We start from the raw sequence: 45,794 nt of genomic DNA on the forward strand, positions 1-45,794 counted from the left end.
CTGATTTTGATGTTGCTGGTCTATTTCTTTGGATACCTTGGTCATGGTCAAAGTAACTTTATTTATAATGAATTTTAGGAGATTGTCTAATGATTACGGATATGATTGAAAGAGTGGAGCATTTTGCGCAGATACAGGCTGATTTTCCAGTATATGATTGCTTGGGAGAGCGCCAATCTTATGGACAGTTGAAAAAAGATTCTGACAGTATAGCTTCGTTTATTGAACAATTGGGAATAGAAGAGAAGTCACCTGTTTTAGTTTTTGGAGCTCAAAGTTATGACATGTTAGCGACTTTTGTAGCTTTGACTAAGACTGGACATGCTTATATTCCAGTTGATGTTCATTCTGCTCCTGAAAGACTACTCTCTATTATTAGTATTGCACAACCAAGCTTAATCATTGCTATTGAAGACTTGCCAGTTGTAGTAGACAATACCCGTGTGATTCCGTTATCGGTTATTGCCTCTGAAAAGGCTAAAGAAACGCCTTTTGAGATAAAGTCTCCTGTTAAAGGTGATGATAACTACTATATTATTTTTACTTCTGGAACAACAGGACAACCTAAAGGTGTTCAAATTTCTCATGACAACCTTTTGAGTTTTACCAATTGGATGATTGAAGATAAGGAATTTAATATTCCTAAACGACCTCAAATGTTAGCGCAACCCCCTTATTCCTTTGATTTATCAGTGATGTATTGGGCGCCAACCTTAGCTTTAGGAGGGACTTTGTTTGCACTCCCTAAAGAATTGGTTTCAGACTTCAGAGCGCTTTTTTCGACCATTGCTAAGTTGCCAGTAGGTATCTGGACGTCCACACCTTCTTTTGCAGATATGGCTATGTTAAGTGATGATTTCTGTCAAGAAAAGATGCCCAACCTCACTCACTTTTACTTTGATGGTGAAGAATTAACCGTTTCGACAGCAAAAAAACTCTTTGCCCGTTTTCCTGATGCTAATATCATCAATGCCTATGGACCGACAGAAGCTACAGTAGCTCTTTCTGCCATTGCTATCACAAAAGAGATGCTTGACACTTATAAGCGACTACCTATTGGGTATCCGAAACCAGATTCGCCAACTTTTATTATTAATGAAGCTGGTGAAGTCTTGGAAGCCGGTCAACAAGGTGAGATTATTGTAACAGGGCCAGCAGTCTCAAAAGGTTATCTCAATAATCCAGAAAAAACGGCTGAAGCTTTCTTTACCTTCAAGGGGATGCCAGCATATCATACCGGAGACTTAGGCTCTTTGACAGAAGATCAGATGCTTCTTTATGGTGGTCGAATGGATTTCCAAATCAAATATGCTGGTTATCGTATTGAACTTGAAGACGTTTCTCAGCAACTCAACCAATCTCCTTTTGTTGAGTCTGCAGTAGCCGTACCACGATATAATAAAGAACATAAGGTACAAAATTTGTTAGCTTATGTGGTCTTAAAAGAGGGAGTTAGAGAGCAGTTTGAGAGAGACCTTGAGATAACGAAGGCTATTAAAGAAAGTGTTAAAGATCATATGATGTCTTATATGATGCCGTCGAAATTTATCTATCGAGATAGCTTGCCACTAACACCTAATGGTAAGATAGACATCAAAAACCTTATCAATGAGGTTAATAATCGATGATTTCGTTATTTGATTTTGTTCCTTATATGGAACCTTACGGGAATCCTATTTATTTTGTCTATCTTATTTTAGCCTTCTTGCCAGTTGTTATCGGTATTTTTAGGCAAAAACGTTATCCCTTGTATGAGACAATGGTTAGTCTACTCTTTATTCTAGCCATGTTTGGTGGCGACCATTTCATACAACTTTTTGCTTTTATGATTTACTTACTGTGGCAAACGTTAGTGGTCTTTTCCTATAAAGCTTATCGAAAAAAATTAAATGCCAGCTATGTTTTTTATCTGAGTCTTTTAGCCAGTCTTTTTCCTTTAATTTGCGTGAAATTGACGCCGATCATTCCAAGTAATCCCACTCAGATGCTTTTTAGTTTTTTAGGGATTTCTTACTTAACCTTTAAAAGTTTGGGTATGATTATTGAGATGCGTGATGGTACGCTGACGGACTTTAGGCTACGAGATTATCTCAGATTTATGATATTTTTGCCTACTTTTTCAAGTGGGCCAATCGATCGCTATAAACGCTTTCAAAATGATTACTTGCATTTACCTAATCGTGAACAGTATCTGATCATGCTTAATAAAGCAATGATGTTTATAATGTTGGGTTTTCTTTATAAGCATATTATCTCTTATTGTTTAGGAAGTTTACTTTTACCTATTGTTCAGACAAAAGCGCTGATGGTGGGAGGAATCTTCAACAAAGAAACCTTATATGTTATGTATCTTTACGGCTTAAATCTCTTTTTTGATTTTGCAGGCTATTCCATGTTTGCGATTGGGATTTCTTATATACTTGGAATTCAAACACCTGAAAACTTCAATAACCCCTTTTTAGCACCAAATTTAAAAGAATTTTGGAATAGATGGCATATGACCCTTTCATTCTGGTTTAGAGATTATCTCTTTATGCGTTTGGTTCATTTTCTCATTAAACATAAAATCTTTAAAAATCGCAATGTTACCTCTGGTTTTGCTTATCTTGTTAATATGTTAGTCATGGGATTTTGGCACGGGCTAACTTGGTATTATATCGCTTATGGCCTTTTTCACGGACTTGGTTTAATTATCAATGATGCGTGGATACGTCAAAAGAAGGGATGGAATCGCAATCGTAAAAAAATGGGTAAGAAGCCTCTTTTTCAAAGTAAAGCTTTTCACCTCTTAGCGATTGTCATTACATTTCATGTTGTCATGTTTTCACTTCTGTTATTCTCAGGTTTCTTAAATGATCTCTGGTTTGGCAGACCACTACACTAATAAAGGAAGTCAGTAAAATGTCTATTAAAGAAACTGTAATTGAATTGTTTGATCGTCTATTTATGGAAGATGTTTCAGATATGATGGATGAGGATCTCTTTGATGCAGGAGTCCTAGATAGTCTGGGAACGGTTGAATTGATTGTTGAATTAGAATCCACTTTCAATATTAAAGTCCCAATTTCAGAATTTGGCCGTGATGATTGGAATACGGCTAATAAGATTATTCAAGGTATTGAGGAATTACAAGATGCTTAAAAAGCTCTTCTTACTTCTGGGACCGTTAGTGATAGCTATTTGCTTGGTTTTAATCACGATTTTTAGTTTTCCGACAAAACTAAACTATTCATTATCCCAAGAAAAGTCAAATGCTGTCGCTATTTCAGATAGCTCTTTTAAAAATGGATTGATCAAATGCCAAGCCTTATCTGATCCAAAGCATCGTTTTGTTCCTTTTTTTGGTTCTAGTGAGTGGAGTCGTATGGATGGTATGCATCCTTCTGTTTTAGCGGAAAAATATCATCGAAGTTATCGTCCTTTTTTGATTGGTAAGCGAGGGTCAGCTTCCTTATCTCAATATTATGGCATGCAACAAATTGCAGGTGATATCAAGAATAAAAAGGCTGTCTTTGTAATTTCACCACAATGGTTCACTCCAGAAGGAATCAATGCTGGAGCAGTACAAATGTACCTATCTAACAGTCAAGTCATTGCTTTTCTTTTGCAAGCTAAAAATGATGAGGAGAGTCGATTTGCTGCTAACCGTCTTTTAGCATTGAATCCTGGAGTCTCTAAATCTGATCTCTTAAAGAAAATAAGTCAAGGACAGTCTTTATCAGATTGGGACTACAAATTGTTAAAACTACAGTATCAAGTCTTTTTGAGGGAAGAGTCTCTCTTTAGTTTTTTAGGAAAATCCTCAAATTTTGAGCAGAAGATCATGCCCCGTGTTTTGGGTCTTCCTAAGAAATTTTCATATGAGCGCTTAAATGAGTTAGCTACAAAAAGAGGTGCATTAGCTACAAATAATAACCGTTTTGGAATAAAAAATAGTTTTTATAGTAAGCGTATAGCCCCTCAGTATGACTTTTATAAGAATTTTCAATGTCACAATAGCTACATTGCCTCTCCAGAATACAATGACTTTCAATTAGTCCTCTCTGAGTTTGCTAAAGAGAAAACGCAAGTTCTTTTTGTTATCACTCCAGTTAACAAAGCCTGGGCAGACTATACAGGACTCAATCAAACTAAATATCAAGAAGCTGTGCGTAAGATAAAGTACCAATTAAAATCACAAGGCTTTCATCGGATTGCTGATTTCTCAAAATTCGGTGGAGAGAATTATTTTATGCAAGATACCATTCACATCGGTTGGAATGGTTGGCTAGAATTTGATAAACATGTTCAACCATTTTTAGAAAATGATAGTCCTAATCCCAAGTATGATTTAGATCCCTATTATTACTCTCAGGACTGGGCAACCAAAAAGTTGGAAAGTCATTTTTAGTCTTGCTTTTTAAAAATTAAAAAATCTCTAGTAAATCAAGCGTGAGTTATTAGAGATTTTTGTGTTTAAGCATAGATAATAAAGCCGTGTTTTCTTAGGTTATGACCATCATATTCATTTGCTAATAGGGCATTTGAAATGTGACAAGAGTAATCTTCACCAGCATTGAAAATAGCTGAAATGCTTTGATCTTCTAAAGTGATCTCAAAGTTTAATAGATCCTTTTGGTCATCTAATTGAGTAATCTTAAGTTCTCCTAAACTAATGAGTTGGCTATATTCTTTTCTTAGAGAAATTAAGTCACGATAGAAATCATGAAGCGAGGTATCCTGTAATTCTTTTTCCCAAGGCATACAACGTCTACAATCTGGGTCCTGACCGCCAAGCAGGCCTAACTCATCACCATAAAAGATAGCAGGAGAGCCTTTTTGAAGGTACATGAAGGCCAAAACAAATCGCATAAGGGTTTTATTATTACCACAGAGATCAATCAATCTAGGCATGTCATGGGCAGCAAAAAGGTTAAACATGACTTGATTAGTTTGCTCACGATATAGCATGCTTTGACGATTGATGTCACCAATCATTTGAGATAAGCTGATATTACCATAGGCATAATGGGACAAAATACAATCTGTAAAGGCATAATTTATGACAGCGTGGAACTGATCCCCCTCTAACCAAGGTTGAGAGCTATGCCAGATTTCCCCCATAATATAGAAATCCTTTTTAACACTATCACAAACTTTGCGGAATTCTCTCCAGAAAGCGTGATCAATTTCGTTGGCCACGTCTAATCGCCAGCCATCAATATCAAAATGCTCAATCCAATAACGGGCAACTGATAATAGGTAATCACGCACTTCAGGATTTGCCGTATTCATCTTGGGCATATGCTCGACAAAAGCAAACATATGGTAAGTGGCACGGGTATTCCATTGACCATCCACACAGTTATTAGTGAAAGAGACAGGGAATTGGTTAATATGGAACCAATCCTTAAAGCGAGAGTTTTCGCCATTTCGTAAGACATCTTGCCACTGGTATGAGGCTGTGCCGATATGGTTAAATACGGCATCCATCATAACTTTAATACCACGTCTGTGACAATCTTCGACTAATTCTTTGAAGAGAACTTTGTCACCAAAGTGTGGGTCAATCTCAAAATAGTCAATGGTATCATATTTATGATGCGTTGCTGCTTTGAAGACAGGACAGAGGTAAATCCCATTAATACCTAACTCTTCTAAGTAATCCAATTTATCAATGATACCTTGTAGGTCTCCACCGTAGAAATCGCTATAATGCGGTGTTCTAAGGCTATCCCAAATTTGAGTCACTTTTGGATCATTTGAAGCATCACCGTTAGCAAAACGATCAGGTAAGATAATGTACCAAACAGTATCTTTTACCCATTGAGGGGCATAGAATTGATCAGCAGCATGCATAAATGGGAAGCGGAAGTAGTGCCCTGCTGAGCACAGGTTACTATCATCATCCTCTACCAAACCGTGCTCTGTATAAAGCATGGACTCGCCTGAATTGAAAATAACTCTAAAAATATAAGAAAGGCGACGAAATTCAGCATTAATAGCGATTTGATAATAATCAGCATCTTCGGTACTAGCTCTTAAGAACATTTTTTCGGATTTTCGGTACCATTTTTGGTCATCAATTAAATAGGGATCTCCTTTGATGACTTCTACTTGAGAAACGTCGTCTTTCGCAACTTTAAGTCTTAAATGAATGGTATCTTGATCATAGAGATAGGCCATTTCACTTTCGGGACGATGATAAACTGCTGCACGGTTCATAAATAAATACTCCTTCTAGTCATTTCACCCTTATTTTACACCATTTGAAAGAGATATGCAATCGTTTGCGCAAAACTTTCTGAGGGCTATCGTTAAAAATGATAGTAAAAAAACTAGCTGCTAAGAGCTAGTTTTAGAGTATTGCTTATGTGGTTATTATTTAACCGATCCACCAGTGATACCTTCAACATAATATTTTTGCATAAACATAAAGAGAAGGGTAATCGGGATAGCAATTAATACAGAACCTGCGGTAAAGGCCATGAACCAATCGTTAATGGTATCTGGTTGTAGCATAGAGAACAAACCAATGGCAACGGTATATTTACTTGTGGCATCTCCCAAGATAACTTGAGCAAAGATAAAATCAACCCAAGGTCCCATGAAAGCAATTAAAGCCGTGTAAACGATGATTGGTTTTGATAACGGTAAGGTAATCTTGAAGAAGATGTCCATTCGACTAGCACCATCAATCATTGCAGATTCATCAAGTGAAAAAGGAATGGTATCAAAGAAGCCTTTAGCGATATAAAAACCTAGTGCAGCCCCTGCTGAATAGACAAGAACTAAAGCTGTTAAGGTTTGTGTTAATTCTAGAGCTTTTAAAATGTAGTAGATAGCAATCATACTCATAAAGCCTGGGAACATGTTTAGGATAAGCGCTAATTTCAAGAAACCATTACGATGTTTAAACTTGATACGGCTTAATGAGTAGGCCATAGCAACCGTGATAAAGGTTGAAATGATACAAGTAAAAGTAGCAACAACAAAAGTATTGACAAACCAACGACCAAATGGGAAGGACTCATTGGTAAAGAGTTTAATGTAGTGCTCTAAGGTAAAGGTTTTTGGAAGGAAGTAGTTGACATAGGCTGTACTTTCACCACGAAAACTGGTAAGTACCACCCAAGCAATTGGGAAAAGCCAGATAATGGATAAGATAGTTAGTGTGGCATAGACAAGGCCAAGTTGGAATCGACGTTTATTTTTCATTATTTAACAACTCCTTCCTTGTATGATGCTGTTCGGGTATAAGCTAGTAGACTAAAGACGGCAGAAACGACGAAGATTAAGATACCTACAACAGAGGCTAAGTTATAGTCTGAAGCAGAAACAGTCAGTTTATAGAGCCAAGTTACTAGCAAATCAGTAGATCCGGCTTGATAGTATTGTGAGTTAGTAGGACCACCACCTGTTAAGAGGTAAATAACGTTGAAGTTATTGATATTACCAATAAACTGTTGAATCAAGTTAGGTGTCATAATCATCAAAATTTGAGGGAAGGTAATAGACTTAAAGACTTGGAATTTACTCGCCCCATCAATTTCAGCTGCTTCAATTTGCTCACTTGGTAGGTTCATGATAATACCTGTGGCAATTAACATAGTAAATGGAATACCAATCCACATATTGACAATAATAATAGAGAATTTAGCCCAAAGTGGATCTGATAAAAATGGAAGTGGGTGGCTAGTTAAACCAATAGCAGATAGTAGTGAATTTAGTGGTCCTTCATCATTAAGTAAGTTACGCATAATGAGTAAAGAGATAAATTGAGGTACTGCAATGGTAATAACAAAAATGGTACGCCACATTTTCTTAAGCTTCAAGCCTTTTGTATTGATTAAAAGGGCTAAAATAATACCAAAGAAGAAGTTAGTCACTGTGGCAAAAACTGCCCAGATAAGTGTCCATGAAAAGACAGGGAAGAAGGTGCCTGCCATACGACCACTAAGAACATTACCAAAGTTTGCAAAGCCTACCCAATCAAAGAGTGATTTAGGAGGGAGATGATTATGGTCATAACTGGTGAAGGCTAAACAAATCATGTATACCAAAGGTAATACGGTGAATAAGAGAACACCAATTAATGGCACAGCCATCAAAGTCATATGGAAACGACCATTGGTTAAGGTTAAAACATCTTCTTTAAAACTTGGAATAGAGGCTTTTTCCTTTTTCAAGACATAAAGGTTACGAGCACTCTTTAAATTACACCAATAAATGTAAAGAAAAAGTAGACAGAAAATAAGGGAAGCTAATCCAAAGATAAGCATCAACATAGAGTTATCGCCATCGACCGTTACTTGTATGTCAATACCATCAATTTTTTTGGTCACTACCCCTTGAGTTTGTGTTCCCAGAGAGATTAAACCAAGAAAAGAAGGAATAACTTGTGAGATAAAAGCAATCAGAAAAACAATTTGACTGATTAGAAATAGTGTTCCTTTAACGAATTGTTTGTTTGCTAAATTAGCAAATCCCATGATAAGAGTGGATAATTTAATATCGAATCCACCGTTTTTGAGGGCTTCAATCACAGAAACTTGTTGTGGCAAGCTTGATTGAGTCATAGTGAATCTCCTTTTTGTGGTTCATAACAATCCAGAAAATACTTGTTTTCGTGGATAACAAAGTGTTACATAAACTTTTAAGACTTTAAAAACTTAAGTAGCACTTAGCTACTCTGATCAAAAAAAAAGTAGGAGTGGGACTGAAGCCGCAAATGAAGCTTATGGAGCTCAGTTCCACTCCCAAAAAGTTGAGAAGGCTGGTTTTAGCTGACCAGAAGTTTCTCACTCCTGTTCTTGTTACGATAATGTTTTAATGCGGTGTCTTATTTAGCTGCTGCAATATCTTTGTCGAATTGTTGAAGCTTAGCAAGGAAGTCACCTTCTTTGATTTTACCGTTGTATGTATCGCTAAGGATAGCTGCACTTTCAGCCCAGAAAGTACTCATTTGGCTAAGTTTAGGCATAACAACAGTGTAGTCTGATGAAGATCCCATTGTAATAACAGTTTTAGCAAGTTCGTTTGATTGAACAGCTTCTGAAGCTTGAACAGTTTTGTTTGCTGGAACAATGTTACGAGTTTTGAATTGGTTTTCTTGGCTTTCAGCACTTGTTAAGTATGAAGCTAATTTATAGCTTGCTGCGATACGTTTTGTGTCACCTTTAGCAGGAGCTTGGTTAACTGCGTAAAGTTTGACACCAAAGAATGCTTTTTGTTGAACAGTTTCGCCACCGATAGTTATTTTTGGATAAGCAGCTACACCAAGGTTTTCTTTACCGATAGCTTCTTGAGCTGCTTGGTAATCCCATGGGCCTGATTCAAATGAAGCTACAGAGCCGTCACCGAATTTAGACATAACGTTGTTAGCGTCTAAGTTAACGAAGCCTTTGTTTTGAGCTTGGTCTGCGATCCATTTAAGAACAGCAACACCTTTATCGTTACCCCAGTTTGTACCAGCAACATCTTCACCAGATTCACCAAATAAAGTGTTACCAACTGACATAAACAAAGGACCAGTAGCATAAGCGTTAGCTTGTTTGAAAGTGCCACCGAAAGTTGCTTTTGAAGTAATGTCATCATATGATGCAACATCTTCAGCACTTAATTTAGATTTGTTGTAGAAAAGAACTTGAGATTCAATACCAAATGGGAAGCCATAAGTTTTGCCTTTGTATTGAGCACCAACGATAGCTTGTTCAGTGTTGTCGTTTTCAATTTCTTTAACGTATTTTTCAGGAACTTCTTGGATAACTCCAGCTTCTGAAAGCTGACCTAATTTATCGTGTGGAAGTGAGAACACATCTGCTGCAGTAGTAGCATCTTTCAAGATTTTTTCTTGAACTTTTGGATCTTCTGATTCAACAACTTTAACTTTGTAGCCAGAATCTTTTTCAAACTTAGTAACAACATCAGTGTATGATTTTTTAGCTCCAGTTGGAACCCAGAGTTTGATGGTTTTTGCATCAGAACCAGCAGCTGTTTCACCTTTATCTTTTGAATCAGATCCACAACCTACTAAAAGGGCACTTGCAAGTGTTAAGCTTGCTCCACCAACGATAACTTTCTGCCATGATTTCATAGCTATTTCCTCCTAAGATATATTTCTTACACTTATTATGCAACCGCTTGCAAAATAAGTCAAGTCTTTTTTTAAAAAATTTTCGATTTTTTTCAAAAAAACTCCGCGTTGTAAAATGAAGTGCAACAAAAAAGACATGTTCGTCTGATATACTAGAATTCCCCAATTCAGTATGGAAAGCAGATGAACATGTCCAACATTAATTCTACCAGAAAATCATCCTATTCTCATCTTTCAGCCACAGAACGGGTGAAATTGCTGCTTATCTTAAAATGGGAAAGAAACCCGCTGAGATTACTCGACTCTTGGGTCGTCACCGTTCTACAATCTGCCGAGAAATAAAACGTGGTTCAGTAGAACAGGTAAAGGATAAGAATGGAAAACAAACCTTCTTCAACGCCTATTTCGCTGATAGTGGGCAACGTGTCTATGAAACCAATCGTCAAAAGAGTTCTTATCTCAAGTTGAATGACTGCTCCGCTAGGTTCATTGAACAATTAGAATCTGCCTTGACGGCTAACATTCGTACTCCATAGTGTGGATAGTTTTGTTCAGACTTACAAAGTGAACCATCCTGAAGAAGTCGTCCTCTCTACCAAAACGATTTATCGTTATATCAAAGAGGGGGTATTAGCTATTAAACCAATCGATTTGCCTAAGATGGTTAGTATCAGAAAACGTTCTAAGAAAGTCATGAAGACGAATAAGAAGACTTTAGGTAAATCTATCGAAGAACGTCCAGAATATATTAATGATCGTTCTGAATTTGGGCATTGGGAGATTGATTTGGTTCTCGGCAAGAAAACCAAAGGTGAAGCTGTTATGTTGACTTTGGTAGAGCGCCAGACACGCTATGCACTAGGAGTTAAGCTAGAAGACAAGCAATCCCAAACCATTAACCGTGCTGTCACGCATCTCATCAGTCAGTATCCTATTGCATCCATCACAGCGGATAATGGTTCTGAGTTTAGTTTACTCTCAAACTTAGAAGCTGTTGAAGTTTACTTTGCACATCCCTATTCTTCACATGAGAGAGGAAAAAACGAGAACTTCAATGGCCTCCTCAGAGAATATGTCCCTAAAGGAGTCTCACTTAATCCACTAACCTCTGAAGAACTTGACAATTATATTACTGCCATCAAATGAGCGCCCAAGACGACTTCTTCAATATCAATCCTCAAAATTCCTGTTTGAGCTATCCCGAACAGCTTAACATCTGGAACTCTAGTTATCTATGAACTGGTTGCACTTGACTTGACAACTTGCGATTTTTTTTAAAAATAAAAAGCTTTCTTTTTTAGTTAAAAATGGAAAGCTAGCCTATTAGTTGATTTTTTAAGAGATAAGGGTATAATGGAAACAAAATACATGAAAAACCTTAATAAAATGAGAGTTTGTTAAGGGTAATACACAATGAGGTTTCTATGGTAACAATAAAAGATGTGGCACAAAAAGCAGGTGTCAATCCATCAACGGTTAGTCGTGTTTTAAAGGACAACCATTCGATTTCACAAAAGACAAAAGAAAAAGTGCGTAAAGCAATGTCTGAGTTAGGCTATGTTCCCAATGTTGCTGCGCAAATGCTTGCCAGCGGCTTGACTCATAATATTGGATTAGTTTTTCCTCCCATCATTACTAGTGATCGTTTAAGCGAGCCTTTTTTTATGGCTGTTTTAACGACCATAACTAATGAAGCTAAGTCTCATCATTTTACGGTTTCGATAGCAACGGGTATGTCGGTAGATAACCTTTTAGAGCAGGTTAAACTCATGCATCTTCAAAAACGAGTCGATGGGTTTATCATTCTCTATTCAGATCAAGAAGATCCCGTTCGTAACTACCTTATGACCAATAAAATTCCATTTGTCATTGTTGGGGCTCCTGAAGGGGATGAAAATAAAATCACATATATTGATAATGACAATCAACTGATGGCAAAAACAGCAGTAGATCATTTTTATCAAAAGGGACATCGCAATATGCTTTTTATCACTGATGATTTGACTTCGGAAGTGGCTTCGGAACGCTATATTGGTTATTTAAAAGGGTGTTTGAAACTTTCATTAGACAATCATCCCATGTTATTATTTAATAGAAAAGATCCGATTAATGTGGAAACTCTGATAAAGACTATTCAGAATAGTCAAGCCACCGCTTTAATTGTTATTGGTGATGTTCTGTCGGTGAGACTGATCCAATTGTTATCATTTTATGGCATAAAAGTTCCTGATGATATTTCCATCATTACCTTTAATAACTCCAGCTATGCCAAGTTGATTCATCCTTATTTAACCACTTTTGATATTAATGTGGATAATCTGGGACGAACCTCATTTAGGCAACTTCTTGATATAATCAATACCAAAGAGCAACACCTTAGTCAAAAGATTTTTGTTCCTTTTACTCTCAAAAAACGAGAGAGTGTGAGAGATATCAATAACTAAATAAGAAAAAGTAGCATTTTTTGAAAATGTTACTTTTTTTCTAAAAATCGGTTGACTTACGCAAACGGTTGCGTTATAATTTCCCTATGATGAAATTATTACAAGGAGAAACAAGATGAAAAAACGTGCAAGCGGTATCTTGATGCATATCAGTTCTCTTCCTGGGAAATTTGGTATTGGAAGTTTCGGTAAAGACGCCTTTGATTTTGTTGATTTTTTAAAGGAAACCAAACAAAGTTATTGGCAAATTTTACCTTTGTCAATGACTAGTTTTGGAGACTCACCATATCAATCGTTCTCGGTAATTGCAGGTAACACTCACTTTATTGATATTGATTTATTAGTATCTGATGGTTATTTGGAAGAAAGTGATTATGCTGGTGTCTCATTTGGTGATGATGCTCAAGCCGTTGATTACGCTCAAGTTTTTGAAAGCAGACGTCCTTTACTTGAAAAGGCTGTGAAGGCATTTCTTTCTAAGGAAGAAAACCTTACTAAACTTGCAGATTTTGAATCACAAGTAGTTTGGTTAGCAGACTTTGCTGAATTTATGGCATTTAAAGAGCATTTTAATAATAAAGCTCTCCAAGAATGGGATGACAAACAAGTTATTAGTCGTGACCAAGCCGTTTTAGCATCTTACCGAGTTTCTTTAGCGGAGGTTATCCAATATCATAAAGTTACTCAGTATTTCTTCTTTAACCAGTGGCTAGCTTTGAAAGCCTATGCCAATCAAAATGGGATTCAAATTATTGGTGACATGCCAATTTATGTATCAGCTGATAGCGTTGAAGTATGGACCATGCCAGAACTTTTCAAACTAGACGAAGATAAACGTCCTTTATTTATTGCAGGTTGTCCGCCAGATGGCTTTAGTGATGACGGTCAACTATGGGGAAATCCAATTTACAATTGGGACAAGCATGAAGAAACAGGATTTGCTTGGTGGATTTTCCGTATGCAAGAAAGTTTCAAATTATATGACCAGCTTCGTATTGACCATTTTAAAGGTTTCTCCGACTATTGGGAAATTCCTGGTGGTGATGAGAGTTCCAAAAATGGTAGTTGGCAACCAGCTCCAGGATTTGCTTTATTTGAAGCAGTTGCTAAGCAATTAGGTGATCTTCCAGTGGTGGCAGAAAATCTAGGTTATATTGATGAGAAAGCAAGACAGTTATTGGCTGCAACAGCTTTCCCAGGGATGAAAATCTTGGAATTTGGTCTCTATGATGAGACAAGTCAAAGCCTTGATTTACCGCATCATTATGACGCCAATAATGTGGTTTATACAGGAACCCATGACAATGAAGTCGTTAATGGTTGGTATGACAACTTAAATGATCAACAAGCTGACTTTGTTGATGATTACCTCCACAGAGGTGACCAAGAACCGGTTACAAAAGCAATGCTTAGAATCATCTTTGCTTCTGTTTGTGACACAGCCATCCTTTGTATCCAAGATTTATTGGACAAAGATGCTGATAGCCGTATGAATATGCCAAACACAGTTGGCGGGAACTGGAAATGGCGTATGCTTGAGGATGACATTACCCAGGATCATAAAGATTATCTCACTCACTTGACAGAACTTTATGATCGTGCGAGATAAGATTAAGATTTTAGATTATTGAAAAGAGGAAGACATGAAACGCTTTACAGATTATATTGAAACGACATTAGGAAAGTCTCTTGCAAATGCAAGTAATGAAGAGATTTACTTGTCATTACTTAACTTTGTTAAAGAAGAAGCTGCTCACAAAAACAAAAATGCTGCTAAACGAAAAGTTTACTACATTTCAGCAGAGTTTTTAATCGGGAAATTATTATCTAACAACTTGATTAACCTTGGTATCTACAAAGATATCAAAGAAGAGTTAGCGGCAGCTGGTAAATCCATTGCTGAAGTTGAAGATGTTGAATTAGAACCATCTCTTGGAAATGGTGGTTTAGGACGCTTAGCATCTTGCTTTATTGATTCCATTTCAAGCTTGGGCATTAACGGTGAAGGGGTTGGTTTAAACTATCATTGTGGATTGTTCAAACAAGTCTTTAAAGATAATCAACAAGAAGCAGAGCCAAACTTTTGGATTGAAGATCAGTCATGGTTGGTTCCTACAAACATTTCATATGATGTGCCTTTCAAAAACTTTACCTTAAAATCTCGTTTGGATCGTATTGATGTTTTAGGTTACAAACGTGACACTAAAAATTATTTGAATTTATTTGACATTGAAGGTGTTGATTATGGTCTTATCAAAGATGGCATTTCTTTTGATAAAACTGAAATCAAGAAAAACCTAACCCTCTTCTTGTATCCAGATGATTCTGACAAAAATGGGGAATTGCTCCGTATTTACCAACAGTACTTTATGGTGTCAAATGCAGCGCAATTAATCATTGATGAAGCTATCGAACGTGGTTCAAACTTGCATGATTTAGCTGACTATGCCTACGTGCAAATCAATGATACTCACCCATCAATGGTCATCCCAGAATTAATTCGTCTCTTGACTGAAAAACATGGTTTTGACTTTGACCAAGCTGTTTCAGTTGTCAAAGCAATGGTTGGTTATACCAATCACACCATTTTAGCGGAAGCTCTTGAGAAATGGCCACTTGACTACCTCAATGAAGTGGTTCCTCATTTAGTAACGATTATTGAACAATTAGATGCACTTGTGCGTTCAGAGCATCAAGATCCAGCGGTTCAAATCATTGATGAAACTGGACGTGTGCATATGGCACATATGGATATCCATTTTGCCACTAGCGTCAATGGGGTAGCAGCACTTCATACGGAAATTTTAAAAGCCAGTGAATTGAAAGTCTTCTATGACCTTTACCCAGAAAAATTCAACAATAAAACCAATGGGATTACTTTCCGTCGTTGGTTAGAATTTGCTAACCAAAAACTTGCTGATTACATTAAAGAACTTATCGGCGATGACTATTTGACAGATGCGACTAAGCTTGAAAAACTAATGGCTTTTGCTGATGACAAAGAAGTTCATGCTAAGTTAGCTGCTATTAAGCAAGAAAACAAATTAGCCATGAAACGTTATTTGAAAGATAACAAAGGCATTGAGCTTGACGAAAATTCAATTATTGATACACAAATCAAGCGTTTCCATGAATACAAACGTCAACAAATGAATGCCCTTTATGTCATTCACAAGTATCTTGAAATCAAAAAAGGTAACCTTCCAAAACGTAAAATCACGGTTATCTTTGGTGGTAAAGCTGCGCCAGCTTATATCATTGCTCAAGATATCATTCACTTAATTCTTTGCTTATCAGAATTAATCAACAATGATCCAGAAGTGAGCCCTTATTTAAATGTTCATTTGGTAGAAAACTACAATGTCACAGTAGCAGAACATCTCATCCCTGCCACTGATATTTCAGAACAGATTTCATTAGCTTCTAAAGAAGCTTCTGGAACAGGTAACATGAAATTCATGTTGAATGGAGCTCTTACCCTTGGAACAATGGATGGTGCTAACGTTGAGATTGCAGAATTAGCAGGCATGGATAATATCTATACCTTTGGTAAAGATTCTGATACGATTATTGATCTTTACGCAACAGCTTCTTATGTGTCTAAAGATTATTATGATAACCACCCAGCAATCAAAGCTGCTGTTAACTTTATCATCAGCCCAACCTTGCTTGAAATGGGTAACGAAGAGCGTTTGGATCGCCTTTACAAAGAATTAATTTCAAAAGACTGGTTCATGACCTTAATTGACCTTGAAGAATACATTGCTGTTAAAGAAAAAATGTTGGCTGATTATGAAGACCAAGATTTATGGATGACAAAAGTTGTGCATAATATCGCAACAGCTGGTTTCTTCTCATCTGACCGTACTATTGAACAGTACAATCAAGATATTTGGCATTCAAACTAAACAAAAAAAGCGGATTTTCCGCTTTTTTTGTTTAGTTTATCTTAAAAATAATTTATCTTCTTAGAGGGATTTTTAAGCTAAGAGAAAGGGTTCGATGTGAATATCCATTTGAGGATATTTTTCAGTTAAGAGCTGACTGACCTCATCATAGAGGACTTTGATGGCTTGTCTTTTCTCAGGAAAATCAAAACCCACATAATGAAATTGACACTCTATGGTTAAAAAAAGTTCATGAAAGAATTTGTTCATGACCTCTAGTTTATTCAAGAGGACTTGATCTTCTTTGATAAAGTCAGGAATACCTCTTTCATCAAGAAATTGGGCATCTGCTAAAGTGAGAGGATAGGTTCCGTATTCTAAACATAATTCGTAAGTCATAACTATCTCCTTTTCTTTATTATTTTATCACAAGAGGTCATAAAAGAGGTCTTGAGGGATTGGGAAGTTTGGCATTTTAAGAAAAGTAAAGAATTGTGAAAAGGTGAGCAAGCTGATTTTTTGCGAGGATGCCTTGTCTAAGGCATAATAGAAAGATAAGATGATATTATGAGGAGAAATTATGTCTGACAAAATAAGAGTATTACTCTACTATAAATATGTTCCCATTGAAAATGCCAAAGAATATGCCGCAAAACACCTTGCTTTTTGTAAATCAATTGGTCTAAAAGGCAGAATTCTGATTGCTGATGAAGGAATCAATGGTACTGTTTCTGGAGACTATGAAACCACTCAAAAATACATGGATTGGGTTCACAGTGATGAACGTTTTGCTGACCTATGGTTTAAAATTGATGAAGAAAATCAAGAAGCCTTTAAGAAAATGTTTGTTCGCTATAAAAAAGAGATCGTTCATCTTGGCCTTGAAGATGATAACTTTGATAGTGACATTAATCCTTTGGAGATTACTGGAGAGTATTTGAATCCAAAACAATTTAAAGAAGCGCTTTTAGATGAAGATACGGTTGTTCTTGATACTCGTAATGACTATGAGTATGACTTAGGCCATTTCCGAGGTGCCATCAGACCTGATATTCGTAACTTCCGTGAATTACCACAATGGGTCCGTGATAACAAGGACAAATTTATGGAAAAACGTGTCGTGGTTTATTGTACTGGTGGGGTTCGATGCGAAAAATTCTCTGGTTGGATGGTTCGTGAAGGCTTTAAAGATGTTGGTCAGCTTCATGGTGGTATTGCCACCTATGGAAAAGATCCGGAGGTTCAAGGTGAACTTTGGGATGGTGCGATGTACGTTTTTGATGAGCGTATCTCAGTTCCGATTAATCATATAGAGCCAACAGTAATTGGTCGTAATCATTTCGATAACACGCCTTGTGAACGCTATGTTAATTGTGCTAACCCATTTTGTAACAAACAAATTTTTGCCAGTGAAGAAAACGAAGCTAAGTATGTTCGTGGTTGTTCGCCAGAATGTCGTGCTCATGAGCGTAACCGATACGTTTCTGAAAATGGCTTGAGTCGTGAGGAATGGGCAGAGCGTTTAGCAGCCATTGGAGAAACCTTACCTCAAGTTGTTGGAGCTTAATGCTAAAAAGAAGTTGGACTTTAAAAGTCAGCTTCTTTTTTGATGCTAGAGTCAGTTTTTAAAAGAAGTTATCTTTTTGAAAGGGCTATCATTTGTGCTATACTTAAGACAAATAAGGAGGTTTTAATATGAAACTTTATTATGCACCGGGCACATGTGCCTTAGCTTGTTGGATTTCTTTGGAGTGGGCTAATGCTGACTATGAAGTGGAAAAAGTTACTTTAGGTTCTAAGGAATATCTTGCAATTAATCCTTTAGGTATGGTACCTGCCCTTGAGTTAGAAGATGGGCAGATATTAACCCAAGCTGGAGCTATCTTAAATTTTATTGCAAAAAAATTCCCACAGGCTGATTTAGCTTGTGATGATTCTCTTTTAGAAGAATTCACTTTTAATGAAATCATGGATTTTCTAACAGGAGATTTTAACCCTGCTTTTTGGCCAATCTTCTTCCCAAAACGTTACACAACTTCTCAATCAAAAGAAGAATTGGATCGAGTATTGGAAGCGGCATATAAGAGGGTTGATATTGCCATGACACATTTGGATAAGATTATTGGAAGCCATCAACATGTCTACCACAATAAGCGCACAGTAGCAGATGCTTACGCTTACGTAATGGCATTGTGGGCGGACAAAACTCCTAAATCTTATCAAGATTATCCAAATATTGCTCGTTTTATGGCTGCAATGCAAGCCGATAAAACGGTGGCAAAAGTGATTAAAGCATCAGCTGAATAAGTGGAGGAATTTTTTCTCCACTTATTTTTATGTTATCAAGAATATGCCTATAATCAGTACCCTATTTATGCTAAAATAAAAGGTATCTAAGAATTAATAAAGGAATAGGTATGAAACGTTCTCAAACCCCTCCATTAGTGATGTCTGGTCTGGTATTAGGCACCTTATCGTTAGGTAATTTTTTAAGACCCTATTTTCAGCCTTTAGGCTTACTCTTTGTGTTAATCGCTTTTTTATTATATTTGTTACTATTAAAAGGTATGTTAAGAGCCCCTAAAAAGGTCATGACTGACTTACAAAATCCACTGATTGCTTCAGTCTTTGCTTCAGTCTTTCCGACTTTTTTATGGCAGGAATGCTCTTTTCGTCATTGTTAATCACAGAAGCATCACTTTTTATCATTGGAAAAAGCTTATGGTGGCTTTTCTTTTTTGGAAATCTCTATCTTATTTGCTATTATATTGGTCAGTTTGTTTTTCCTTTCTCATGGACAAGGGTTTTTCCATCTTGGTCAGTCTTGTTTGTTGGTATTGCTATGGCAGCTTTAACAGCTCCTGCCAGCCAAGAGTTCAAATTGGGACAAGGCATTTTTGGGATTTGTTTGATACTAACTTTTATCATTTTACCAATTATGTCTATAAAAACATATCGAATCGGTCTAGTTGACTCTGTTATGTCTAATATCTCCACATTCTGTGCTCCCTTGTCTTTATTGTCGGTAGCCTATTTATCTACCTTTGAAACACCTAATAAGCTTATGGTTCTAGCATTATTACTTGGTTCGCAAGCATTGTATGCCTTTGTTTTGGTGCAATTACCGCGTTTGATTAATCGTCCATTCAACCCAGGATTTGCTGCTTTTACCTTTCCTTTTGTTATTAGTGCTATTTCCTTTAAAAAGTCTCTGTCTTTTTTGGGAATAACAGGTATCTGGAACCTTATAGTTGCTTTTGAAATTATCCTTTCTTTTGCCCTAGTATCCTATGTCCTGATATGGTACGTCTATTTTTTAGCTGGTAAGGACATAGAGTTGGTATTATTTAAAAAAACCAAGCCTTAGGCTTGGTTTTTAAGTTTAACGTTTCTGTTATTAACGAGCAACACGGCGACGAGCTGCTTTTCTACGATTTTCTTCAACAAATGCTGCTTTTTCTTCTTCAGGATCAATGATAGTCTTTTTAACCGCAAAAACGGCACCAGCAACAGTAGCAGCAGTAGCTAAAACACCAGTAGCAAGGCCTTTAACGAATGCATATTTCTTAATCATAATAATTCTCCATTTCTATCTGCGGACACCAGTTGTCCTCAAATCTTATGTTATAATATATGGTAGCGAAAAAAGTGATAAATTTCAAGCAAAAGGGGTTGTTTAGCCTTTTTTGATATAGAAAGTATAAAGGATGACCAAAGAAAAAATTATTGTTATCGTTGGACCAACAGCTATTGGAAAAACAGCTCTTGGCATTGAGCTGGCTCAATTATTTAATGGAGAGATTATATCAGGAGATAGCCAGCAAGTTTATCGAAACCTTGATATTGGTACAGCAAAAGCAACCCAAGAAGAACAAGCAAAAGCTAGACACCATCTGATTGATGTTAGAGATGTTTCAGAGACTTATTCTGCTTATGATTTTGTCAACGAAGCAAAGGCTAGTATAGCAGATATGAGTAGTCGTGGTAAGCTTCCCATTATTGTTGGGGGGACTGGGCTTTATTTGCAAAGCTTATTAGAGGGTTACCATTTAGGTGGCCAAGTAGATCAAGAACAACTGTTATCTTATCGTCAGGAGTTAGAAAGACATTCGGATCAATTGCTATTTGATTTGCTGAAAGAAAAGGGGCTTACAATTCCTGAGTGTAATCGCAGAAGAGCTATTCGTGCTTTGGAATTGGAACGCTTTGGTCAAGATTTGGAAAATCAGGCAGCTCCTTATCAAGCCTTGATTATCGGACTTACCGATGACAGAGATGCCATTTACCAACGCATTAATCAGCGTGTGGACAAGATGCTAGAGATGGGGTTGTTAGAAGAGGCTAGATGGCTTTTTGATAACCATCCTCAAGCGCAGGCCAGTCGTGGCATTGGTTATAAAGAGCTTTTTCCATGTTTTAAGGGAGAGGCAAGCTTAGAAGAGGCTAGCGAGCTGATAAAGCGCAACACACGTCGTTTTGCTAAGCGCCAATTAACTTGGTTCCGCAATAGAATGACGGTTGATTTTGTAACCATCACAGAATCAGATTTTCCACAAAGTGTGATAAATAAAGTCTCTTCTTTTTTGAAGAAAACAGATGGCTAGACAAAGTCCAAGCTAAAAATATGCTATAATAAAGATTACGACATTTGGAAGGATTGGATCGCTTTATGATTGAAACACAGGCAAGTCAGGAGAAAGTCATTCTGCTAGGAGTGGCTCTATAGACCAGTGAGCATTTTAACATGTCAATGACAGAGTTGGCCAATCTTGCCAAAACAGCTGGTGCACAGGTAGTCGATAGCTATACTCAAAAAAGAGAACGTTATGATAGTAAGACGTTTATTGGGTCTGGAAAATTAGCGGAAATAAAAGAAATTGTGGATGCTAATGAGATTGATACGGTTATTGTCAATAATCGGTTGACTGCTAGACAAAATGCTAATTTAGAAGCTGCTTTAGAGGTCAAAGTGATTGATCGCATGCAATTAATTCTAGATATTTTTGCCATGAGAGCTAGAAGTCATGAAGGGAAATTGCAGGTTCATTTAGCACAATTGAAATACATGCTTCCTCGATTAGTTGGACAAGGGATTATGCTAAGCCGTCAGGCAGGTGGTATTGGTAGCCGAGGACCAGGGGAAAGTCAGTTGGAATTGAACCGACGCTCTATTCGTCATCAGATTGCAGATATCGAACGTCAATTAGGGTTAGTAGAGAAGAACCGTCAGACGATAAGGGATCGTCGTGTTTCCTCAGATACCTTTAAAATAGGATTGATTGGTTATACTAATGCTGGTAAATCAACTATTATGAATCTTTTGACAGATAACAAACAGTATGAAGCCAATGAATTGTTTGCTACTTTAGATGCTACTACAAAGCAACTGTATCTGCAAAATCAATTTCAAGCCACTTTGACTGACACAGTAGGTTTTATTCAGGACCTACCAACTGAATTAGTGGCGGCTTTTAAATCGACCCTTGAAGAAAGTCGTCATGTGGATTTACTCTTACATGTCATTGATGCCAGTGATCCTAACCATGCAGAACAAGAAAAAGTAGTTCTCGATCTTCTAAAAGATTTAGAGATGCTAGAGATTCCTCGATTGGCGATTTACAATAAGATGGATATGACGGATTCCCTAACAGCAACTGTCTTTCCTAATGTGAGACTATCAGCGCGTGAAAAAGGGATTTCTCATCAATTGCGTCGTTTATTGATAGACCAGATTCGTGATCTTTTTGATCCTTTTTCAATCAAGGTTCATCAAGACAAAGCTTACAAACTTTATGACTTAAATAAGGTTGCTCTCTTAGATAGCTACTCGTTTGATATTGAAATAGAAGAGATTTCGGGTTATATTTCCCCTAAAAATAGATGGAGACTTGAAGAATTTTATGAGTGATTACATTGAACTAGCAAAAACCTATGGAGGTTTTACAAGCTTAGATAAACATTATTTAGAAAGACGCTTAGATGGGCTTTCCGACAGTGAAAAATTAGCCTTTATTACCCCTCCGCCAAGTGTTATTAATGCTTATTTTGCAGAAATCTATCAAAAGCAAAGCCTTCAAGCAGCGACAGACTACTATTTTGACTTATCTAAAGCTTTAGACTTGTTTCAGACAGCTCCTAGTTTTTTAGAAGAAAAACCTTTTGTTCGTTTAAACTTATTTGGAAAATCTTATGGTTTTGCCTATGAAAATGACAATCAAGTCGCTATCATCTTTGCGGAAGAGGATTATGCAGAGCTTGATCAAATTGCTTTTGAATTAGCTCAGATTTTTCCACATTATGTGATATATGAAGAGAATCAAGTCATTAAAATGAAACATTCCTTTTTTAGTGAAGAGGCTAAAGAAGACATCACTCCAGACGATTGGATGTTAAGCCATTTATACCGTCTAAAAGACGGGACATTACTCTTACAAGGCTTTAATAGCGAGGAATTAATAGAGTTGAGTCAATCATTTTCTGAGCAAAAGTATTATGCCTTTTCACAAAGAGAATTTAGAATTTATATTAGCAATTAGAAAGAATAACCTGTATGGAATTACAATTTTTAGGGACTGGAGCTGGTCAACCAGCCAAACAACGTAATGTGTCCAGTTTAGTTTTAAAACTTTTGGATGAAATTAACGAAGTTTGGATGTTTGATTGCGGTGAAGGTACCCAAAGACAAATCTTGGAGACGACTATCAAGCCTCGGAAAATTAAAAAAATTTTTATCACTCACTTACATGGGGATCATATTTTTGGTTTGCCAGGATTCTTGTCCAGCCGTTCCTTCCAAGCTAGTGAAGAACAAACCGATATTGAGATCTACGGTCCAGTCGGTATTAAAACTTATGTAACAACCAGTTTAAAAATCTCAGGCTCTCGACTTCCTTATCGCATTCATTATCATGAATTTGATGAGCAATCTCTGGGGAAAATTTTAGAGACTGATAAATTCACGGTTTATGCTGAACGCCTAGCGCATACTGTTTTTTGTATGGGCTATCGTGTTGTCCAAAAAGATTTAGAAGGCACTTTAGATGCGGAGGCTCTTAGAGCAGCAGGAGTTCCTTTTGGTCCACTTTTTGGTCGTATTAAGAACGGTCAGGATATCACATTAGAGGATGGCCGTCAGATCCTGGCTAAAGATTTCATCTCTGCTCCCAAAAAAGGTAAGATAGTAACCATTATCGGAGACACTCGTAAAACATCAGCCAGTGTTCGATTGGCTAAGGATGCAGATGTCCTAGTTCATGAATCTACCTACGGCAAAGGAGATGATCGCATTGCTAGAAACCATGGCCATTCAACTAATATGCAGGCTGCGCAAATTGCTTTAGAAGCTGGCGCTAAACGCTTATTGTTGAACCATGTGTCAGCTCGATTTTTAAGCAGAGACTGCCGTCAAATGGAAAAAGATGCTGCTAGCATTTTTGAAGCAGTAAAAATGGTACGAGATTTAGAGGAAGTGTTAATTTAATGACGCAACGAGTGATTTTAGTGACAGGGGCTTCTGGAGGTTTGGCACAAGCCATTATTAATCAATTACCAAAAGAAGACCAGTTGATTTTATTAGGTCGCCAACAAGAAAAATTAGAAGCTTTGTATAGCCATATTCCCTTGAAAATTTGTATTGGTATTGATATCAAGGGTGCTAAGGCTATTAAAGAGGTGCTAGATCAGATTCATGAGCAATTTGGTCATATTGATATTCTTATTAATAATGCTGGATTTGGAGCCTTTAAAAACTTTAATCAGTTCACATCATCTGAGATTGATGAGATGTTTGCTGTCAATAGCTTAGCTAGCATCCACTTTGCGAGACTGATAGGTGAGAAAATGGCTCAGGCAAAATCAGGGCATATTATTAATATTGTTTCCATGGCTGGCTTAATTGCATCCTCTAAGTCCACCATTTATTCAGCAACTAAGTTTGCAGTGATTGGTTTTTCAAATGCCTTACGCTTGGAATTGGCAGATAAAGGTGTTTATGTGACAACGGTTAATCCAGGTCCTATTGCAACTTCTTTTTTTGACACCGCAGACCCGTCTGGTACTTACCTTGCTAGTGTCAAGAAATTTACCCTCCAAGCTGATCAAGTTGCTGCTAAAGTGATTGCTATTTTAGGAAAAAACAAGCGAGAAGTAAACATGCCTTTTAGTTTAGCTCTAGCGCATAAATGTTACACCCTTTTTCCTAGAATCTCAGATTATCTCGCAAGAAAGGTATTTAATTATAAATGATTAAATCCAAATACATGTGGCATATTGCAGAAAAGAAGCCAGATTCTGGCTTCTTTAAGCTAGCAAAAGCAAAAGGGCTCAGTCAAGTAGCCGCAGAAACTGCTTATCAAAGAGGAATTGATACAGAATCAAAACTAGACAGTTTTTTAAGAGCTGATTTATCAGACTTACACGATCCTTTTTTATTAAATGATATGGGTAAAGCAGTTAATCGTATCCGATTGGCCATTGAAACTGGGGAGCAAATTCTGATTTATGGTGATTATGATGCAGACGGCATGACATCGGCTTCTATTGTCAAGGAGTGCCTTGAAATGATGGGAGCAGAACCTCTCATTTATTTACCTAATCGTTTCACAGATGGATACGGGCCTAACCAAAGTGTTTATAAATATTTTATTGAGCAGGAATCCGTCTCTTTAATTATCACGGTAGATAATGGAGTTTCGGGATATGATGCTATTTCATATGCTCAAGAGTGTGGTGTCGATGTCATTGTCACGGATCACCATAGTTTACCTGAACGTTTACCGGAAGCTTTTGCCATTATCCATCCTGAGCATCCTAATGCCAACTATCCCTTTAAAAAGCTAGCAGGTTGTGGTGTAGCCTTTAAATTAGCGACAGCCCTATTGGAGGAAATACCTACAGATTGCTTGGATTTGGTAGCCATTGGAACCATTGCTGATATGGTAAGTCTTCAAGACGAAAATCGTATTTTGGTAAAAAATGGGTTACAACTCTTAAAACAAACGGAAAGAATTGGCCTCCAAGAACTAATGACCATCTCTCAAGTTGATTTTAATCAATTTGACGAGGATGTGGTTGGTTTTAAATTAGCCCCTCAATTGAACGCTTTGGGAAGATTGGACGATCCCAATCCAGCCATTAATTTGCTTACGGGCTTTGATGATCAAGAAGCTCACGACATTGCTGTGATGATTAACGAGAAGAACGAAGAACGCAAATCATTAGTTGAGTCAATTGTTAATGAGGCTATGACCATGATTGATCCTCAAAAACCTGTTCAAGTGTTAGCTAAAGCAGGCTGGCATCCCGGTGTTTTAGGTATTGTGGCTGGTCGCATTATGGAAACGATTAGTCAAACGGTCATTGTTCTAACTATCGACAACGGTATGGCAAAAGGATCAGCTAGAAGTTTGGAAAGCATTGATATTTTTGAAGCATTGAGTCCTAAGAGAGACTTGTTCACTTCTTTTGGAGGACACGCGGGTGCAGCTGGAATGACTTTACCAGTTGACCATTTGGATGCCTTGTCGGAGACGTTATGTCATTATATTGCTGAAAAGCAAATTGATACCGCAGCTAAAAATACCTTGGTGCTAGATGACCATTTAAACTTACAAGAGTTAGATATTGATACCATAAAAGGAATCAATCGATTAGCTCCTTTTGGTATGGATAATCCTAAGCCTCTCTTTTATTTTGACCATTTCAAGGTTACGCAAGCCAGAGCAATAGGACAAGATCAAAATCATCTTAAGTTACGGGTAAAAAAAGGGAATGTGGAGATTGATGCACTAGCCTTTGGACAAGGAAAGTGGCTTCAAGAATACCAACAGTCTCAGGGGATTGAGTTAGCTCTTAGTCTATCAATTAATCATTGGAACGGAAATACCAGTCTTCAGTTAATGGTTATAGATGCAAGGGTTTCTGGTGTTCAGTTATTTGATATGCGATCAAAAACAGCCCAATTACCTGAGCACATACCAACCATTGAAGAAGATACTAGTGCTAAATGCATAGTGATTAATGAGATTCCAGAAGCCTTTGAAGAGTGGCAACAACAATTTTATGGCAAAGACTTTGAGGCTATTTATTTTAAAAATCATATTAAAAATCCTTACTACCTAACCGGTTTTGGTAGTAGAGATCAATTTGCAAAGCTTTATAAAACCATTTATCAATTTCCAGAATTTGATTTAAGGTATAAATTAACCGAATTAAGCGAGTACTTGAAGATAGAAAAAATCTTATTAATTAAAATGATTCAGATTTTTGAAGAATTAGGTTTTGTTCAGATTAATGACGGGGTCATGTCTGTCAATCGTGATGCTACAAAGAAAGAGATTTCTGAGAGCATCATTTATCAAGACCTTAAAAAATTAGTCAAATTTCAAGAATTGATGGCTCTAGCAAGTCCACAGGAAATTTATGATTATCTCGTTTTAACTTCTGAATCAACTAAAAAGTGAGGTAAACAGAACATGAGACTTTGGCATCAAGAGTTATTGCCCTTCTTACCGCGCCAGCAATTGCTAGGACAGCACCGAGAATGCGCTGCTTTGAGAGGTAAGGGGTGGGGGAGACCGCATACAACGGTTAATTACGTTTTTCATTATTCCCCCTATAAACTCTACCAATATCATCTCTTAGTCATGCAAGAGATGCAAAAAAGAGGCTATCAACCAGATGCTAAATGGTTTGAAACAGACTACAGAGGAAAACATCACCCAGTTTATGAACAGCTAATTCCTGTGACTCTTGAGACACCTATCTACCCTGAGCACACCAAAGCTTATAGGGAAGAATGCTTGGAAAATCTGGCTGAAAAAGGGATAATTTTAGAGATAGCATAAAAGTTATTTTACCTAAAAGTGATTTCATGATATAATGAAGAGTATTTTATTTTTGGCTATGGCCACTAGAAAGAATTAATTATGGACTTAACAAATTATATTGCATCAATTGACAATTACCCTAAAGAAGGTATTACCTTCCGTGACATCTCACCTCTCATGGCTGATGGAAAAGCTTATAGCTATGCCATTCGTGAGATTGCACAGTACGCTTGCGATAAGGATATCGACATGATTGTTGGACCAGAAGCGCGTGGGTTTATTATCGGTTGTCCAGTAGCTGTTGAGTTAGGTATTGGTTTTGCTCCCGTTCGTAAACCAGGAAAACTTCCAAGAGAAGTTGTCTCAGCAGATTATGAAAAAGAATATGGTCTAGATACCTTGACAATGCATTCAGATGCTATCAAGCCTGGCCAACGTGTTATGATTGTTGATGATCTTTTAGCAACTGGTGGAACAGTTAAAGCAACCATCGAAATGATTGAAAAACTTGGTGGAATTGTGGCTGGTTTTGCCTTTCTTATTGAGTTAGAAGGCTTAAATGGTCGCCATGCTATTGGTGATTATGACTACAAAGTGTTAATGCAATTTCCTGGCTAAACCCAAATCAGTTCAACGTTATTAGAAAAGCTTGACTCACAAAGCGAGCTTCATTGAGGGATTATGAGTTTTTTAGAACATTATAAGTCAGGCAACTTGGTACTTCCAAGTGCCTTACTTTTTCATTACAAGGATATTTTTAAGAGTTCAGATGATTTCTTAGTTTGGCAGTTTTTCTATCTTCAAAACTCAACTAAATTAGAGGATTTAGCTCCAAGTCAAATTGCTAATGCTCTGGGCAAATCCGTAGCAGAGGTTAATAAAGCCATTTCGTCATTGACCAGCCAAGATTTATTGGATATGAAGACTATTGAGTTGGCAGGTGAAATTGAAATCATTTTTGATGCTAGTCCTGTTTTAGTAAAATTAGACCAGTTGATTGAAGAAGAACAGGCTGATTCTCAGGAAGTTCAGACAAATCCTAATCAATTCAAGAGCTTAGTGGAGGAGTTTGAGCGAGAGTTGGGGCGTTTTCTCAGTCCTTTTGAGTTAGAAGACCTTGAACAAACCATTAAAGGTGATAAGGCTGATCCAGAGCTGATTAGAGAAGCTTTGCGAGAAGCTGTTTTTAATGGAAAAACGAACTGGAAATACATTCAAGCTATTCTAAGAAATTGGCGTAAAGAAGGTATTTCAACTCTAAAACAAGTACAAGAAAGAAAACGTGCTAGAGAAGATGTAAGCTCCTCTCAGGTAACAGTCTCTGATGATTTTCTTGCTGCCATGAATCTTTGGAGCGACTAATGAGAATTGGAAAAGAGAGATTAGCAAAAGTCTTGACCATCATTGGCCAAATGTTTCCTGAGGCTAAGGGAGAGTTAGATTGGGAAACTCCCTTTCAATTGTTGATTGCGGTGATTTTATCAGCTCAAACGACAGATAAGGCCGTCAATAAGGTAACTCCTGGACTATGGCAGTCTTATCCAGAAATAGAAGACTTAGCTTCTGCCAAACTTTCTGATGTTGAAAATGCTTTGAGAACGATTGGTCTCTACAAAAATAAGGCCAAAAATATTATTAAAACTGCTCAGGCCATTCGTGATGAGTTTAATGGTCAAGTTCCAAAGACCCACAAAGATCTTGAAAGCTTACCAGGTGTTGGTCGCAAAACAGCTAATGTGGTATTGGCAGAAGTTTATGGCGTTCCAGCTATTGCGGTTGATACTCATGTGGCTAGAGTCTCAAAGAGGCTCAATATTTCATCGCCAGATGCCGATGTCAAGCAGATTGAAGCAGATTTGATGGCTAAAATCCCAAAGAAAGATTGGATTGTCACTCACCATCGATTGATTTTCTTTGGACGTTACCATTGTTTAGCCAAAAAACCAAAATGTGAGATTTGTCCTGTTCAGTCTTACTGCAAGTATTATAAAGAATTACAAAAACTTAGTTAAAGCTAAGTTTTTTCTTTTGCCAACTATACAGTTGACATATATAGTTGAACTGTACAATAAGTGAGGACTTAACATGAAAAGACATAAAAATCTTCCACTCACAGAAACTACTTCTTATATTCTTTTAGCCTTGTTAGAACCTGGACATGGTTATCACATTATGCAAAAAGTAGAGGAGATGAGCGATGGTGATGTGAGAATAGCTGCTGGAACCATGTATGGTGCTATTGAGAATTTATTAGATTAGAAATGGATTGCCCCCTATCCTAGTCAAGATAAGAGACGAAAAGTTTATCATATTACCTCAGCTGGTAAGGAAATATTGGCACTTGAAGTCAAACGGATTCGAAAAATGAGTCAACTTGCCCAAAGTTTTGATTTATAAGGAGTTAGAACATGAAAAAAATACACTTTTTTGCTTACGATTTGGAAAAAGAAGAAGCTTGGATCAATCGCATTCAGTCTAAGGGTTATGTCTTAGAAAAGGTAGGTATCTTTTTACCGCTTTATACCTTTAAACGTTCAAAAGAAAGTGAAGAAAGGTTAGTCAGATTAGATTATCGTAAGTTTAAAGATTATGAAACCTATGAGGATTACCAATCTCTTTTTGAAGATTGTGGTTGGAAACATCTTTCAGGCAGCTTGACCTCTGGTGTTCACTATTTTCAAAGAGTTGACCCACAAGCTACTTCAGATATTTTTTCGGACTTGAGTTCGACATTAGAAACCAAAGAGAGGGTTTAGAAGAATTTAACAGCTAATCTTTACTTTTTTGTATTTTTGACGCTTTTCATCGTCTACAATCATTTCCAAGTCAATGCTTATGCTTTAGATCCTAAATCATGGTACTACACTCCAGGATTATGGCAGATGTCAGGAACATCATTTTGGTTTGCTTTTCTTTTTGAAACACCATTTGCTATTGTGTTTCGTAGCCCCTTGTTTCCTCTTATTTATGTGATTTATACCCTTTATTTAATCAAATCCTTTGTCAATTTACGTCGTAAGGGATGGCAATAATCTAGGAATGATAGGTTTTTCCTATCATTTTTTGTTATAATATGTTTACTAATGTATAGAAAGATAGGAAAATGGAACATCAATTATCAAAGCGTTTAAAAAGTGTGGCTAGCTTTATTCCAAAAGGAGCCAAATTATTAGATGTGGGCAGTGATCATGCTTACTTACCTATTTATGCCATAGAAGAAAGCCAGATTTCTGAAGCTATTGCAGGAGAGGTCGTTACAGGTCCTTATGAATCAGCGCTGAAAAATGTTTCTCAGGCAGGTTTGGAAGATAAAATTCAAGTTCGATTAGCTAATGGTCTAGAAGCTTTTGACCAACGTGATCAGGTAAGGGTTATCACTATTTGTGGCATGGGTGGCCGCTTGATCGTGGATATTTTAGAAGCTGGTAAGGAAAAGTTACAGACGGTAGAACGTCTGATCCTTCAACCAAATAATAGAGAAGATGATTTGCGTCAATGGCTGATGGCCAATGAGTTTACCATAGTGGCAGAAACTATCCTGTGTGAAAACGACAAATATTATGAAATCATCGTTGCTGAGCATGGTGAAATGACCTTATCCACGACAGAATTGCGTTTTGGTCCCTACCTTTCTCAGGAAAAATCAGTCATTTTTAAGGAGAAGTGGCAACGAGAAATGGATAAGTTAACGTATGCTTTGTCCTGTATCCCAGAAGAAAAAACACAAGAGCGTCAGCTTCTCTTGACAAAAATGCAACTTATAAAGGAGGTTACTGGGAATGAAAGCTAAAGATTTGATTGAACGCTATGAACGTTTTTGCCCACTTGGGTTATCGATGGAAGGAGACGTTAAAGGTCTTCAAATGGGTTCATTGGATAAAGATATTCGTAAGGTTATGATTACTTTAGATATCCGAGAGTCAACAGTAGCAGAAGCCATTGAAAATGGGGTTGATCTCATTATAACTAAGCATGCTCCTATCTTTAAACCGCTTAAAGATCTGGTTTCAACCCCTCAAAGAGATATTCTCCTTGATTTGGTCAAGCATGATATTGCAGTCTATGTGAGTCATACAAATATTGATATTGTCTCAGATGGCTTAAATGATTGGTTTTGTGAGCTATTAGGAATAAGTGAAACAAGTTTTTTAAAGGAAGCTTCCCAAGGTCAAGGGATTGGTCGCATTGGTGTGATACCAGAACAATCTTTAGAAGATTTGGCTAAAAAAGTGAAAGAGACCTTTGGCTTAGATGCGGTTCGCCTTGTTCGATATGATCAGGAAAATCCCATGGTATCGAAAATTGCCATTTGTGGAGGAAGCGGTGATGATTTTTATTCAGATGCCCTCGCTAAAGGAGCTCAAGTCTATATTACAGGAGACATCTATTACCATACGGCTCAAGAAATGCTAACAGAAGGTCTCTTTGGTATTGATCCTGGACATCACATTGAAGTACTCTTTATTTCAAAATTGTTAGAAAAGTGTGAACAATGGAAGACAGAGAATGCCTGGGATGTCCATTTTATAGGGAGTCAGATTTCAACGAACCCTTTTAGTCATTTATAAGAGAAGAGGAATTAATAAGTGGGGTGGCTTTTAGAACAGAATCTTATTTTATTAGCATTTTTGGCGGGACTTTTTACATGGGGTGCTACTATTTTTGGTGCAGCCATTGTCTTCTTTTTTAAACGCATCAGTCGTCGATTACTGGATATTATGATGGGATTTGCGGCTGGTGTCATGATAGCAGCCTCTTTTTGGTCTTTGTTAGAACCCTCCATTTCCTATGCCAAAGCAGATGGACGTGTTTGGTCTTGGTTTCCTGCAGCTATCGGTTTTTTATTAGGTGGCTTATTTATCATAATGATAGACGCCTTAGTTCCTCACTGATATTTGGATAAGGAAGTATCAGAAGTTGAAGGGCTTCAACCTGCTCACAAATTATCCAAAACAAGTCTGCTCTTTTTAGCGATTACCATTCACAATATTCCTGAAGGGTTAGCCATAGGGGTAACTTTTGGAGCTTTGGGTCATGGAGATGTTCCCAAGTCCGCTTTGCTGGGAGTTTTAGGACTGGCTATTGGTATTGGACTTCAAAACATACCAGAAGGCGCTGCGCTATCTATTCCCATTCGAGCCGATGGGAAATCGCGCTTCAAAGCCTTTGTTTGGGGAGCAATGTCAGCAATTGTTGAGCCGATTGGTGCCGTAGTTGGAGCAGCTTTGGTCCTTGTTATGCTGCCCATCTTACCTTATGCCCTCTCATTTGCAGCAGGAGCTATGATTTTCGTAGTGGTTGAGGAACTCATTCCTGAATCACAAACAAATGGCAACACAGATGTTGCCACCTTAGGATTGATGCTAGGATTTGTGATTATGATGGTCATGGATGTAGCCTTAGGATAGGAAAAATGACAAAAATAGCAATTATAGGAGCAGGGATTGTAGGTGCTAGTGCAGCCTACTTTTTAAAAGAAAAAGGTTATCAAGAAGTCGTTCTTTTTGATAAGGAAGAAGGTCAGGCGAGTAAGGCAGCAGCTGGTATCATTTGCCCTTGGTTTTCAAAACGTCGTCACAAAGCTTGGTATAAAATGGCTCGACTCGGAGCTGACTTTTATCAAGAACTAGTTGAGAAGCTAGCAAAAGATGGTTATGAGACCAGTTTTTATCAACAAACAGGCGTCTATCTTTTGAAAAACAAAGAAAAACAATTAGAAGCCCTTTATGATTTAGCAAATGAACGAAGAGCCATATCACCCTTGATTGGAGACTTAAGGTTACTGTCAAAGGAAGAAGTAGCTAGTGCATTTCCTGGTCTTCAAGGCTTTGATAATTGTTTATGGGCTAGTGGTGCTGCTCATGTCGATGGTAAGCGTTTATGTCAAACCTTGATAAGTGCCAGTGGCTATCCCATTTATCGTAAATCAGTTAACCTATTGCCTTTAGAAAAAGGCTATCAGATTGATGGAGATTATTTTGATGTGGTTATTTTAGCTGCGGGAGCTTGGCTCCCTCAACTCTTAAGTCCGTTGGGTTATGAGGTTGATGTTCGTCCTCAAAAGGGACAATTAATTGATTACCAAATGGAAGCCTTACAAACAGATGATTATGCGGTGGTTATGCCTGAAGGAGAGCTGGATATTATTCCTTTTGATAAAGGAAAGATTTCAGTAGGGGCTAGTCATGAAAATGATAAAGGATATGATGTGACTTTAGATTATGCCATTCTCAATCATTTAGAAAAAGAAGCTCTTCATTATTTTCCTAGCCTAAAAGAGGCCAAAGAAAAAAGGTATCGCGTTGGGATAAGAGCCTATACCAGTGACTATTCTCCCTTTTATGGAATGGTTCCTGGATTAGAAAATCTCTATGCGGCTAGCGGTCTAGGATCTTCGGGATTAACAACAGGTCCTTTGATTGCCCATGAAATGGTTGCACTTTTGACAGGTGGTGACCAAAGATTAGATGCCAATGACTATCCTATTACGACTTACCTAATTCCAGCTGATGGTAAAAAGTGACACTGCTTTCAAAAAATGATAAAATACTATAGTACAATTTAGAAGAGGAGAACTACTATGAAAGGTATTATTCTAGCAGGAGGTTCAGGGACACGTCTATATCCCCTTACTCGTGCTGCATCAAAACAATTGATGCCCATTTACGACAAACCAATGATTTACTATCCGCTTTCAACACTGATGTTGGCTGGTATTAAAGATATTTTAATCATTTCTACCCCTCAAGACCTTCCACGATTTGAAGAATTGCTAGGTGATGGGTCAGAATTTGGTATTCGTTTGTCTTATAAAGAACAACCAAGCCCAGATGGTTTGGCACAAGCCTTTATTATTGGTGAAGAGTTTATCGGTGATGATCGTGTGGCCTTGATTTTGGGAGATAATATCTATCACGGTAATGGCTTAACGAAGATGCTCCAAAAAGCTGCTGCTAAAGAAAAAGGAGCAACTGTATTTGGCTACCAAGTGAAAGACCCAGAACGTTTTGGTGTGGTTGAATTCGATGATGACATGAATGCCATTTCCATCGAAGAAAAACCCCTAGAGCCAAAATCTCATTATGCTGTTACAGGATTGTATTTCTATGACAATGATGTGGTTGAGATTGCTAAAAATATTAAACCAAGCCCTCGCGAAGAGCTTGAGATTACAGATGTTAACAAGGCCTATTTGGAACGCGGTGACTTGTCTGTTGAGTTAATGGGACGAGGCTTTGCTTGGCTTGATACTGGAACTCACGAAAGTCTTCTAGAGGCTGCACAATATATCGAAACGGTTCAACGTCTCCAAAATGCACAAGTGGCTAATTTGGAAGAAATTGCTTACCGTATGGGTTATATTAGCAAAGAAGATGTTCACGAGCTAGCGCAATCCTTGAAGAAAAATGAATACGGACAATACTTACTCCGTTTGATTGGAGAAGCCTAATGAATGATAATTTCTTTGGTAAAACCTTAGCCGTTCGCCAGATTGAAGAGATTCCTGGTTTGCTTGAGTTTGATATTCCTGTCCATGGTGATAACCGTGGTTGGTTTAAAGAAAATTTCCAAAAGGAAAAGATGTTGCCACTAGGCTTCCCAGAAAGCTTCTTTGCTGAAGGAAAATTACAAAATAATGTCAGCTTTTCGCGTAAACATGTCTTACGTGGTTTGCACGCAGAGCCATGGGATAAGTATATTTCTGTGGCAGACGGCGGTAAAGTCCTTGGGACTTGGGTAGACCTTCGTGAAGGGGATAGTTTTGGTAAAACTTATCAGACTATTATTGATGCTTCAAAAGGTATCTTTGTTCCTCGTGGCGTAGCTAATGGTTTTCAAGTCTTATCAGATACCGTCTCTTATAGTTATTTGGTTAATGATTACTGGGCACTGGAGTTAAAACCAAAATATGCTTTTGTTAACTATGCTGACCCAGCATTAGGTATTAAATGGGAAAATCTTGATCAGGCAGAAGTCTCAGAAGCCGACAAGAACCACCCTTTATTAAAGGATGTCAATCCTCTAAAGGCTCAAGACCTTTAAAAATAGGGTAGGAATCATTTTTTGATTGCCCTTATTTGAATTTATAAAAAACAAATTTATTCTTAAGGAACAAAACATGTCAGAATATAAAAATATTATTGTTACAGGCGGAGCTGGTTTTATCGGCTCTAACTTTGTGCACTATGTTTACAATAATCATCCAGATGTTCACGTAACGGTATTGGATAAGTTAACTTATGCAGGAAATAAAGCCAATATCGAAAGCATCTTAGGTGACCGTGTTGAATTAGTAGTTGGTGATATTGCTGATGCTCCCTTAGTGGATCAACTAGCAGCTAAAGCTGATGCCATCGTTCACTATGCAGCGGAAAGTCATAATGATAATTCATTAAACGACCCAAGCCCATTTATTCATACTAACTTTATTGGAACCTATACGCTTTTAGAAGCTGCTCGTAAATACGATATTCGTTTCCATCATGTCTCAACAGATGAAGTTTATGGAGATCTTCCATTGCGTGAAGATTTGCCAGGACATGGTGAAGGAGAAGGTGAGAAGTTTACTGCAGAAACCAAATATAATCCATCATCACCTTACTCATCAACCAAAGCTGCTTCAGATTTGATTGTCAAAGCGTGGGTAAGATCGTTTGGTGTTAAAGCGACGATTTCAAACTGTTCTAACAACTATGGTCCTTACCAACACATTGAGAAATTTATTCCACGCCAAATTACCAATATCTTGTCTGGTATCAAACCAAAACTTTATGGTGAAGGTAAAAATGTCCGCGACTGGATTCATACCAATGACCACTCAACAGGTGTTTGGGCTATCTTAACCAAAGGTCGTATCGGCGAAACTTACTTAATCGGTGCTGACGGTGAGAAAAATAATAAAGAAATTCTTGAATTGATTCTGGAAAAAATGGGTCAACCTAAAGACGCTTATGATCATGTGACTGACCGTGCTGGACATGATTTACGCTATGCTATTGATTCTAGAAAACTCCGTGAAGAATTAGGTTGGACACCAGAATTTACTAATTTTTCAGAAGGTCTAGAAGAAACTATTGCCTGGTATAGTCAAAACCAAGATTGGTGGAAAGCAGAAAAAGAAGCTGTTGAAGCTAACTACGCTAAGACACAGGAAATTATTGCAAAATAAAAGAGGTAAAAGGGTCTTTTAGTCCCTTTTACTTCTTTTTTAGTGATTTTATTTGTTAAAGAAACCTTTGACCTTTTCAAAAGCATCTTGAACAAAGTCATTTCCCTCAACCATTGCTTTTGCCTTGTCAAAATAGTCACCAAGCTCTGCTTTATGTTCTTCAACAAAGGCTTTAGCAGCAGCAAAATCTTTTTTAGCAATTAGGTTTTTAACCTCATCAAATAGTTCTTGTGGTTTCATAAGAACCTCCTTGTTTTTTCTTTATTTAACCATAAGGAAAGCCTTTTCGCAAGTTATTACCTTTTCAAAAAAAGATTTCTTAATATTGACAGATTTTTCTCATATCTCAGGGTCTAACTATAAAATCGTAGCATATTTTCATCAGATTGGTATAATAGTATCAAATGAGAAAAGGACTAAGATAGATGACCCAATTAGCTACTATTTGTTATATTGACAACGGAGAGTCTTTGTTACTCTTACACCGTAATAAAAAAGAAAATGATGTTCATGAAGGCAAGTGGATTTCAGTGGGTGGTAAGCTAGAAGTAGGTGAGACTCCTGATGAATGTGCGCGTCGCGAGATTTTGGAAGAAACACACTTGACAGTTAAAGAAATGGATTTTAAGGGGATTATTACTTTCCCAGAATTTACTCCCGGACATGACTGGTATACCTATGTCTTTAAAGTGACTGATTTTGAAGGACAACTGATTGCTGATGAGGATTCAAGAGAAGGTACTTTGGAATGGGTTCCTTATGACCAAGTTCTACAAAAGCCTACTTGGGAAGGGGATTACGATATTTTTAAATGGATATTGGAAGATCGTCCCTTCTTTTCAGCAAAATTTATCTATGATGAAAAGAATCATCTAAGGGACAAATCAGTTACCTTTTACCCCAAAGATATCTGAAGATTTAGGATAGCCAAATAGACATTTAATATTCTTAAAGAGGAAAGGAATGCTAGTTTAATGCAATTAAACACCAAAACCAGAAAACGAGATAGCTTATTTTATAAATGGATTTTAGACAATCAGGCTGTAATGGCACTAATGATAACCTTCTTAGTTTTTTTAACCATTTTTGTTTTCACAAAAATTTCATTTATATTTACTCCAATTTTTTCATTTTTTGCGGTTATCATGTTACCCATGGTCATCTCCACAATCCTATATTATTTAACGAAACCATTAGTTGATTTGATTGAACATTTAGGACCAAGTCGAACCACCTCAATTTTTATTGTATTCGGTTTATTCATTTGCTTATTAGTTTGGGCAGTTTCTGGATTTATTCCAATGATTCAAACACAAAGTAGAAGCTTTATTGAGGATTTACCCAAATATGTTGGAAAAGTTAATGTTGAAGCTAATAAGGTTTTGGAAAATGAGTGGTTGGTCAACTATAAACCTCAATTACAAGATCTCTTAGCAGAAACTAGCCAAAAAGCACTTGATTATGCCCAAACTTTTTCCAAAAATGCCATTGATTGGGCAGGTAATTTTGCTGGAGCAATTGCACGCATCACTGTTGCTATTATTATTTCACCTTTTATTTTATTTTACTTCCTTCGTGATAGCGGTAAAATGAAAAACGGTTTGGTTGATGTTTTACCAATCAAATGGCGTCAACCCATTTCACGTGTTCTAGGAGATATTAATAAACAGTTATCAGGTTATATGCAAGGACAAGTGACAGTTGCCATTATTGTAGGATTGATGTTCTCCATCATGTTTAGTATTGTTGGTTTAAAATACTCAATTACCTTTGGGATTATAGCGGGTTTTTTAAATATGATTCCTTACTTAGGAAGCTTTTTAGCTATGATTCCGGTGATTATTATGGGCTTGGTTCAAGGTCCTTTGATGCTTGTTAAAGTGCTGATTATCTTCACCATTGAACAAACCATTGAAGGTCGTTTTGTGGCACCGCTAGTATTAGGAAACAAATTGAGTATTCATCCCATTACGATTATGTTCTTATTGTTAACTGCTGGTTCTATGTTTGGTGTGTGGGGTGTCTTCTTAGTGATTCCGCTTTATGCTTCAGTCAAAGTAGTGGTCAAAGAAATTTTCGACTGGTATAAAGCTGTTAGTGGCATGTATGAAGAAGAATTAGTGGAAAAAGAGGAGTTAGGAAATGTTGAATAGTGAAAAGATGGTGGCATCTCTTGATCAGCAAGACCTGCCTCATGCTCAGAAATATTTTGAAAAAGCTTTAAAAGAAGATGATGCAGAATCCTTGTTAGCTCTAGCTGAGTATTTAGAAAGCATTGGGTTTTTATCTCATGCCAAAAGAATTTACCAGCAACTTCAGGAGACTTATCCCGAAGTTTTGATTAATCTAGCTCAAATTGCAGCAGAAGATGGACAAATCGAAGAAGCCTTTCTTTATTTAGACCAAATACCTTCAGATAGTCCAGATTATATTGCTTCACTTTTGGTTATGGCAGACCTCTATGATATGGAAGGCTTAACCGATGTGGCTCGTGAAAAGCTCTTAAAAGCTAGTCAATTAAGTCAAGAGCCCCTTATTATTTTTGGATTAGCAGAGATTGAAATGGCCTTAGAACATTATCAAGAAGCCATTGAACAATACGCTAAATTAGATAATCGTCAAATACTAGAATTAACGGGCTTCTCAACTTATCAGCGAATAGGACATGCCTATGCCAATTTAGGAAAATTTGAAGCGGCAACGGAATTCTTGGAGAAAGCTATCGCTATTGAATACGATGATGAAACGCTCTTTGAATTGGCGACTCTCTTGTATGATCAAGGTCATTATCAACGAGCTACACTTCATTTCAAGCAACTGGAGACTATGAATCCAAACTTTCCAGGTTATGAGTTTATTTTTGCCAAAAGTCTTCACCAAGAACATAAAACTGAAGAAGCACTACGCCTCATTCAACAAGGCTTAAGAAAAAATGCCTTTGATAGCCAATTACTTTTATTCACCTCACAATTGGCCTATGAATTGCATGACTTAGAGAGTGCTGAACGTTATTTACTTGAAGCAAAAGAAGTAGCTGTTGATACTGACGATATCTTAATGCGCTTGAGTAATCTTTATTTAGCAAGTGAACGATTTGAGGAATTACTTGCTTTAGAAAGCGAAGACATTGATAATGTCTTGACCAAATGGAACTTAGCAAAAGCGCATCAAGCTTTAGATAATGAAGAAGAAGCATTGCATCTATATGATGCCATTTATACTGACTTACAGGAGAATCCAGAATTTTTACAAGATTATACCTATCTACTTAGAGAGTTTGGTCAGTATGAAAAGGCTATCCAATTAGCAGAAACATATGTGAAATTGGTCCCTGATGACCTTAATATGAAAAGCTTTTTAGATGATTTAAAGCATGATTAAGACAGTATAAAAGGAGCCTTAGGCTCCTTTTAACGTTTCATGGCTTTTATTTTAGCTTCTTCAGGTGTTACCCGCAAAGTTTTTTGTCCCGTATAGGTGACAAAACCTGGCTTAGAGCCACTTGGTTTATGAAGTTTTTTGGCTTCAATCATATCAACCTGAACAAGATTGGATAGTCTCGCCTTTGAGTAATAAGCAGCTAGTTCAGCAGCGTCAGTCTTTACCTCATCACTAGGAGATAAGTTATCTTTAATTAAGACATGACTTCCTGGAATGTCTTTGGCATGAAACCAAAGTTCTCCCTTTTTGGCCATTTTAAAGGTAACTTCTTCGTTTTGAAGATTATTTCGTCCCACCAGAATAATCGTTTTTCCATCAGAAGCTAAATATTCTTCAGGTTTTTTACGCTTATGGCGTTTGTCACGATGTTTGCCTTTTAGGAATCCTGCTTGGAAGAGTTCTTCACGAATATCGTCAATATCTTCTCTGCTTGCTTGACTTAAGGTATAATCAACGCTTTCAAGGTAAGTGATGGTTTCTTTGGTTTCTTTAATTAAGCCAGATAAATGCTTAACAGCTTCTTTTAATTTTTGATATTTTTTAAAGTAGCGTTGGGCATTTTGATTGGGTGTAAGGGCTTTATCAAGAGCAATGGTTAGTTTTTCACCCGTGTAATAGTTGTCTAGCTCGACAAAGTCTTTGTTATTTGGTACTAGACTCAGGTAGGTTGTCAGCAACTCACCCTTTTGGCGAAAGTCTTCAGCATGATCGGTAGCCAGTAACTCATCTTCTTGTTTGAGAAGTTTTTTTCGGTTTTTATCTAGTTCATTTTGAATGCGATGCAAAAGATCACTGGCCTGCTGATTGATGCGATCTCTTTCGGCTTTATCTTGATAATAATAATCCAAAAGCTCAGATAAGGAGCCAGAAAATGGTTGTGCTCCTTTGAAAGCAATGGGCGCAAAAGATTTATCAGTCAGATGAGGACGAGTCTTTTCTTGAAAGAAGTGACGAAAAGACTTGAGTTTATCAGAAGTTAAGACTTGTGATAATTCCTTAGCAGTATCCCTCCCCAAACCTTGAAAATAAGTTTGTAAGGCTTTAGGAGTCAGTTCTTGAGTCTGCAAAATCTCAAATAGTTTGATATCAGGAATGGTAAAGGGGTCTAAGGCATTGGTTTGAGGTGGAGCGCTATAGGTAGACCCAGGTAAAATAGTACGGTAAGAATTTTGAGAAAATCCGACGTGTTTAATAGATTCAATGATTTTATTTTGATTACGATCCACTAAGATGATGTTGCTATGTTTTCCCATAATCTCAATAACTAAAGTGGCTTTAATCGCATCTCCAATTTCATTTTTGTTAGAGACTGTCATTTCAATGATGCGGTCATTTTGGAGTTGTTCGAAGCTTTCAATCACAGCTCCTTGAAGGTATTTCCGCATAATCATGGTGAAGGTATTGGGAAACTGAGGATTTTGAAGATCAGCCTCTGTAATCTGAACCCGCCCAAAAACAGAGTGAGCTGAAAGCAGTAATTTATAGTTTTGGCGATTTTGTCGTATAGTCAGAACTAATTCGCGCTCAAACGGTTGATTGACTTTTTGGATGCGACCATAAAGAATGGCTTCCTTGAGTTCCTTTGTTAAATGATGTAAGAAAAAGCCGTCAAAAGACATGGTTTCTCCTTTCTGAATTCTAATCTCTTCATTATACCATAAAAGTAGGGCAGACAGTCTGACTATAAGAAAGAAGCATTTAATGAAAATGAAAATGCCTTGAAATCGAAAGTTCTAAAATGAAGTTAGCCACTTGAGTGTATGAAAAAAACATCTCAGAGAGATATAATTGTAATCACGACAAGAACAATTAGAAAGACTCTGAAATGCAAGACTATTATACACCAAAAGGGAAGCATTTAACACTAACCGACCGCAGAAATATAGAACGTTGGCTTCGAGAAGGATACTCCAACCGTGAAATAGCAAGAAGATTAGCGAAAGCTCCTCAAACGATTCACAATGAGATTAAACGTGGGCAAGTCAGACAAAAAGTACGTCAGGGTAAGTTTGAGTTGGTCTATTCAACGGATTATGCTCAAAAAGTTTATGAGAATAATCGTAAGAGGTCTGTCAAACCAGCTAAATTAACGAAAGCCCTAAAAGACAAGATTTTGCATTATCTGAAGCAGAAATACTCGCCGGAGATGATGGTAAAAGCCAAAGGTGTGGAGGCTCATAGATCGTCCATCTACTACTGGATTCATCATGGTTACCTCGGTGTTACTGCAAAAGCTATGCTTTATCTTAGACTGAAAAAACTCCCAAAAAGTAAGCTAGTCCCAACTTTATGCCTTCTGGTAAGTCCATTCAAGAGTGACCCGGGGACATCAATAATTGGGAAAATATCGGCGATTTTGAGATTGATACTGTCATTCAGACAAAGGTTAAACATGAGTGTCTCTGGACTCTGACAGATCGTAAGAGCCGCTATTAGATTATTCGTCTCATTCCTGATAAGTTGGCTTCTTCGGTGAATACCGCTTTGAGAGCCATCTTACAATATTATCAAATCAAGTTCCATTACAGCAGATAACGGTACTGAATTTAGTCGTTTATCTGAGGTTTTTGACCCTGATAACATCTATTACGCTCATCCTTTTTCCTCTTGGGAGAGGAGGACCAATGAAAATCAAAATAGACTGATCCGACGTTGTTTACCAAAGGGAAGTAAAAATGCGACTCAGAAACAAATCGCATTATTGAAAATTGGATTAACAATTATCCTAAGAAAATACTTGATTACAAATCTCCTAGAGTGTTTTTGCAAAATGGCTAACTTGGACTTGAAATTTAGCAAATGCCTTGAAATGGCTGAAATGAGAGAGTAAGTGTCTAGAGTTTTGGGAAACGTAAAATTGAATACCCTATAGCTTAAGAGAACGAGAAATTCGTTCTCTTTTTTCGTTGCCTAAAACTGCTGAAAGGACACAAAACAGATGTCAAATAATATTGAAATCATCATGGATATTGAAACTCTAGACATATTTGAAGTGATAGATCTTGATGAAGAGAAAGAAGTGCCTGTTTCAGATTCTGAAACTTTTCCTAAAAAAGAGAAAGCATCTTCATATGATGATCTAAACAGAATTTGGTTAAGAAATGGTTATTATTACAAACCTTCAAGCCTTCTATAGGAAGTTGTAAGAGATGCCATCATCCATGAATTAAGCCCTCGAAATAAACACGGAACATATCCCTACTATTTATTGAATTATTGAAGCTGCAGAGGAGGAAAAGAAGTGACACAACACATGCTGAACTGTTATCCAGAGTATTTTAAGGCTATTATGGATGGGACAAAGACATTTGAATGTCGCTATAACGATAGAGATTTTAAAGTTGGCGATGAACTGTTACTGAGAGAATATGATCCCAAAAAAGGATACACCTATCCCTATCGCTGTATTGTTAGAAAAATAACTTATATTCTATCGGACTTTATCGGTCTAAAAGATGGTTATGTAATTTTAGGAGTGACAAATGAGCCCATTGATTATTTTTAACATTAGTTTTGCTTTTGTCTTCTACCCCATGTTTATCAGTAACTATCACAAGAGGGAACCTTATTTGTTAGACTTGTTTCTCTTTGTCATAAATGCTTTGGCATCAATGTATACGATTTTTAATTACTTGGGCTTGCTGAAGTGAGAAGTTGGAAAAGGGGAGATGTTATGACACAAGAAGAAATAGATCAAATGATTGAAGACTGGGTGGAAAATGGATTCTCTAGTGAATTAAAACAATTGATACCGGAGAAGGAGATAGGCTGATATGGCTATTACAGATAGAAAATTATTTTTAAGTACTTTAAAAATGCTAGAAGCAGATCTATCCTATTAGAACACCTAAAGTCATCCATACTTGATAATACAGCAGTCGATTTAGAAAACGTGCCATTTGCAGGAACTAATTCTACTAATCTAGATGAAGCTATCCAATGCTACATTGACTACGGGGAATTGCCGCTAAGTGGGAAACTAGAAGATTTTTGGAAAGCCTATGAACAAGCTCTACAACTAGATAATTTAGAGGAAGAATATGGAAAATAAAATCATTGGAAAAGTACAAAACCTACTTGAATTGGCTTATGATGCACCAAATGACGAGGAATGGCAAACGGCGCTTCTGATGGCTCAAAAAACTTATGGTTAAGCATAAGTTGTCTATGAGTGATATTAAGGCCACTCAAAGAAATGATAACATAGGCGAGACAGTAGGGCATTGGGAATACAGGATGGTGTGGTGGAAAGAAAAACTGGCAGCCATTCTAGGTGAAAATTTTCGATGTAAAACCATACGAAGAAGACTGGTTAAAAAAGGTATTACTCAGATGATTTTCTTTGGGTATGATACGGATGCTGAATTATGCACTAAAGTTTATGAAGGTGCTCTATTGTATCTTGACTATCGCCTAAAACGACTTTTCCCTACAGTTTCTAAAGCACGTTGGAAGGATTATAAAAAATCTTACTTACTAGGTTTCTTAGAGGGACTTAATCAACGTTTCAAAGAACAAATTCAATCATCAGAAGAATTCGCGTTAGTGGTTCAAGTTCCAGCAGAAGTTTTAAAAGAACAGCGACTTCGGATGGGAGACTTAAAAACAAAAACAGTGACTATTCAAGTTGAACTTGATTCTGAGGCATATGTGACTGGTCTTAAACAGGCGAAAGCAACAAGGTTAATGCCTGAAGAATTGATTAACAAAAATAGTATTCAAATACTAATATTGGTTGAAAAGGAGAATTCATGACATCAAAACAATCTGCACTAGCGCAATTAACCAAAAATATGATGGTCGTCGACCTCATGAAACAAACAGGATGGTCACGAGAAAGAGTCCTTAAAGCCTTAGAATGGCTAGAAGCAGAAAAGACAGTTCAGTTTTCTGCTAATGGCAGTCTTAACTTAAGAATTTTTGAGGGGTGATACCATGACTGGTTTAGATCAATTTTCAGCGATTACGCTAGAACAAATGCAAACATCTGAAAGTTTTTTTAGGATGCCTTGGGTACTTTGGGAAGATACTCATTACCAAAACTTGGTATCAGATGGCAAAACGCTTTATGGCATGATGAAGAATCGTTTAGAACTCTCTGCTAAGAATGGTTGGGTAGATGAAGTAGGGCGTGTATATATTCAGTTTTCAAATGCAGAGATTCAACGTTATTTTAATTGCTCCAAACCCAAAGCCATCAAGCTAAAAAACGCTCTAGCGGACTATGGCTTAATCTATGAAGTTAATCAGTATTCTAATGCGGACGGGCAAGTGGCTAATCGTATTTATGTAGGCAATGTTATGACCTATGATGCTGAGAAATATAAACAAGAACGTATTGAACGCCAAGAGAAAGCCTTTCAAAAAAGACAAGAACAACATCAAAAGACCCCCAGTAAAAATATTTTACCGGGGGGTCAAAAAAATTGACGGGGCCAGTCAAAAATATTGACCCGAATTATATTAATACTAGTAATACTAACTCTAGTAAAGATAATAATAGTTCTAGAAAGGCTGTGCCCGATTCTGACGAACGGCCACAACCTACTGAAACTAATAACACTTCTTTCCAAGAACATTCTGTGACCTATGTTCCGCCTAAATATTATTCGCTCTTACAAGTAATTGCGGACAGGTATAATGGCAAGTTTTGTCAGATTGACCTCTTTACAGGAAATTCTCAAAATTATAGTTTGACGCATAAGCAAAAAATGATGATTGGTCAGTACTTGACACAAGAGTATATCACAAGTCATGAAGTAATCGATATGATTGAACGAATGCCTTATGACTGTGAGCACCCTCTAGCTTATCTCATGAAGATGCTTGAAAACCTCAAGGAAGAAAGGCGATTGGAAGCTAAAATTATAGCCCATAGACAAGCTGAATTAAGGTATTCAAGAGGAGTTGAGGAAGAAAATAATGATAGTTAAAGATAATGAGGAAAAACCA

At 37.2% G+C, this 45,794-nt stretch carries 43 protein-coding genes and 8 pseudogenes (1 of these 51 running past the window's edge); 43 read left to right on the forward strand and 8 right to left on the reverse strand.

The features are described 5' to 3' along the window. The 5 genes in view from STRIC_RS11255 to dltD are tightly spaced (at most 17 nt apart) and all read left to right on the forward strand, a layout consistent with a single transcriptional unit that may run on beyond the window. Window positions 1-78, forward strand: the 3' portion of a protein-coding gene (locus STRIC_RS11255; RefSeq protein ID WP_008090654.1) for a teichoic acid D-Ala incorporation-associated protein DltX. The gene continues 66 nt to the left of window position 1, outside the view; 78 of the gene's 144 nt are visible here — the last part of the coding sequence; the start codon falls outside the window, past its left edge; it ends in the stop codon at window positions 76-78. Between the two features lie 11 nt (window positions 79-89). After that, entirely contained in the window at window positions 90-1,628 is a 1,539-nt protein-coding gene (gene dltA / locus STRIC_RS11260) for a D-alanine--poly(phosphoribitol) ligase subunit DltA (RefSeq protein ID WP_008090662.1), read from the forward strand. Further along, window positions 1,625-2,884: a D-alanyl-lipoteichoic acid biosynthesis protein DltB gene (gene dltB, locus STRIC_RS11265; protein WP_008090837.1), complete on the forward strand. Its 1,260-nt coding sequence runs from the start codon at window positions 1,625-1,627 to the stop codon at window positions 2,882-2,884. The genes dltA and dltB overlap by 4 nt, the downstream gene beginning before the upstream one ends. Before the next feature lie 17 nt (window positions 2,885-2,901). After that, window positions 2,902-3,141, forward strand: coding sequence for a D-alanine--poly(phosphoribitol) ligase subunit DltC (gene dltC, locus STRIC_RS11270; protein ID WP_008090553.1), 240 nt, complete (start codon window positions 2,902-2,904; stop codon window positions 3,139-3,141). Beyond that, window positions 3,134-4,390 carry a D-alanyl-lipoteichoic acid biosynthesis protein DltD gene (gene dltD / locus STRIC_RS11275; RefSeq protein WP_008090751.1) on the forward strand — a complete coding sequence of 419 codons (1,257 nt, stop codon included), beginning with the start codon at window positions 3,134-3,136 and terminating at the stop codon, window positions 4,388-4,390. The genes dltC and dltD overlap by 8 nt, the downstream gene beginning before the upstream one ends. A 65-nt stretch (window positions 4,391-4,455) precedes the next feature. On the opposite strand, the gene STRIC_RS11280 is transcribed toward dltD, so the two are convergent. The 4 genes from STRIC_RS11280 to STRIC_RS11295 all read right to left on the reverse strand — a co-directional run bounded on the left by STRIC_RS11280 (window position 4,456) and on the right by STRIC_RS11295 (window position 10,075). Continuing rightward, on the reverse strand, window positions 4,456-6,204 hold the full coding sequence (locus tag STRIC_RS11280; protein WP_008090732.1) for a glycoside hydrolase family 13 protein: 1,749 nt from the start codon (window positions 6,202-6,204) through the stop codon (window positions 4,456-4,458). Window positions 6,205-6,360: 156 nt separating this feature from the next. Continuing rightward, window positions 6,361-7,197: a sugar ABC transporter permease gene (locus STRIC_RS11285; protein WP_008090522.1), complete on the reverse strand. Its 837-nt coding sequence runs from the start codon at window positions 7,195-7,197 to the stop codon at window positions 6,361-6,363. Beyond that, window positions 7,197-8,558 carry a carbohydrate ABC transporter permease gene (locus STRIC_RS11290; RefSeq protein WP_008090469.1) on the reverse strand — a complete coding sequence of 454 codons (1,362 nt, stop codon included), beginning with the start codon at window positions 8,556-8,558 and terminating at the stop codon, window positions 7,197-7,199. Before STRIC_RS11290 ends, STRIC_RS11285 begins: the two co-directional genes overlap by 1 nt. A gap of 263 nt (window positions 8,559-8,821) precedes the next feature. Beyond that, window positions 8,822-10,075: an extracellular solute-binding protein gene (locus STRIC_RS11295; RefSeq protein WP_008090832.1), complete on the reverse strand. Its 1,254-nt coding sequence runs from the start codon at window positions 10,073-10,075 to the stop codon at window positions 8,822-8,824. A 189-nt stretch (window positions 10,076-10,264) separates the two neighbouring features. On the opposite strand from STRIC_RS11295, the pseudogene STRIC_RS11300 reads away from it, so the two are divergent. The 4 genes and pseudogenes from STRIC_RS11300 to glgP all read left to right on the forward strand — a co-directional run bounded on the left by STRIC_RS11300 (window position 10,265) and on the right by glgP (window position 16,427). Further along, a pseudogene (locus STRIC_RS11300) lies at window positions 10,265-11,288 on the forward strand (IS30 family transposase). Between the two features lie 211 nt (window positions 11,289-11,499). Continuing rightward, window positions 11,500-12,519: a LacI family DNA-binding transcriptional regulator gene (locus tag STRIC_RS11305; RefSeq protein WP_008090467.1), complete on the forward strand. Its 1,020-nt coding sequence runs from the start codon at window positions 11,500-11,502 to the stop codon at window positions 12,517-12,519. Between the two features lie 97 nt (window positions 12,520-12,616). Next, entirely contained in the window at window positions 12,617-14,128 is a 1,512-nt protein-coding gene (gene malQ, locus STRIC_RS11310; protein ID WP_268741227.1) for a 4-alpha-glucanotransferase, read from the forward strand. Window positions 14,129-14,162: 34 nt separating this feature from the next. Further along, window positions 14,163-16,427 (forward strand): glycogen/starch/alpha-glucan family phosphorylase, encoded by a 2,265-nt coding sequence (glgP, locus tag STRIC_RS11315; RefSeq protein ID WP_008090817.1) that lies wholly within the window; start codon window positions 14,163-14,165, stop codon window positions 16,425-16,427. 72 nt (window positions 16,428-16,499) lie between these two features. On the opposite strand, the gene STRIC_RS11320 is transcribed toward glgP, so the two are convergent. After that, the gene (locus STRIC_RS11320; protein WP_008090666.1) at window positions 16,500-16,805 is read right to left on the reverse strand and encodes a hypothetical protein; all 306 of its coding nucleotides are present in this window, start codon (window positions 16,803-16,805) and stop codon (window positions 16,500-16,502) included. A gap of 181 nt (window positions 16,806-16,986) precedes the next feature. Between STRIC_RS11320 and trhO the strand changes: the two genes are divergently transcribed. From trhO to STRIC_RS11335, 3 genes and pseudogenes are all read left to right on the forward strand, one after another. Continuing rightward, entirely contained in the window at window positions 16,987-17,973 is a 987-nt protein-coding gene (gene trhO / locus STRIC_RS11325; RefSeq protein WP_008090768.1) for an oxygen-dependent tRNA uridine(34) hydroxylase TrhO, read from the forward strand. A 128-nt stretch (window positions 17,974-18,101) separates the two neighbouring features. Continuing rightward, window positions 18,102-18,713, forward strand: coding sequence for a glutathione S-transferase family protein (locus STRIC_RS11330; RefSeq protein ID WP_008090753.1), 612 nt, complete (start codon window positions 18,102-18,104; stop codon window positions 18,711-18,713). A gap of 110 nt (window positions 18,714-18,823) precedes the next feature. After that, window positions 18,824-19,773 (forward strand): annotated as a pseudogene (locus tag STRIC_RS11335) (TDT family transporter). 30 nt (window positions 19,774-19,803) lie between these two features. Here the strand turns inward: STRIC_RS11335 and STRIC_RS12025 are convergent. Next, window positions 19,804-19,980: a DUF3042 family protein gene (locus STRIC_RS12025; RefSeq protein WP_008090531.1), complete on the reverse strand. Its 177-nt coding sequence runs from the start codon at window positions 19,978-19,980 to the stop codon at window positions 19,804-19,806. Window positions 19,981-20,113: 133 nt separating this feature from the next. On the opposite strand from STRIC_RS12025, the gene miaA reads away from it, so the two are divergent. The 20 genes and pseudogenes from miaA to rfbB all read left to right on the forward strand — a co-directional run bounded on the left by miaA (window position 20,114) and on the right by rfbB (window position 36,401). Further along, window positions 20,114-21,010 carry a tRNA (adenosine(37)-N6)-dimethylallyltransferase MiaA gene (gene miaA, locus STRIC_RS11340; RefSeq protein WP_008090513.1) on the forward strand — a complete coding sequence of 299 codons (897 nt, stop codon included), beginning with the start codon at window positions 20,114-20,116 and terminating at the stop codon, window positions 21,008-21,010. 65 nt (window positions 21,011-21,075) lie between these two features. Further along, window positions 21,076-22,314, forward strand: a pseudogene (gene hflX, locus STRIC_RS11345) (GTPase HflX). After that, window positions 22,307-22,942 carry a hypothetical protein gene (locus tag STRIC_RS11350; RefSeq protein ID WP_008090562.1) on the forward strand — a complete coding sequence of 212 codons (636 nt, stop codon included), beginning with the start codon at window positions 22,307-22,309 and terminating at the stop codon, window positions 22,940-22,942. Before hflX ends, STRIC_RS11350 begins: the two are co-directional and overlap by 8 nt. 14 nt (window positions 22,943-22,956) lie before the next feature. Beyond that, complete coding sequence (gene rnz / locus STRIC_RS11355) at window positions 22,957-23,886, forward strand: ribonuclease Z (protein ID WP_008090805.1); 930 nt, start codon at window positions 22,957-22,959, stop codon at window positions 23,884-23,886. Continuing rightward, the gene (locus tag STRIC_RS11360) at window positions 23,886-24,650 is read left to right on the forward strand and encodes an SDR family NAD(P)-dependent oxidoreductase (protein WP_008090818.1); all 765 of its coding nucleotides are present in this window, start codon (window positions 23,886-23,888) and stop codon (window positions 24,648-24,650) included. Before rnz ends, STRIC_RS11360 begins: the two co-directional genes overlap by 1 nt. Next, complete coding sequence (recJ, locus tag STRIC_RS11365; protein ID WP_008090598.1) at window positions 24,647-26,866, forward strand: single-stranded-DNA-specific exonuclease RecJ; 2,220 nt, start codon at window positions 24,647-24,649, stop codon at window positions 26,864-26,866. The genes STRIC_RS11360 and recJ overlap by 4 nt, the downstream gene beginning before the upstream one ends. Window positions 26,867-26,878: 12 nt before the next feature. After that, a complete protein-coding gene (locus tag STRIC_RS11370) occupies window positions 26,879-27,250 on the forward strand; it encodes a TIGR02328 family protein (protein WP_008090544.1) in 372 nt (123 codons plus the stop codon). Window positions 27,251-27,331: 81 nt separating this feature from the next. After that, on the forward strand, window positions 27,332-27,850 hold the full coding sequence (locus STRIC_RS11375) for an adenine phosphoribosyltransferase (RefSeq protein WP_008090735.1): 519 nt from the start codon (window positions 27,332-27,334) through the stop codon (window positions 27,848-27,850). Window positions 27,851-27,913: 63 nt separating this feature from the next. Next, complete coding sequence (locus STRIC_RS11380) at window positions 27,914-28,594, forward strand: DnaD domain-containing protein (protein WP_008090596.1); 681 nt, start codon at window positions 27,914-27,916, stop codon at window positions 28,592-28,594. Continuing rightward, window positions 28,594-29,244: an endonuclease III gene (gene nth / locus STRIC_RS11385; RefSeq protein WP_008090542.1), complete on the forward strand. Its 651-nt coding sequence runs from the start codon at window positions 28,594-28,596 to the stop codon at window positions 29,242-29,244. Before STRIC_RS11380 ends, nth begins: the two co-directional genes overlap by 1 nt. A 73-nt stretch (window positions 29,245-29,317) precedes the next feature. After that, a pseudogene (locus STRIC_RS11390) lies at window positions 29,318-29,629 on the forward strand (PadR family transcriptional regulator). Window positions 29,630-29,640: 11 nt separating this feature from the next. After that, entirely contained in the window at window positions 29,641-29,988 is a 348-nt protein-coding gene (locus STRIC_RS12030) for a DUF2812 domain-containing protein (protein WP_008090738.1), read from the forward strand. A gap of 36 nt (window positions 29,989-30,024) precedes the next feature. Then, window positions 30,025-30,264, forward strand: a complete 240-nt coding sequence (locus tag STRIC_RS12035; protein WP_083835456.1) for a hypothetical protein — start codon at window positions 30,025-30,027, stop codon at window positions 30,262-30,264. A 71-nt stretch (window positions 30,265-30,335) separates the two neighbouring features. Further along, window positions 30,336-31,022 carry a tRNA (adenine(22)-N(1))-methyltransferase gene (locus STRIC_RS11400; RefSeq protein ID WP_008090827.1) on the forward strand — a complete coding sequence of 229 codons (687 nt, stop codon included), beginning with the start codon at window positions 30,336-30,338 and terminating at the stop codon, window positions 31,020-31,022. Further along, window positions 31,012-31,800, forward strand: coding sequence for a Nif3-like dinuclear metal center hexameric protein (locus STRIC_RS11405; protein WP_008090532.1), 789 nt, complete (start codon window positions 31,012-31,014; stop codon window positions 31,798-31,800). Before STRIC_RS11400 ends, STRIC_RS11405 begins: the two co-directional genes overlap by 11 nt. Window positions 31,801-31,818: 18 nt before the next feature. After that, window positions 31,819-32,640, forward strand: a pseudogene (locus tag STRIC_RS12250) (ZIP family metal transporter). 5 nt (window positions 32,641-32,645) lie between these two features. Further along, on the forward strand, window positions 32,646-33,755 hold the full coding sequence (locus tag STRIC_RS11415; protein WP_008090725.1) for an NAD(P)/FAD-dependent oxidoreductase: 1,110 nt from the start codon (window positions 32,646-32,648) through the stop codon (window positions 33,753-33,755). 57 nt (window positions 33,756-33,812) lie between these two features. Next, entirely contained in the window at window positions 33,813-34,682 is an 870-nt protein-coding gene (gene rfbA, locus STRIC_RS11420) for a glucose-1-phosphate thymidylyltransferase RfbA (RefSeq protein WP_008090500.1), read from the forward strand. Further along, window positions 34,682-35,275: a dTDP-4-dehydrorhamnose 3,5-epimerase family protein gene (locus STRIC_RS11425; RefSeq protein ID WP_008090549.1), complete on the forward strand. Its 594-nt coding sequence runs from the start codon at window positions 34,682-34,684 to the stop codon at window positions 35,273-35,275. Before rfbA ends, STRIC_RS11425 begins: the two co-directional genes overlap by 1 nt. 76 nt (window positions 35,276-35,351) lie before the next feature. Further along, complete coding sequence (rfbB, locus tag STRIC_RS11430; RefSeq protein WP_008090644.1) at window positions 35,352-36,401, forward strand: dTDP-glucose 4,6-dehydratase; 1,050 nt, start codon at window positions 35,352-35,354, stop codon at window positions 36,399-36,401. Between the two features lie 48 nt (window positions 36,402-36,449). Here rfbB and STRIC_RS11435 read toward each other — a convergent pair whose 3' ends face one another. Beyond that, window positions 36,450-36,641 (reverse strand): hypothetical protein, encoded by a 192-nt coding sequence (locus STRIC_RS11435; RefSeq protein WP_008090653.1) that lies wholly within the window; start codon window positions 36,639-36,641, stop codon window positions 36,450-36,452. 185 nt (window positions 36,642-36,826) lie between these two features. Here STRIC_RS11435 and STRIC_RS11440 point away from each other — a divergent pair, with 185 nt between their 5' ends. Genes STRIC_RS11440 through STRIC_RS11450 form a run of 3 tightly spaced genes read left to right on the forward strand, consistent with a single transcriptional unit; the run spans window position 36,827 to window position 39,782 of the window. After that, window positions 36,827-37,315: an NUDIX hydrolase gene (locus STRIC_RS11440; RefSeq protein WP_008090759.1), complete on the forward strand. Its 489-nt coding sequence runs from the start codon at window positions 36,827-36,829 to the stop codon at window positions 37,313-37,315. Window positions 37,316-37,375: 60 nt separating this feature from the next. Beyond that, window positions 37,376-38,554, forward strand: a complete 1,179-nt coding sequence (locus STRIC_RS11445) for an AI-2E family transporter (RefSeq protein WP_040832568.1) — start codon at window positions 37,376-37,378, stop codon at window positions 38,552-38,554. Then, entirely contained in the window at window positions 38,544-39,782 is a 1,239-nt protein-coding gene (locus tag STRIC_RS11450; RefSeq protein WP_008090715.1) for a tetratricopeptide repeat protein, read from the forward strand. Before STRIC_RS11445 ends, STRIC_RS11450 begins: the two co-directional genes overlap by 11 nt. A 29-nt stretch (window positions 39,783-39,811) precedes the next feature. Here STRIC_RS11450 and STRIC_RS11455 read toward each other — a convergent pair whose 3' ends face one another. Next, window positions 39,812-41,461, reverse strand: a complete 1,650-nt coding sequence (locus STRIC_RS11455) for an Rqc2 family fibronectin-binding protein (protein ID WP_008090812.1) — start codon at window positions 41,459-41,461, stop codon at window positions 39,812-39,814. Between the two features lie 206 nt (window positions 41,462-41,667). On the opposite strand from STRIC_RS11455, the pseudogene STRIC_RS11460 reads away from it, so the two are divergent. The 8 genes and pseudogenes from STRIC_RS11460 to STRIC_RS13115 all read left to right on the forward strand — a co-directional run bounded on the left by STRIC_RS11460 (window position 41,668) and on the right by STRIC_RS13115 (window position 45,775). After that, a pseudogene (locus STRIC_RS11460) lies at window positions 41,668-42,620 on the forward strand (IS30 family transposase). A gap of 160 nt (window positions 42,621-42,780) precedes the next feature. Then, a pseudogene (locus STRIC_RS11465) lies at window positions 42,781-43,047 on the forward strand (hypothetical protein); the annotation flags it as partial. A 36-nt stretch (window positions 43,048-43,083) separates the two neighbouring features. Beyond that, window positions 43,084-43,347: a DUF3850 domain-containing protein gene (locus STRIC_RS11470; RefSeq protein WP_008087306.1), complete on the forward strand. Its 264-nt coding sequence runs from the start codon at window positions 43,084-43,086 to the stop codon at window positions 43,345-43,347. 387 nt (window positions 43,348-43,734) lie between these two features. Further along, a complete protein-coding gene (locus STRIC_RS12825) occupies window positions 43,735-43,893 on the forward strand; it encodes a hypothetical protein (protein ID WP_008090693.1) in 159 nt (52 codons plus the stop codon). Next, window positions 43,883-44,597 (forward strand): annotated as a pseudogene (locus STRIC_RS11480) (DUF2786 domain-containing protein). The gene STRIC_RS12825 and the pseudogene STRIC_RS11480 overlap by 11 nt, the downstream one beginning before the upstream one ends. Next, window positions 44,594-44,773, forward strand: a complete 180-nt coding sequence (locus STRIC_RS11485; protein WP_008087291.1) for a hypothetical protein — start codon at window positions 44,594-44,596, stop codon at window positions 44,771-44,773. Before STRIC_RS11480 ends, STRIC_RS11485 begins: the two are co-directional and overlap by 4 nt. 4 nt (window positions 44,774-44,777) lie before the next feature. After that, window positions 44,778-45,272, forward strand: a complete 495-nt coding sequence (locus STRIC_RS13110; RefSeq protein WP_008086950.1) for a replication initiator protein A — start codon at window positions 44,778-44,780, stop codon at window positions 45,270-45,272. Next, the gene (locus STRIC_RS13115; protein WP_008087040.1) at window positions 45,269-45,775 is read left to right on the forward strand and encodes a hypothetical protein; all 507 of its coding nucleotides are present in this window, start codon (window positions 45,269-45,271) and stop codon (window positions 45,773-45,775) included. The genes STRIC_RS13110 and STRIC_RS13115 overlap by 4 nt, the downstream gene beginning before the upstream one ends. Window positions 45,776-45,794: the final 19 nt, after the last annotated feature.

It is taken from the genome of Streptococcus ictaluri 707-05 (genome assembly GCF_000188015.2).
Lineage (GTDB): Bacteria > Bacillota > Bacilli > Lactobacillales > Streptococcaceae > Streptococcus > Streptococcus ictaluri.

What these genes read in the sequence shown, in the direction of transcription:
- miaA (WP_008090513.1), top strand. Translation starts at nt 20,114, where the DNA reads ATGACCAAAGAAAAAATTATTGTTATCGTTGGACCAACAGCTATTGGA.
- STRIC_RS11320 (WP_008090666.1), bottom strand. Translation starts at nt 16,805, where the DNA reads ATGACTTACGAATTATGTTTAGAATACGGAACCTATCCTCTCACTTTA.
- STRIC_RS11290 (WP_008090469.1), bottom strand. Translation starts at nt 8,558, where the DNA reads ATGACTCAATCAAGCTTGCCACAACAAGTTTCTGTGATTGAAGCCCTC.
- STRIC_RS11435 (WP_008090653.1), bottom strand. Translation starts at nt 36,641, where the DNA reads ATGAAACCACAAGAACTATTTGATGAGGTTAAAAACCTAATTGCTAAA.
- rnz (WP_008090805.1), top strand. Translation starts at nt 22,957, where the DNA reads ATGGAATTACAATTTTTAGGGACTGGAGCTGGTCAACCAGCCAAACAA.
- glgP (WP_008090817.1), top strand. Translation starts at nt 14,163, where the DNA reads ATGAAACGCTTTACAGATTATATTGAAACGACATTAGGAAAGTCTCTT.
- STRIC_RS11415 (WP_008090725.1), top strand. Translation starts at nt 32,646, where the DNA reads ATGACAAAAATAGCAATTATAGGAGCAGGGATTGTAGGTGCTAGTGCA.
- STRIC_RS12030 (WP_008090738.1), top strand. Translation starts at nt 29,641, where the DNA reads ATGAAAAAAATACACTTTTTTGCTTACGATTTGGAAAAAGAAGAAGCT.
- STRIC_RS11455 (WP_008090812.1), bottom strand. Translation starts at nt 41,461, where the DNA reads ATGTCTTTTGACGGCTTTTTCTTACATCATTTAACAAAGGAACTCAAG.
- STRIC_RS11295 (WP_008090832.1), bottom strand. Translation starts at nt 10,075, where the DNA reads ATGAAATCATGGCAGAAAGTTATCGTTGGTGGAGCAAGCTTAACACTT.
- STRIC_RS11330 (WP_008090753.1), top strand. Translation starts at nt 18,102, where the DNA reads ATGAAACTTTATTATGCACCGGGCACATGTGCCTTAGCTTGTTGGATT.
- STRIC_RS11425 (WP_008090549.1), top strand. Translation starts at nt 34,682, where the DNA reads ATGAATGATAATTTCTTTGGTAAAACCTTAGCCGTTCGCCAGATTGAA.
- STRIC_RS11485 (WP_008087291.1), top strand. Translation starts at nt 44,594, where the DNA reads ATGACATCAAAACAATCTGCACTAGCGCAATTAACCAAAAATATGATG.
- trhO (WP_008090768.1), top strand. Translation starts at nt 16,987, where the DNA reads ATGTCTGACAAAATAAGAGTATTACTCTACTATAAATATGTTCCCATT.
- STRIC_RS11375 (WP_008090735.1), top strand. Translation starts at nt 27,332, where the DNA reads ATGGACTTAACAAATTATATTGCATCAATTGACAATTACCCTAAAGAA.
- dltB (WP_008090837.1), top strand. Translation starts at nt 1,625, where the DNA reads ATGATTTCGTTATTTGATTTTGTTCCTTATATGGAACCTTACGGGAAT.
- rfbA (WP_008090500.1), top strand. Translation starts at nt 33,813, where the DNA reads ATGAAAGGTATTATTCTAGCAGGAGGTTCAGGGACACGTCTATATCCC.
- STRIC_RS11380 (WP_008090596.1), top strand. Translation starts at nt 27,914, where the DNA reads ATGAGTTTTTTAGAACATTATAAGTCAGGCAACTTGGTACTTCCAAGT.
- nth (WP_008090542.1), top strand. Translation starts at nt 28,594, where the DNA reads ATGAGAATTGGAAAAGAGAGATTAGCAAAAGTCTTGACCATCATTGGC.
- dltD (WP_008090751.1), top strand. Translation starts at nt 3,134, where the DNA reads ATGCTTAAAAAGCTCTTCTTACTTCTGGGACCGTTAGTGATAGCTATT.
- STRIC_RS11350 (WP_008090562.1), top strand. Translation starts at nt 22,307, where the DNA reads ATGAGTGATTACATTGAACTAGCAAAAACCTATGGAGGTTTTACAAGC.
- rfbB (WP_008090644.1), top strand. Translation starts at nt 35,352, where the DNA reads ATGTCAGAATATAAAAATATTATTGTTACAGGCGGAGCTGGTTTTATC.
- STRIC_RS11370 (WP_008090544.1), top strand. Translation starts at nt 26,879, where the DNA reads ATGAGACTTTGGCATCAAGAGTTATTGCCCTTCTTACCGCGCCAGCAA.
- STRIC_RS11405 (WP_008090532.1), top strand. Translation starts at nt 31,012, where the DNA reads ATGAAAGCTAAAGATTTGATTGAACGCTATGAACGTTTTTGCCCACTT.
- STRIC_RS11400 (WP_008090827.1), top strand. Translation starts at nt 30,336, where the DNA reads ATGGAACATCAATTATCAAAGCGTTTAAAAAGTGTGGCTAGCTTTATT.
- STRIC_RS13110 (WP_008086950.1), top strand. Translation starts at nt 44,778, where the DNA reads ATGACTGGTTTAGATCAATTTTCAGCGATTACGCTAGAACAAATGCAA.
- STRIC_RS11440 (WP_008090759.1), top strand. Translation starts at nt 36,827, where the DNA reads ATGACCCAATTAGCTACTATTTGTTATATTGACAACGGAGAGTCTTTG.
- dltA (WP_008090662.1), top strand. Translation starts at nt 90, where the DNA reads ATGATTACGGATATGATTGAAAGAGTGGAGCATTTTGCGCAGATACAG.
- STRIC_RS11360 (WP_008090818.1), top strand. Translation starts at nt 23,886, where the DNA reads ATGACGCAACGAGTGATTTTAGTGACAGGGGCTTCTGGAGGTTTGGCA.
- STRIC_RS11285 (WP_008090522.1), bottom strand. Translation starts at nt 7,197, where the DNA reads ATGAAAAATAAACGTCGATTCCAACTTGGCCTTGTCTATGCCACACTA.
- STRIC_RS11445 (WP_040832568.1), top strand. Translation starts at nt 37,376, where the DNA reads ATGCAATTAAACACCAAAACCAGAAAACGAGATAGCTTATTTTATAAA.
- dltC (WP_008090553.1), top strand. Translation starts at nt 2,902, where the DNA reads ATGTCTATTAAAGAAACTGTAATTGAATTGTTTGATCGTCTATTTATG.
- STRIC_RS11450 (WP_008090715.1), top strand. Translation starts at nt 38,544, where the DNA reads ATGTTGAATAGTGAAAAGATGGTGGCATCTCTTGATCAGCAAGACCTG.
- recJ (WP_008090598.1), top strand. Translation starts at nt 24,647, where the DNA reads ATGATTAAATCCAAATACATGTGGCATATTGCAGAAAAGAAGCCAGAT.
- STRIC_RS12025 (WP_008090531.1), bottom strand. Translation starts at nt 19,980, where the DNA reads ATGATTAAGAAATATGCATTCGTTAAAGGCCTTGCTACTGGTGTTTTA.
- STRIC_RS11280 (WP_008090732.1), bottom strand. Translation starts at nt 6,204, where the DNA reads ATGAACCGTGCAGCAGTTTATCATCGTCCCGAAAGTGAAATGGCCTAT.
- STRIC_RS11305 (WP_008090467.1), top strand. Translation starts at nt 11,500, where the DNA reads ATGGTAACAATAAAAGATGTGGCACAAAAAGCAGGTGTCAATCCATCA.